Raw genomic sequence first — 57,071 nt, forward strand, 5'->3', positions numbered from 1 at the left:
CCGGCCGATAATTCGCGCAATCCCGAGCTTCGGCTGTGGATAAGTCATGGCATAACCCTAGGCGGCGCCGCGAAGCTTGTCAAATCTGCGCTTCGCAGCGTTTCCGGCCGGGAATCCTGCTGCACCCTCTCGGGAAATCCCCTAAACAAAGCCCCTGTCCAAACGGACGGAACGAGTCGGGCCAGGGATGACGCAGAAAATCGGAGATGGAGCGCCGGGTGGACGGGGGGATATCCCGCTGCTGGCTCTGGACGGTATCTCCAAGCGCTTCCCGATGACCGTCGCCAATGACGGCATCAGCCTCGCGATCCAGCCCGGAGAGATTCACGCGCTGCTCGGCGAGAACGGCGCCGGTAAATCCACCCTGGTGAAGATCATCTACGGCGTGCTGCACCCCGATGCCGGCGAGATCCGCTGGAACGGTGCGCGGGTCTCGATCGCCAATCCCGCCGCGGCCCGCGTGCTCGGCATCGGCATGGTGTTCCAGCATTTCTCGGTGTTCGAGGCGCTGACCGTCGCCGAGAACATCGCGCTGGGCTTGAACGACAAGCAGCAGCGCAAGGGCCTGCGCGAGCGGATCGCCAAGGTCTCCGATGACTACGGCCTGAAGCTCGATCCCGACGCCACGGTGCTGCACCTCTCGGTCGGCGAGCGCCAGCGCGTGGAGATCGTGCGCTGCCTGCTGCAGAACCCGAAGCTGCTGATCATGGACGAGCCCACCTCGGTGCTGACGCCGCAGGAGATCGAGCGGCTGTTCATGACCTTGCGCCGGCTTGCATCGGAGGGCTGCGCGATCCTCTATATCAGCCACAAGCTGGAAGAGATCCGGAGCTTGTGCGAGCGCGCCACCATCCTGCGCCAAGGCAAGGTGGTCGCCGAGTGCGACCCGCGCCAGGAGACGGCGAAGCATCTCGCCGAGCTGATGATCGGCACCACCTTGCGCCCGCCCTATCATCTGCAGGAAGATTCCGCGGAGACATCGCCCCCGCGCCTGGAGGTCGATCATCTCTCGGTGAAGAGCGACCGGGCTTTCGGGGTCGATCTCGACCAGATCTCTTTCACCGTTTCGGCGGGCGAGGTGCTGGGCATCGCCGGCATCGCCGGCAACGGCCAGACCGAGCTGATGGCCGCACTCTCCGGCGAGACGCCGGCCAACCGCGCCGAGGCGATCATCCTCGACAGCAAGCCCGTGGGCCTGCTGGGGCCTGCGGAGCGGCGCCAGCGCGGTGCCGGCTTCGTGCCGGAAGAGCGGCACGGCCATGGCGCGGTCAAGGACATGACCCTGGGCGAGAATGCGCTGCTCTCCGCCTATCGCACCAAGGGGCTGGTGCGCGGCGGGCTGGTCGATATGGGCAGCACCATGCGCTTCGCCGCGGAGATCATCAAAGGCTTCGCGGTGCGGAGCGACGGACCGGCGGCGGAAGCGCGTTCGCTGTCCGGCGGCAACCTGCAGCGCTTCATCGTCGGCCGCGAGATCATGCAGCAGCCGGGCGTCCTGGTCGTGGCTCAGCCGACCTGGGGCGTCGATGCCGGGGCTGCCGTGTCGATCCGCCAGGCCTTGCTCGATCTTGCCGGCCAGGGCGCTGCGGTCGTCGTGATCTCCCAGGACCTCGACGAGCTGATGGAGATGGCGGACCACATCGCGGTCATCGCCAACGGCCGCCTTTCGGCCCCGCGCGCCGTGGGTGAGGTGACTGTCGCCGAGCTGGGCCTGCTGATGGGCGGTATCGCAACGCAGCCGCAAGAGAGGCGCCATGCCGTTTCGGCTTGAGGCGCGCGGCCGTCACTCGCCGCTCTGGACCTGGCTGTCGCCGGTCCTGGCGATCGCCCTGACCTTGATCGTCTCCACCGTGCTGTTCGCCGCCATGGGCCAGCCGGCGGGTGCCGCGCTCTACACTTTCGTCGTGGCGCCGGTCTCCAGCGTCAACGGCGTTGCCGAACTCGGGGTCAAGGCGGCGCCCCTGGTGCTGATCGGCGTCGGCCTGGCGATCGGTTTCCGCGCCAATGTCTGGAACATCGGCGCCGAAGGGCAGCTGATCCTCGGCGCCATCTTCGGGGGCGGCATCGGACTCTGGGCCGGCGACGATACCGGCTTCTGGATCCTGCCGGCGATGATCCTCGGCGGCGCCCTGGGCGGCGCGCTCTGGGCCGCGATCCCCGCACTGCTGAAGACCCGCTTCAATGCCAGCGAGATCCTGACCAGCCTGATGCTGACCTATGTCGCGCAACTGCTGCTGATCTATCTGGTGGTCGGCCCCTGGAAGGATCCCGAGGGCTACGGCTTCCCGCAGACCCGGCTGTTCGGCGAAGGCGCCACCATGCCGATCCTGATCTCCGGCACCCGCGTGCATCTCGGCGTGCTCGCGGCGGTGATCGCGGTCGGGGTCTGCTGGCTGATCCATGCCAAGACCTTGCTAGGCTTCCAGCTCCGTGTGCTGGGCCAGGCGCCGCGCGCGGCGGCCTATGCGGGCTTCAGCGGCGAGGGCCTGACCTGGTTCGCGTTGTTGCTGGGCGGCGCGCTCGCGGGCCTGGCCGGAGTCTTCGAAGTGGCGGGACCGATCGGCCAGCTGACGCCTTCGATCTCGCCGGGCTATGGCTTCACCGCGATCATCGTCGCTTTCCTCGGGCGGCTCAACCCGGTCGGCGTGCTGCTGGGCGGCATAGTGCTCGCGCTCTCCTATCTCGGCGGCGAGCAGGCGCAGATCGCGCTCGGCCTCCCGAAGGCGATCACCGGCATCTATCAGGGTGTGCTGCTGTTCTTCCTGCTCGGCGCCGATCTCCTGGTGCATTACCGCATCAGTTTCGTGCAGCGCGCGCCGGCGGCAGGCGCCGCATGAACGGGATTGATCTGACCTCGGTCGCCGTCTCGGTGATCGCCGCCTCGACGCCGCTGCTGCTGGCCGCGACCGGGGAGCTCGTGACGGAGAAGTCCGGCGTGCTCAACCTCGGCGTGGAGGGGATGATGCTGGTGGGGGCCGTGATCGGCTTTGCGGTCACCTTGGGCTCCGGCAGTGCCGTTCTGGGCGTCTTCGCCGCGGCGCTGGCCGGCGCGGCCATGGCGCTGATCTTCGCCATTCTGACCTTGACCCTCCTCACCAACCAGGTCGCGACCGGTCTCGCATTGACGATTTTCGGCATCGGCCTTTCGGCCTTGATCGGTGCCGGCTATGTCGGCCAGCCGCTGCAGGGACCGCTCCCGAAGCTCGACATTCCGGGCCTCTCCACTTTGCCGGTCCTGGGCCCGATCCTCTTCCACCAGGATGCGCTGGTCTATTTCTCCTTCGCGGCGCTGATCGGCGTCTCCTGGTTCCTGCGGAAGAGCCATGCCGGCCTCGTGCTCCGCGCAGTCGGCGATTCCCACGACGCGGCCCATGCGATCGGCTACGGCGTCATCAAGGTGCGCTACCTCGCGACCCTGTTCGGCGGCGCCATGTGCGGCATTGCCGGGGCCTATTTCTCGCTCGCCTATACGCCGATGTGGGCGGAGAACATGACCGCGGGCCGCGGCTGGATTGCCCTCGCCCTCGTGGTGTTCGCCGCCTGGCGGCCAGCGCGCCTGCTGCTCGGCGCCTATCTGTTCGGCGGGATCACGATCCTGCAGCTCCACATCCAGGGCTTCGGGATCGCCATTCCCTCGCAATTCGTATCGATGCTGCCTTACCTTGCCACCATCCTCGTGCTGGTGGCGATTTCCAGCGACCGGACTCGCGTGCGCCTGAACACGCCCGCCTGTCTCGGCCGTGCCTTCAATGCTGCTGGGTAACTTCAAGAAAACATCTGAGACCAAGGAGGCTTTGAGATGCAGATGAAACGCAGAACTTTCGCCCAAGGACTATTTACGGGGACCCTGGTCGCCGGTGCCGGCCTGATCGCCGCGCCGCGACTGATCACCCAAGCCCGCGCCGCCGATCCCTTCAAGGCGGCCTGGATCTATGTCGGTCCGGTCGGCGATTTCGGCTGGTCCTATCAGCACGATGTCGGCCGCAAGGCGGTCGAGGCGGCGCTGGGCGGCCAGGTGAAGACCACCTATGTCGAGAGCGTGCCGGAAGGGGCCGATGCCGAGCGCGTGCTGCGTGACCTCGCCACCGCCGGCAACAAGATCATCTTCGCAACCTCGTTCGGCTTCTGGCAGCCGGCGCTGAAGGTCGCGAAGCAGTTCGCCGACGTGAAGTTCGAGCACGCGACCGGCTACAAGCGCGCCGACAATCTCGCCACCTACAACATCCGCTTCTATGAGGGCCGCTACATCCAGGGCGTCATCGCCGGCAAGATGTCGAAGTCGGGCATCGTCGGCTATATCGGCTCGGTGCCGATCCCGGAAGTGATCATGGGCATGAACGCCTTCATCGCCGGCATGCGCACGATCAATCCAAAGGGGACGCTGAAGATGGTGATGATCAACGCCTGGTACGATCCCGGCAAGGAAGCCGATGCCGCCAAGGCGCTGCTCGACCAGGGCGCCGACATCATCGCGCAGCACACCGACTCTCCGGCGCCGCTGCAGACCGCGCATGACCGCGGCGTGCAGGGCTTCGGCCAGGCCTCGGACATGATCAAGTTCGCGCCGACCACCCAGCTCACCTCCTCGGTCGATCACTGGGACGACTACTATGTCGAACGCGTGAAGGCGGCGATGGACGGTTCCTGGAAGTCCGGCGATGTCTGGGGCGGCTTGAAGTCGGGCATGCTGAAGATGGCGCCCTACACCAACATGCCGGACGACGTGAAGGCCTTGGCCGTGAAGACCGAGGAAGGCATCAAGAGCGGCCAGACCATGATCTTCATGGGCCCGATGAAGGCCCAGGACGGCACGGTGAAGATCGCCGACGGCCAGATGCTCGACGACGGCGCCATCGCCGGCATGGATTGGCTGGCCGAAGGCGTCGAAGGCCAGCTGAAGTAAGTCCGCTGCTGCGGCAAACAAATAGCTTGCCGCACCCCCACCCAACCCTCCCCCGAAGCCGGGGGAGGGCTTTTCCTTTCCAGGCGGGCTCTATCTTCTCCTCCCCCGGCTTCGGGGGAGGCGGGAGGGGGTGCCCCGCAAAGACTGTCGAAAGCTAACCCGGAGCCTTCGCCGGCTTGAACGTGGCGCTGGGGATCCGTGCCACGTCCGGGCCGGCGGCGCGGCGCAGGATCGCCGAGAGCTGGTCCGGCGAGAACGGCTTCGAGAGATAGAGGTTCATGCCCGCCGCGGTGTAGCTTGCGGCGTCGCCCGGCATCGCATTGGCGGTCAGCGCCACGATCGGCAGCTGGGCAGCGGCGCCGCCGAGCTTGCGGATCGCTTGCGCAGCGGTCGGTCCGTCCATGTTCGGCATCTGCACGTCCATCAGCACGACGTCGAAGGCCTCGCGCTGCACGGCCGCGACCGCTTCCGCGCCGTCCTGGGCGATGGTGAAGCGATGGCCGCCGAGCTCCAGCATCGTGCAGACCACGCGCTGGTTGATCAGATTGTCCTCGGCGACCAAGACCTGGAGCTTGCGGTTGCCCGGCTGTTGCAGCAGCGTTTCATCGTCGAGCGCCGCGCGCGGCGCTGCGGCGCCTTCCGCCGCGCGGCAGCGCAGGCGGAGCCAGAAGGTGGCGCCGCGGCCGGGCGTGCTCTCGACCCCGACCGCGCCGTTCATCAGGTGGATGAGCTCCTTGGAAATGGCGAGGCCGAGCCCGGTGCTGCCGGGCTTGCGCGCGGCAAGCTCTGCCTGGCTGAACTTCTCGAACAGCCGCGCCTGCATTTCCGGCGCGATGCCGACGCCGCTGTCGGCGACCGCGACCGAGATTTCACAGAGCTCGTCAGCGACCGGCTGGGCCGTGGCGCGGATCGTGACCCCGCCGCGTTCGGTGAATTTCAGCGCATTGCTGAGGTAGTTCGAGATCACCTGGTTCAGGCGGTTGGCGTCGCCCATCAGCAGCGGCGGCATCTCCGGCGCGACCTCGGCGGCGAGGGTCAGGCCCTTCGACAGCATCGAGGGCTGCCACAAGGTGACCAGGTTGCCGATCAGGTCGCGCATCGAGAACGGCGCGATGTGGAGATCGATCCGTCCGGCCTCGATCTTGGCGATGTCCAGGATATCGTTCAGCAGCGACATCAGGCTCTCCGCCGATCGCTGCAGGGTCTCGAGCTTGGCGCACTGCTCCGCGTCGAGGGTCGTGTTCGCCAGCAGATGCAGCATGCCGATGATGCCGTTCAGCGGCGTGCGGATCTCGTGGCTCATCGCCGCCAAGAACTCCGACTTGACCCGGTTGGCGGTCTCGGCGGCGTCGCGCGCCTTGCTGAGATCCTGGTTCAGCCGGTCGAGTTCCTCGGTTCGCTGCTGCAGCGACTGCTCGGCCACGCGGCGCTGCTGCGCGGTGTCGCGGAAGACTTCGAGCGCCCGCGCCATCGCGCCGACTTCGTCGGTGCGATCCTGGTAGGGCACGCTCTGCTCCAGCGCACCGGCGGCGAAGCTCCGCATCAGCGGGGTGATGCGCTCGAGCGGCCGGATCACCAGCCGCAAGGTCACCAGGGTGAAGATCAGCAGCACCGCGGCGAGGATCGCGGCGGTGGCGATCAGCCGCTCCAGATGCCGCGCGCGCTCGGCCTGCACGATGGCGTCCGAGAGCTGGATTCGGAGCCGGCCGAGCAGCTTGCCTTCATTCAGGATGTCGGCGGTCGCTTCCACCGTCGCGCCGCCGGCGGCGTTGCCGTTCAGCGTCACGAACGCGCGTCCGTCGGGCTCGAGCACCGCGGCGTTCTGGAACTCGGGCAGCTCGGCGCGCAGCGGCTCGAGCTGCGCCAGGGTGTCGTTCTTGTCGAACTCCCAGACCGAGCTCGAGACCGCGCCGGCATAGAGATCGGTCAGCAGCCGGGCGCGATGGCTCAAAGCCGCATTGGCATCGGCCAGGAACAGGCGGTCCTCGACCAACACATAGACGGCCTGGATCGCCAGGAAGACGACGGCCAGCGCGATGGTGGCTTTGGCCTTCAGGCCGAGGGAAGGCCGCGACGACATCAGGTCGGCGTCGCGCGCCTAAGCCCGAACGGCATCAGGCATCGGAAGCCGCGTCGGACAGGCGGCGGATGATCTGCGCCACCGGCGCCGAGATCTCCGGCGGCTCCTTGACGATGTCCTCGGGGTCGCTGCGCTCGAGGCTGGTCAGCTCGACCAGGGCATCGGGGTCCGGCTGCGGCTCCGCCGGCTTCGCGCGCGGCGGCGTGGGGATGCGGCCCTGCACAGTTTGTGGGGCTGGGGATTGGGGAGCGACGGCTTGCGGCTGCACCAGGACCGGCCGCGCCGGCGGCGGCGGTGCGGCCGGTGCTTCCGTTGCCGCGTTCAGGATCGGCTTGGCGGCGCCGGTTTCGCTCAGCAGGCCGCGGACGCCGCGCTCCAACCGGAGCATGGCTTCGCGCATCGGCGTGTTGTTGCGGCCCTCGACCAGCTCCAGCAAGGTCATCACCATGGTGCGGAGCTGCTCGTTCTGGCTCTCCAGCCGGGCGATGTCGGTTTCCTTGCCGGCGAGCTCGACTTCCTGGCGCGAGACCGCGTTGCGGGCGTCGTCGAGCTCGGTCTCCAGCGAGGCCGAGCGGATGCGCGCGGCCTTCAGGTCCTCGGCCTGGCGGGAGAGGGCGCCTTCGACGATCCGCACCAGGTCGTCGAGCCGCAGCCCGTACTTGCGCTGGTCGGCTTCGGCGCCGCCCAGACGCTCGCGGGCGGCTTCGACCCGTGACTGCAGTTGTGCCAGATCGTCCATCGGACCCTCGTCGGAACTCTAGGCATAGCTTCCGCGGTCTTGGTTAATTCCGCGTTAAGACCGCCCGCCAACCCACTCTGAAGGCTGGGACCAGGCCGGCGCGGAGTCAAGCCGCTCCGGGACCCGGCGCGACCGTCAGTAGCCCAGCGCGCAGCCGTCCTTGCGGGGATCGGAGCCGGCCAGCAGGACGCCGCGGCTCCAGTCGATGGCGATCGCCTGGCCGCCGCCGAGCGGCGAGTCCAGCCGCATCATCTTATGCCCGCGGTCGGCGAGGCCGAGGAAGACGGCCTCGGGGATCCCGCTCTCGGCGCCGACCAGCCCATCCTCGTGGTGGACGCGGGCGCAGTCGAGCGCCGCCTGGGGGTCGAGGCCGAAATCGACCATGTTGGTGAGCGCATGGACCTGGCCCATCGGCTGGTAGTCGCCGCCCATGACGCCGAAGGAGAGCGCCACCTTGCCGTCGCTGGTGACCATGGCCGGGATGATCGTGTGCATCGAGCGCTTGGCCGGGCCGATGCAGTTCGGGTGCGCGGGATCCAGCGAGAAGCAGGCGCCGCGGTTCTGCAGCAGGATGCCCGACTTCCCGGTCGCCCGCGCGCTGCCGAAGCCGTAGTAGATCGAGTTGATGAAGCTGACCGCGTTGCGGTCGCGATCGACCACGGTGAGATAGGTGGTGTCGGGATGCGGCTGCAGCATCCGCGCCTCATGCAGGTCGAGCGCGGCGTTGGGGCGGATCCGCGCGGCGAGGCTGCGCGCATGCTCCGGCGAGAGCAGCTTTTCGACGGGCACCTCGGCATGATCGGGATCGGCGATATACCGGTCGCGCGCGAGATAGGCGAGCTTGGCGGCCTCGATCTCGAGATGCAGCCGGTCCGGGGTCAGCGGCCCGGCGCCGATCATCGGGAATTGCGACAGGATGTTCAGCATCAGGAGCGCCGTCAGCCCCTGGCCGGGCGGCGGGCATTGCCAGACATCGAGGCCGCGATAGCTGGTCTTGATCGGCAGGACATAGCCGCCGCGATGCGCCGCCAGGTCCTGCACGCGGAGCAGGCCCCCCTCGGCGCGGACCGTTTGCACGATGTCCTCGGCGACCCAGCCTTCATAGAAACCGGCGGCGCCCTTCCAGATGATCTCGCGCAGGGCCTTGCCGAGCAGCGGCAGCTTCACGATGTCGCCGGTCTTGGGCGCGCTGCCGCCCGGCAGATACTGTTTCGCCGCCGCCGGGTGGCGGGCGAGACGCGGCGCATCCTCGGCCCAGTCGGCGGCGACCCGGGGCGCCACCGGAAAGCCGTCCTCGGCATAGTGGATCGCCGGCCGCAGCAGCTGGTCGAGGCCGAGCTTGCCGTGGTCCTTGGCCAGCCGGCACCAGGCCTCGACCGCGCCCGGCACGGTGATCGCGTGGATGCTGTCGGGGTCGATCCTGGCGATGCGCTGTTCCCGGAACCAGTCGGGATGGGCCGCCCGCGCGGCGCGGCCGGCGCCGTTATAGGCGAGGATCCGGTCGCTGCCGCCGACCGACATCAGCACGAAGCAGTCGCCGCCGATCCCGGTCATTGCCGGCTCGACCACGGCGAGCACCGCGGCCGCCGCGATGGCGGCGTCCATGGCCGTGCCCCCGGCCAGCAGCATCTCGATCGCGGTCAATGTGGCGAAGGGGTGCGAGGTCGCGGCGGCGGCCTGGCCGGCCACCACCACCGAACGCCCCGGCGCCTGAAAATCCCGTCCCCCGGTCATCAATCTCGCTTAACGGGACGGCGGGACGGGCGCAAGCGGGAAGCTTGCATGGGACTCGCGCCCCGTCCGCGCATGCGGACAAGCGTCCCCGTGAGCGCGGTCACAGCGCGCGGGAGCGACTTAGGCTATTGTTTGAACCGTCGGCGGGCAGGCGCGACGAACTTACCAGTACCGGACGCGACCGGTATCGACATGGACGAAGTTCGACGCCGTGTACATGCCGACGCCGCCGCGCTTCATGGAAATGGCGGTCTCGTGCAGCGTCTTCAGCTTCACGTCGGACAGGCGGATATCGATCGCCTTGCCGTCGAGATGCATGCTGCGCTTGGCGACGCCGCTGCTTTCGGCGTTCAGCATCGTGTTGGTCTTCGGGCTGCGATAGCCGGAGATGATCTGGAACGGCTGCTTGCTGCCGGTCTTCCAGTGCAGCTCGGTCAGCAGATCCAGGAGCTTCAGGTCCATGGCAAAGACGTCGCCGGTGCGGAAGTCGCGCAGGATGTGGTTGATGTCCCTGAGCGCGCCCTTGTCGAAGCTCGACCCGCGGAGATAGGTCGCCTTCAGCTTCTCGTCGGTATGGGTGTTGTAGAAGGTCAGCGTCTTGTCGCCGGACGAGCCGGTGGACGCGAAGGCTGCGGCCGGCACCATCATGCTGGATGCGGCAGCCGCCAGGCCGAGGCCGAGCAACCGGCGGCGGCCGAGCAGGGGAGAGGAATCGGTGGTGTTTTCGTGTTGGGTCGCCGCGAACGGCCCTTGCGATGCCATCATTCTCTTCGGTGCTATTGAGGTTATGAGCGAAAACTTGCACAGATGTTCTTGCATGGCAAAGTTAATTTGCCCTTGACAGGGCATTTTAATTAAATGCTCTCACCTTCGTGATAGTGTCCGAAATGCCTTGTTGAACAGGGACTTGACCCGCCGGGGGATTCGCGGCAAATCCCGCGTCACGATTTGTTGCCCTTTTGAGGACCCGACGTGCCGATCCTGCTCGGCCTGGATACCGGCGGCACCTATACCGACGCCGTGCTGTTCGACCCCCAGAAAGGGGTCCTCGCCTCGGCCAAGGCGCTCACCACCAAGCATAATCTGTCGATCGGTCTCAGAGGCGCCATCGAGAAGGTGCTGCCGCACCTGCCCGCCGGCGTGGCCCCGGCCGAGATCGCCCTGGTCTCGATGTCCACGACCCTGGCGACCAACGCCATCGTCGAGGCCCATGGCGCGCCGATCTGCCTGATCCTGGCCGGCTACGACGCCAAGGCCCTGGAGCGGGCCAACCTGAAGCAGGCTTTGGGCAGCGATCCCGTCGTCTTCATCGCCGGCGGGCACAGGCCCAGCGGCGACGAACAGGCGCCACTCGACCTCGAAGCCGCCAGGCGCGCGATCCTGGAACACGCGCCGAAGGTCGCGGCCTTTGCCGTGTCGGGCTATTTCTCGGTCCGCAACCCGGCCCATGAGCTCGCCTTGCGCGATCTCATCCGCGACCTCTCCGACCGCCCGGTCTCCTGCGGCCATGAACTGACCTCGAAGCTCGACGCGCCGCGCCGGGCGCTGACCTGCGCCCTGAACGCGCGGCTGATCCCGCAGCTCCAGCAGCTGATCCGCTCGGTCGCGGGTCTCATGCAGGAGCAGGGCATCGACGCGCCCTTGATGGTGGTCAAGGGCGACGGCTCGCTGATGGATTCCGCGATGGCGCTCGCCTGCCCGGTGGAGACCATTTTGTCCGGCCCGGCGGCGAGCCTGGTCGGCGCCAAGCATCTCTCCGGCGAGGACACGGTCATCGTCTCCGACATGGGCGGCACCACCACCGACATCGCCATGCTGAAGCACGGCCGGCCGGTGCTGAACAAGGAAGGCGCCACGGTCGGCGGCTGGAAGACCATGGTGGAGGCGGTCGCCGTCCACACCTATGGCCTCGGCGGCGACAGCGAGGCGCGGATCGACGAGCATCACGGCTTCACCCCAGGGGGACTAACCTTGGGGCCCCGGCGCGTGGTGCCCTTAAGCCTGCTCGCGACGCAATACCCGGCGGTCGTCGACGTCATGCGCGCGCAGGCCGAGAGCGACGAGATGGTGCAGTATCGCGGGCAGTTCGCCTTGCGCCAGCGTCCGCTCGACACCGGCTCCACGGGGTTGAGCGCGGGGCAGCAGCAGGTCTGGGATCGCCTGGCCGACGGGCCGGTGGCGCTTTCCGACATGATCGTCGGGCCGGCCATCGCCCGGAATCTCCAGCGCCTGGTCGATCGCGGGCTGGTGGTGATCTCCAGCCTCAGCCCCAGCGACGCCGCGCATGTGCTCGGGCTGCAAACGGGGTGGAACCGCGAGGCGGCCGAGCTCGGCGCGCGGCTCTTCCTGCGCCGCGCGCCGCAAGGCGGCTGGCATCCGCCGCAGGATGCCGAGACGCTCTGCCGCGATGTGGTGGAGCGCGTGGTCTTCCAATCCGGCCGCGCCCTGCTCGATGCGGTGATCAACGAGCAGGCGCGAATCGACGACCACCATTGGGGCGCACTCGGGCGCTACCTGATCCAGCATTCGCTCTCCGCCGAAACTGCGGGCTCATCCGGTGAACTCTTCGACGCCGTGCTCTCGCTGAAGCATCCGCTGCTGGCGATCGGCGCACCGGTCGGCAGCTACTATCCGGAGATCGCGAAGCGCCTCCGCACCCGCTTGGTGATCCCGAAATTCGCGGAAGTCTCGAATGCCGTCGGCGCGGTCGCCGGCGGAATCATGCAACGTGTGACGGCCGTCATCACCTCCCCGGCGGAGGGCCGGTTCCGCGCCCATCTTGCCAGTGGAATCAAGGATTTCGCGGATCTCGAACTGGCCTGCGAACACGCCCGGGCATGGGCCACGGCGACCGCGACCGAGCAGGCCAAGGCGGCCGGAGCGGCGGAGATTGAACTTTTCCACGAGCGCGACGACAAGATCTTCGAACAGCCTGGCGGGATGAAGATCTTCATGGAAAGCAACATCGCCGCCACGGCGTTCGGCCGACCGGCTCTGGCGACGGCGTAAGACACGTCTCTTCGCTCCGATCTGAGATCGGCATCACAGCTTCCACCCATGACAGAGCGCGGCTGCTTTGGTAATGTCCGGCCGCCGCTCCAGACAGATTGGTGAACCATGCGACGCGCAACTTTTCGTAACGCCGCTCTCATTTCGAGCGCCATTTTTTTGGCTGCAGCGGCCAATGCCTGGGCTGAATCCGCCGACCGTTTCGCCGAGCCGCAGACGGCGCCGGCCGCCGTGCCGGAGCTGCCGGTAGCAGCGCCGAGCGCGGTGCCGAACATCGCCGCGGAGCTCGACCTGCTGCAGCGCGACCCGACCACCGCCGGGCTGAAGCTCGACTGGAATGCGCTGAAGGAATACTACGCCGCGCATGGCAACAACGCGATCTGGACCACGACCAACGGCTACACGCTGGTCGGCCAGGCCTGGATCGTGCAGATCCCGCGCGCCGTGCGGGCCGGCATGCCGATGCCCGAGCAGACTCTGTTCCGGGTCGCCGGCATGACGCCGCCGACCGACGCAGCCTCACAGACCCGCAACGAGGCGTTGATGTCGGCGGTGTTCGTCGCCTCCGCCGTCGATGCGATCGGCCCGCTGGGCAGCGCCAAGCTGCGCGGCGCCGCGGTGCTCGACAAGGTCGCGGCGGCGAAGGACCCGGCCGAAGCGATCGCGCAGGAATGGCCGGTCTATTACCGCTTCTGGAGCCTCTACGCGAAGCTGCCGACCTATGTCGGCTATTACCAGGCCGGCGGCTGGCCGAGCGTGCCGAAGGTCGACAAGGTCGAACCCGGCCAGAGCAACGACGTCATACCCGCGGTCCGCGCGCGGCTGCAGTATACCGGCGAGCTCGCTCAGACCACCGCCTTCACCGACAACGTCTATGACACCGACCTGCTGGCGGCGGTGGCCGCCTTCCAGCGCAGCCACGGCCTCAACGACGACGGCGTCATCGGCGGCCGCACCCTGGAGGAGCTGAACGTCCCGGCCGAGAAGCGGGTGCAGATGATCCTGCTGAACCTCGACCGCATGCGCGAGCAGGGCGGCAAGTTCGAGCCGCGCCACCTCATCGTCAATATCCCTTCGCAGGAAGTGAAGGTGATCGAGGACGGCAAGGTCGCGTTCATGACCAAGGCGATCGTCGGCAAGATCGACCGCAAGACCCCGACCCTCGACAGCGTGATCAAGATCGCGAAGTTCAATCCGGAATGGAACGCGCCGCACAAGATCGCGTCCAACGACGAAGTGCGCCGCATGCGCGCCGACCCGAGCTTCCTGGAAACGAATGGCTTCACCGTCTATGACGGCAACGGCATGGAAGTCTCGCCGAGCTCGATCGACTGGCACGAAGTCGGCCCGGGCAACTTCCCCTATCGCCTGGTCCAGGCGCCGGGGCCGGAGAACGCGCTCGGGCCGGTGAAGCTCGACTTCCCGAACAAGGATGCGGTCTACCTGCACGGCACCAACCAGAAGGGGCTGTTCGCCAAGCAGGACCGCTATTTCTCCTCGGGCTGCATGCGGATGCAGCAGCCGATCGACATGGCCGCCTTCCTGCTGTCCGACGATCCCGAATACCAGCGGGACCGGGTCGACCAGATCGTCGAGAGCGGCAAGACCGTGCTGGTGCCCTTGAAGACCCCGATGCCGGTCCATGTCGTCTACATGACCACCTGGGCGGACGAGGACGGGGTGCTGCAATTCCGCAAGGACATGTATAAATACGATCGCTATGCTGCGCTCCCGAACGACCTGCAGCCCGCCGCGAACCTGGTCGCGGAGACGCAGCAGCCCGCGAAACCCACCAAGACAGAGTCAAAATAGCCGATGAACGCCTACCGCCTCTCCGCCGCCGCGATCGGCCTCGCCGGTCTCCTGCTGACCTCGATTGCCGGTAATGCTTCCGCGGACGGCGTGAAGGGCTTCGAAGCCTACGAGAAGGGCGACTACGCCACGGCGCTGAAGGAGTTCCTGCCGCTGGCCGAGGCCGGCCAGACCTCGGCCGAGGCCGCGGTCGGGCAGATGTATTTCGAGGGCAAGGGCATGGCGCCCGACCCGAAGCAGGCGGCGCGCTGGCTCGAGCCCGCGGCCGCGAAGGGCAACGCCCGGGCCCAGTACCTGCTCGGCAAGCTCTATCTCTCCGGCGAGGGTGTGGCGGCGGCCGATCCGGCGAAGGCGGCGGCGCTGACCAAGGCCGCGGCCGACCAGATGCTGGTCGAGGCCCAGGTCGATACCTGCGCCTTCTACTATCAGGGCGTGGGCGTGCCGAAGGACCTGGTGCAGGCCTATCTCTACGCCAGCCTCGCGGCGCAGCAGGGCAGCCAGGACGGCACCGCCATCCTCACGCTGCTCTCCCAGGACATGAAGCCCGAGGACATCGCCAAGGGCGATGCCGCGGTCCGCGCCTGGAAGCCGGTCCTGCCGGACATCCAGGACCCCAACATCCAATAACGACTCGCCGGCGCATGCAGGGCAATCGCATTTGCCCTTCTCCCCTCGTGGGAGAAGGATACGGAGGCTTGGCGAGGCGCAGCCGAGGCTAGCCGCAGTTGGATGAGGGGGGCGCACCGCAGGTGCGCGCGCGCCTGTGGTACGCAATCGCTCACCCAGCTACGCCCCGCGGACGAGTGTTCTGCGGCGCGGAAGCGAGTCGTATTCACTTCCGTTCCATGCCAGTCTCGGGGCGCGCGCTCTTAAGTCCGGGGATTCGCTGCAGGCATGGAAGCCCTGCTGGTTATCGGTGGCCTGTTCTTCCTGTTGGTCGTTCCGATCCTGGCGATCAGCGGCAATGTCCGCGCGAGCACTTTGAGCCGCGACGTTGCGCGGCTGCAGGCGGCCGTCTCGTCCCTGCAGCGCCGCCTCGGCGAATTGGAGCAGGGCAGGGCGCCGGTCGCCCCTGCGGTCACCCCTGCGCCGATCATTGCCGCGCCGCCGCCGGAACCCGTCGCCGCCGCTGAACCCGCACCGGAGCCTGCCACGGTCGCAGCGCCGCAGCCCGAACCGGCCGCGGAGCCTGCAATCGCGCCGGAGCCCATCGCCGTCGCGCCCGAGCCCGCAATCGCGGCCAAGGCGGCGCCGCGCAGCTTCGAGCAGCGGCTCGGCGGCAGTGTCTTCGTCTGGATCGGCGCCGTCATGCTGGCGCTGGCGGGCGCCTTCCTGGTCAAGTATTCGATCGATGTCGGGCTGCTCTCGCCGGGCGTCCGCGTCTCCCTCGGCCTGCTGATGGGCGCGGCACTGCTCGGCGCCGGGCAGTGGATGCGCAAGCGCTCGGCCAACATCGCTCAGGCGCTCGCCGCTGCCGCCATCGCCGACTGGTTCGCCAGTCTCTTCGCCGCGACATCGCTCTATCACCTCATCGACCCGCTGACCGGATTCATCGCGCTCGGCGTGGTGACGGCGATCGGCATCCTGCTCTCGCTGCGCGAAGGCATGCTGGTGGGGCTGGTCGGCATCGCCGGTGGCCTCATCACCCCGGCCATCGTCCATACCGACACGCCGCAACCGGCGGCGCTGTTCGTCTATCTCTATTTGATCCAGCTCGGCGGCCTGGTGCTGCAACACAAGCGCGGCTGGTGGCCGCTGGCGGCGCTCGGCATCGGCGGCGGTCTGTTCTGGGTGCTGGTGCTCGCCTTCTATCCGCCGACGGCACAGGGTGCGCGGCTCGCCGCGCTTTGGCTGCCGCTCTTCTTGCTGGCGACCGATGGCACGCAGCTCTGGTCGCTCTATGGCAAGGGCGGCGTCGCGATCAGCCGCGAGATGACCATCACCGCGCGCGCCGCCGGCATCGCCTGTTGCCTGCTGATGGCGTTCTGGCTCACGACCGGCAGTTACCGGCTCGATGACTGGGGCTTCCTGGTCGCGCTGGTGCTGCTGCATCTGGTCGCGGCGCGGAAGTTCACGCGCGAGGAGATTCCGGCGCTGGTCGGCGCCGCCATCGCCGTCGCCGCCTTTGCCGGCTGGAGTCCCTTCGGCTACGACTGGAGCGCGCATGCGGCGATCGACCGCAGCACCGATGTCATCCTGATCGGCCTCGTGCTCGGCGCGATCTTCGGCGCCGGCGGTTTCTGGTTCGAGCTCGGTTCGCAGAAGCCGGTGCGCTGGGCGGGACTGTCCACGCTCGGCACCGCCTTCCTGTTCGGCGGCGCCTATCTCAATCTCAACCGGGCGGACCTGCTGCTCCCCTGGACGATCCAGGCGGTGATCCTCGCGGCCCTGCACATGGGCGCCGCCGAGCGGCTCAACCGGCTGCGTCATGTGGATGCGCGATACACCGGCGCGCTCGGCCTGCACTGCCTCGCGGTCTCGGGCTTCCTGGCGCTGGCGGTGCCGATGCGGCTGGAGCGCGAATGGATCGCGGTCTCCTGGGCGATCGAGCTCCCGGTCATGGCCTGGGTGGCGCTGAAGCTCGATCTTCCCTGGCTGAAGCGCGGCATCTGGGCCGGCGGCGCGCTGGTGGTCGCCGCGGTGCTGCTCTCCGGTTTCCCGGCCGGCGAGTGGATCCTCTTCAACCGGCTGCTCTACGGCATCGGCATTCCTTGTATCGGGTTGATCGCCACCGCGCAGAGCCTGAAGCGCACGGCCGCCGACAAGGAAACGCGGCTCCTGGTCACCATGCTTGAACTGGCCGGCGCCGGCTTGCTGGCGCTGCTGATCGCGCTGGAGATTGACCACGCGGTCGGGCGGGTGGTGTTCGACAGCGGCGCAAACTTCCTGCGCGTCGGCATCGCGACCATCACCTGGGCGGGTTTGGCGCTGGCGCTGCATCACCTCTACCGGCGCCAGAACGATCCGGCCATCCTCTACGCCGCACACGGCTTCACGCTGCTGGCCTGCCTCGCCTTGGTGTTCGGTGCCATCCTCGCGGTCAACCCGCTGTTCGAGCATATCGCTGTCGGCGAGACCTGGGTGTTCAACCGGCTGATGGTCGTCTATGCGATCCCCGCCGTCCTGTTGCTGCTGCTGGCCGACCAGCTGCGCCGGCCGGCCGTGCCGACCAAGGCCGGCGAGATCCCCGCACGGTTGGTCGGCCTGCTGGCACTGGTCACCGGCTTCATCTGGGTCACGTTCACGATCCGCCAGATCGCCCAGGGGCCGTTCCTCGATGCGGGCTTGATCACCGACGCCGAGCAATACGGCTACTCCGCCGCCTGGACGCTCTATGGCGTGATGCTGCTCGGCCTCGGCACCTGGAAGCGCAGCCAGATCCTTCGCTACGCCTCGGCGGTCGTCATCCTGATCACGGTCTCGAAGGTGTTCCTGGTCGACGCCTCGGATCTCACCGGTCTCTACCGGGTCGCATCCTTCCTCGGCCTCGGCTTGAGCCTGATCGGAATCGGCTACCTCTACCAGCGCCTGCTTTTCCGGCGGCGCGATGGCGCGTCGAGGCCGCTGGATGAATAACAAGCTGGCAGAGCGTTCGCTGAGCCGCGTTTGCCAATGATTGGCCTGTCCTTTCTAATCTGGATCGCTCTTATCCTCGCCTGCGTCGCATATCGCCGCCGGCTTGGCGTAGGGAGAAGTGTGCTTGTTCTAAAGTGGTTTGTTTTCTTGCTGCTTCTGTATCCAGCGATCGAGATCATAGCGGTATTTGTTGCGTTCGATTTGTTTGGGCGTGCAGTCGCTGGGACCACGATTTTTCGGCAGCACAGCCCCGTAGACGTCATCGCTCTGGTCGGCGGTCGTCGTGCGTGCAGCTGGGATTGTTACGGACTTCTTGAGGCAGGGTACAAGCGAGTCGAAGTCCAGATTACCGGTCAACCGATCCCAGACGATTTTGGCCGTGAAAGAGTACCCTACTTCGTTCAATCGGGACTCTACGCGTTCGAAGTTGCTGCCAGCGGTGATCCGCGTTGCGCCAGCTATTTGAGCTGGGTAGCAAGCAGCCGGATTGCCCAACGCGAGACAGCCGGCATGGACGCGGATCTTCTCGTCAATGGTCTTATTCTCGACAAGGGAGCGTGTCTGGTTGCGGAACCTGAGCTGCAGCCTCTTTCAGACGTGTCTGTCGCGAGAACGGAGGTTTTTCATGACACGACCCTGGGGGAGGTGCGCGAGTACCGGACTTCCGTTTTCGCAAGCGGTAGTGACAATGAACTTCCAATGCTGCTGGCTGAGGATAGGGTGCTGCAGCTCAAACCTATCTGGCCCGTAGTACAGTTCATACTGAGCATTGGCGATGGAATGATTAGGTATGAACACCCGCCGATGGCCATCTCGGCTGTCGTCGCCCCACTCGAGGCCCAGCATTGAACGCGGGACGAAAGGTCCGGGGACACAACTCAATTGGCCGGCTGTTCTCTAAGATAAGGAATTCGGTGTCAGTTTGCCGGATCACTGATTGACATCGCTCCGATGCAAGATCGGCCTGCGTGAAGCGTCGGATCGCTCGGCCGCCGAATTCCTCTTCTCCACAGCACGCGCCGCTCCGGCGGACAAGCTCTGCCGATTGTGGTATCATCCGCTTGCTGTTTGACATTGTGAGCTTCGTGCGAGAGTCACCCCGGACTTGGCCCTGCCGCGCGCGCCTTGCCGTCGATCATCCGACCGCCCCCGGGACCTTTACAAACCTTTACCAGAAACGGAATCAGCGCAGCCCATCTCGGCGCAAAATGGCGATGATCGCCAATAGTTTGGAGAGCCTTTGCGCGAGGCCCCCGTAAAGGTGAACCGGCGGCGCCCAGAGCCCGCGTTCACGGATGACGCTGCAACACAGACCGGACGCAGACAGGGGACAAATAATCTTTGCGTCTGCTATCGAGCATACCTTCGCCGGCGGGGCAGGGTTCGCTCCGGTTGCTGCACTGCATCGCAGACCGGACGCAGACAGAATCAAAAAATCCCCACCCGGATTTCCGCTGGAAGGGCTTGAACGCTATCGTGTTCTTCGACGTTCTGTCCGGAAGCCCGTCTGCGTTGGCGGCTCCGCCGCCGCGCCGCGCTACTCGATCCAGGCGACGCGCAGCGTGTTGGTCGAGCCGGGGCGGCCGAACGGCACGCCGGCGGTGATCACCAGGCGCTCGCCCTTCTTCGCGAACTCCTGCTTCAGCGCGACCCGGGTCGCCTTGTCGACCATCTCGCTGAAGGTGCGGATGTCGGCGGTGTGGACGCAATGCGCGCCCCAGAGCAAGGCGAGGCGCCGCGCGGTCGCGAGGTCTTCGGTGAGACACAGGATCGGCGCATCGGGCCGCTCGCGGGCGACCCGCAGGGCCGTGGAGCCCGAGGTCGTGTAGGTGACGATGGCCGAGGCGGTGAGGGTGCGCGCCACTTGCGCGGCGGCGGCGGAGATCGCGTCGGCGCCGGTCGCTTCCGGGTCGGAATGCTGGGCGTCGATGATCCGGCGGTAGGAAGGATCGCGCTCGGTCTGCTCGATGATCCGGTTCATGATCGAGACCGCCTCGTTCGGATACTTGCCGGAGGCGGATTCCGCAGAGAGCATCACCGCGTCGGCGCCGTCATAGATCGCGGTCGCGACGTCCGAGGCCTCCGCGCGGGTCGGCGTCGGGGAGCTGACCATGGATTCCAGCATCTGGGTCGCGACCACGACCGGCTTGCCGGCCTTGCGGCTGGCGACCACGATCCGCTTCTGCAGGCCCGGCACGACCTCGGCCGGGAGCTCGACGCCGAGATCGCCGCGCGCCACCATCACCGCGTCGGAGAGCTCGATGATCTCGTCGAGATGCTCGATCGCTGCCGGCTTCTCCAGCTTGGCGATGATGCGGGCGCGGCCGGCGATCAGCCGGCGGGCTTCGGCGATGTCCTCGGGCCGCTGCACGAAGGAGAGGGCGATCCAGTCGGCGCCGAGGTCGAGGCCGAAGCGCAGGTCGCCGCGGTCCTTCTTGGTCAGCGGCGAGACGTTGAGCACGGCGTCGGGGATGTTGACGCCCTTGCGGTCGGTGAGGCGGCCGCCGGTCAGCACCTCGCAGTCGATGGAGTCCTTGCCCTCTTTCTTCACCACCACGCGGATGCGGCCGTCGTCGAGCAGCAGGTTGGAGCCGGGCGCCACCGCTTCGAGGATCTCCGGATGCGGCAGCGGCGCGCGCTTCTCGTCGCCGGGCTTCTTGGAATCGAGATCGAAGCGGAAGGACTGGCCGGCCTTGAGATCGACGCCGCCTTCCTTGAAGGTGCCGACCCGGAGCTTCGGGCCCTGCAGATCGACCAGCACGCCGATCGGCCGGTCGAGATCTTCCTCGATCTCGCGGATGATGTCGTAGCGCGCCTTATGGTCCTCGTGGGTGCCGTGGGAGAGGTTCAAGCGGAAGATGTCGGCCCCGGCCTTGAACAGCGCCTCGATCTGCTTGCGCGTGGTGCTGGCGGGCCCAAGCGTCGCGACGATCTTGGCCTTGCGTTGGCGTCTCATCCCAAGCCTTTGCTTTTGTATGATTAGAGTCGATCAACGAGAATAACACGGAAATCATTGACGTTGGTACGCGTCGGCCCGGTCACGATCAAGTCCCCCAGCGCCGAAAAGAAGCCGTAGCCGTCATTGTCGGCAAGGCGGGCCTTGGCTTCAACGCCCCGTTGTGCCGCCCTGGCAATGCTGTCCGGGCCAAGCAGGGCGCCGGCATTGTCCTCGGTCCCGTCGATGCCGTCGGTGTCGCCGGCCAGGGCATGGATGCCGGGCTGGCCGTCCAGCGCCACCGCCAGGGCCAGCAGGAACTCCGCGTTGCGCCCGCCGCGGCCCTGGCCGCGCACCGTGACGGTGGTCTCGCCGCCGGAAATGATCGCCGCGGGGGCGGGGGCGGGCTGGCCGTGGCGCTGCACCTGGCGCGCGATCCCGGCATGGACCAGGGCGACGTCGCGGGCCTCGCCCTCGAGGTCGCCGAGCACGATCGGCCGGTAGCCCTGCAGGCCGGCGATGGCGGCGGCGGCATCGAGCGCCGCCTGCGGGGTGCCCAGCATGACGGTCGAGGCGCCGGCGAGTCGCGGGTCGCCGGGTTTCGGCGTCTCGGCCAAGGGCGATTCCAGGTGGCGGCGCACCGCGTCCGGCATCGGCATCTTGTATTTCTCGAAGACCGCGATCGCATCGGCGACGCTGGTCGGGTCGGCGACGGTCGGACCGGAGCCGATCACCGAGGGATCGTCGCCGGGCACGTCGGAGATCAGCAGGGTGACGACCCGCGCCGGGTGTGCGGCGGCGGCGAGCCGGCCGCCCTTGATGCCGGAGAGATGCTTCCGCACGCAGTTCATCTCGCCGATATTGGCGCCGGATTTCAGCAGCCCCTTGTTGACCGCCTGCTTGTCGGCCAGGGTCAGGTCGCCGCCCGGCATCGCCATCAGCGCCGAGGCGCCGCCGGAGATGAGGCAGAGGACGAGATCGTCCTTGGTCAGTCCTTGCGCCTTTTGGAGGATGCGCCGCGCCGCCTGCTGCCCGGCCGCGTCGGGAACGGGATGCGCGCCCTCGACCACCTCGATCCGCTGGGTCGGCAATCCATGGCCGTAGCGGGTGAGGACCAGGCCTTCCAGCGGACCCTGCCAATGGTCCTCGACCGCCTTGGCCATGGCGGCGGCGGCCTTGCCGGCGCCGAGCACGATGGTCCGGCCCCTGGGCGGCGCGGGCAGGCGGCCGGGCAGGATCTTCAGCGGGTCGACGGCCCCGATCGCGGCGTCGAACATGCGGCGCAGCAAGGCTTTGCGATCGACGGTCAAGACGGCGGATCCCCCGGGGTGGTGCAGCGATGGCCGCACTCTATAGGGGGAAGGAGGGGGGTCAAGTCGAAGGGCGACGGATAACGGTGCTGGCGCGCCGTGCGACCAGGATGCCGGCCATGATGGCGATGCCGGCCAGCATCTGCAGCGGCGTCAAAGCCTCGCCGAGGATCGGCCAGGCGAAGACCGCGGAGAAGAACGGGTTCATGAGCAAGGTCAGCGAGGAGAAGGCGGCCGAGAGATGACCCATCGCCCAGTTGATCGAGGACTGCCCGAGGACCTGGCTCAGGAAAGCGAGGCCGCAGACCACGGCCCAGGCGTAGAGATTCTGCGGCACGACCTTGTCCTCGGTGGCGAGCGCCACGGGCAGCAGGATCACGGTCGCGGTGACCGAGCCCCAGAACATCACCTGCGCGGTCGAGAAGCCACGCTGCCGCGCCGCCGCGCCGAAGCGGAAATAGAGCGCATAGGCGATGCCGGTGAAGAGGCCGAGACCGAGCACATAGGCGTCCTTGATCTCGACCGGCTTGCTGCCGCCGGCGATCAGGCCCCAGGTGCCGATCATGGCCAGCGCGAGTCCGACCAGGAACAGCGGGCGGAAGCGCTCGTGCAGGAACAGGAAGCCGGCGAGCGCCACCCAGATCGGCGTGGTGTTGCCGAGCAGGGTCGCGGTCACCACCGTCGTCATATGCAGGCACCAGTGCCAGGCGATGAGATCGGCGGCGAGCGCAGCGCCGGCCAGCATCGCGAACAGCATCGCGCGGCGGTCGCGCGGGATGAAGCCGGGATCGCTCCGGGTCCTGGCGTCGCGCAGCATCCAGACCAGGAAGAAGGGCAAAGCGAGACCCATGCGGTAGAAGCCGGTCGCGGTCGGGCCGACCTCGGAGAGCTTCACGAAGATGCCGGAAAAGGAGATCAGCCCCGCGGCGAAGACCAGCAGCGGCAAGGCGAGACGGTGGGCCGTCGCTTCGGAGAGATGGGAGCCGGTCTTGGGGATTCCGGAATCGGGCATGCTGGCTGGAATGTGATGGCGATGCTGGTGACAGTAACCGGGGCTTCTTCTAAGCTTCGACCCCAACCCGGTCAATCGCGCCCCGCGCAGCACAGGCATGCAATGACAAGCAATACGGGTGGTGATCTGCTCCTGCCGGGCGATCCGCCGCCTTTCGAAGTGGTCAATCCGCAGGGCGCGGCGCGCCTCGTCCTGTTCAGCGACCATGCCGGTCGCGCCATCCCCAAGAAGCTTGGGACGTTGGGCCTCCGCCAAGCCGAGCTCGACCAGCATATCGGCTGGGACATCGGCATCGCCGATCTCGCACGCAAGCTGTCGGCGGCGCTGGATGCGCCTGCGGTGCTCGCCGGTTATTCGCGGCTGGTGATCGACTGCAACCGGCGGCTCGACGACCCGACCTCGATCGCGCAGGAGAGCGACAAGATTCCGGTGCCGGGCAACCGCGGCCTCACCGCTGAGGATCGCAAGGCGCGGCAGGAGGCGCTGTTCAAGCCTTATCACGCCGCCATCGCCGCGGTGATCGCCCGCAAGCGCGCGCAAGGACCGGATCCGGCGGTGCTCTCGCTGCACAGCTTCACCCCGCGGATGAACGACTTCGCCCGGCCCTGGCATGTCGGCGTGCTCTGGAACCGCGATCCCCGCCTGCCGGTGCCGTTGATGGCGCGGCTGATGCAGGAGGAGGGTCTGGTGGTCGGCGACAACGAGCCCTACAGCGGCAAGGACGAGCACGGCTATTCGGTGATCGTCCATGCCGAGAAGCAGGGGCTGCCGCATGGGCTGATCGAAATGCGGCAGGACCTGATCGGCGACGACGCCGGCGTCGCGCGCTGGGCGGAGACGCTGGTGCGCGTGATCAGGGATGTCCTTGCCGAAGAGAGGGTCTATCAGCCGCGCGCTTGACCCTGCCGATGGCGCGCCCGATCATGGGCGCAAATCAGGATCTTGAAGAGGTCATCATGGACGAGAAGACGCAGACCGAGTTGGAAGCCGCCGCGTTTCGCCGGCTGGTGCAGCACCTGCGCGAGCGCACCGATGTGCAGAACATCGATCTCATGAATCTCGCCGGCTTCTGCCGCAACTGCCTCTCACGCTGGTATCGCGAGGAAGCGGAGAAGCAGGGTATCACCGTCGCCGACGCTGATGCGCGCAAGCACGTCTACGGCATGCCGTATGACGAGTGGAAGGCGAAGTACCAGAAAGAAGCCACCCCGGCGCAGCAGGAAGGCTTCAAGATCTCGCACAAGCACTGACGCGGCGCTTGCGCCGCGTGTTGGCTTAGGCCGCCAGCAGCGTCTTCAGGAAGCGGTCGACGTCGTCCTTCAGGCGCTGCGACAGCGAGAGCAGGCCGCGGGCGGCTTCCGAGACTTCCGATGCCGAGGCGCCGGTTTCCTCGGCCGACACGCGCACGCTTTCGATCACGTCCGAGGTCTCGGCGGTGCCGCGGGAGACGTTCTGGGCGCTCTGCGCGATCTCGCGGGTCGCCGCGTTCTGCTGGTCGACCGAGGCGTTGATATGCGAGACCACTTCGGAGACCTCGCCGATCGTTTCCGAGACCGACTGGATCGCGGTCACGGATTCCCGGGTGACGCTCTGGATCGCGCTGATCTGGGCGGAGATGTCCTCGGTCGCCTTGGCGGTCTGGTTGGCGAGCGACTTCACCTCGTTGGCGACCACGGCGAAGCCTTTACCGGCATCGCCGGCGCGGGCCGCCTCGATCGTCGCGTTCAAGGCGAGCAGGTTGGTCTGCGAGGCGATCTCGTTGATGAGCCGCACGATGTCGCCGATTTTCTGCGCGGCTTCGGTCAGCTCGCGCACCTTGGCGCTGCTGGTGCCGGCTTCGTTGACGGCGCGCGCGGTGATCTCGGTGGAGCGCTGGACCTGGCGCTGGATCTCCGAGACCGAGGCGGAGAGCTCCTCCGCCGCGGCGGCGATCGACTGCGCGTCGCCGGAGGCGGCGTTGGAGGCCGTCGCGGCGGTGCCGACCCGCTGCGCATTGTCGCGCGCCGAGGCCGCCATCGCGGTGGCGAGCGCCGTGGCGCGGTCGGAATCCGACGAGACCTTGTCGATGATCGAGCGGACCGCCTGCTCGAAGCTGCCGGCGACCTCGCCCAGCATGCGGCGGCGGTCCTCCTGCGCGGTGGCTTCGCGGGCGCGAATTTGCTCGGCGAGGTTCTCGGCCTGCTTGCTCGACGCCTGGGCTCGATCCAGAGCGGCTTCGGAGCTGATCAGGGCATTCGCCATGTGCCGGGCGACCCACATCAGCACGCCGGCTTCGATCAGCACGATGACGGCGTGCATGACGACGCGGAAGAAGTCGCCGCCGTTCGGGAACACCGCGGCGGGCAGCAGGAAGTTGAGCGCCAGGTGATGCACCGCCACGGTGGCGGTGGCGATCAGGATCACCGGCCATTCGCAGAACGCCGCCAGCATGGCGAGCGAGGCGAAGAAATACATATGCATGTCGATCTGCCAGGGATGGCCGTCCAAGGCGGCGACCAGGGTCGCCACCGTCAGCATCATCGCGGCGGCCTGGAAGTAGCGCACGGCCGCTCCCTTCATGGCGAAGGTCATGGCGCCGGTCGAGAGCGCGATCACCGCGCCGATGCCGGTGACGATGCCGGGCGCGCCATGCCGCATCCAGTCGATCAGCGCGATCAGCGGGAGATGCAGGCAGATGAAGATGCCCAGCAGGCGGGCGGTATGCTTACGCAGGGATTCGACGGCGTTCATGATGTTCCCTTGCTCTCTTCCGGAAGCGCGCGGCTGCAGCCGATCGCATTGTCGGCGCGGAAGACCAGGCTGGCCCCGGCGCGGTAAAGCTTGCCGACGAAATCGGGATCGTCGGAGACGGCGATGACGGTCTCGGCCCAGCCGCCGGTCGCAACCAGGCGTCCGTCGGCGGCGGCGATCACCTGGGCGGCCGCAGCCTTATCCTGGCCGAGCACCAGGATTCCGACCGGGCTCCCGGTCTTATCGGAGGGCAGCAGCTCGGCGACGCCCAGCCCGATCGTGCCACAGACGATCAGCGCCGCGGCTGGAAGCGCTGCTGCAAGATGCTTGATCGTGGTCAAGTCGCCTCGTCCCGGCCGTCATTGAAAGCGGGACTATGAGGGACTCATGTAAACGCGGGGTTAATTTGCCCCGGTTTCCCCCAGGGCGGGGGGCCGGCGCCGGCGCTTGAACACGATGACCGCCAGCCCGGCGATCAAGACGGCGCCGCCGAGCAGCAGCGCCGGCGGCAGCGGCTCGCCGAGCAGGGTGGTCGTGACCAGGATGCTGACGATCGGCATCAGCAGCACGAAAGGCATCAGCTCATCGACCCGGTGGCGCATCAGCAGCCAATACCAGATCGCATAGGGCACGGCGAAGCCGGCCAGCGCGATGATCGGCACCGCGCCCCAGGCGCTCAACGGGACATCACCCAAGGTGTGCAACTGGCCGTGCTCGAAAATCAGCGACATGACCAGCATCTGCGGCGCGGCGTAGCGGGTCATGCCGGCATAGAGCATCATGCCCTGGTCCTTCGCGACCACCGGGATCGCGGCCTGCGCCACCGACCATGAGGCGACGCCGAGCAGCATCGCCGCGAGGCCGAACCAGGCATCCGTCGCTTCCGGCTTGCCGACGACGATGACGATCCCGACCAGGCAGATGACCGAGCCGAGCGAGTTCTTGATGCTCGGCTTGTCGCGGCCCATGAACCAGGAGGCGACGACGCCGATGGGGAGCTGCGCCTGCATCGCCAGCACGGCGGTCGAGGCGGGGAGATATTTCAAGGCGATGAAGACCATGCCGGTCTGCAGCGCACCGCCGAAGAAGCCGAGCAGGAACAAGGTGCGTTGCGGTGTCTTCGGCCGCGGATAGAGCGGCGCCGAGATCAAGGCCACGAAGGCATAGACCATGGCGACCAGCGCCATCGGCGGGAAGACCTCGACATAGGGTTTGCAAAGCGGATAGGTGGCGCCCCAGCAGATCTGGATCAGGACCACGAGAAGAATGTGAGTGGGCGGCATTTTTTGCTTTGGCGACGCGCGGATGCCGCACTCTGCCTGGAATTTCAGAGGCGGGCAACGACACCCGTTATCCACCTTATCCACAGGCCCTGTACCGTGGACGCTGCCGGACCCGGCCGCTAGATTGCGGTCCACGTTTGTCGAGTCGCAATCTTTATCAGTGGAGTTGAACCATGGCCGACGCGGGGGGCATTGCCGCCGACCGGTTGAAGTCTTTCATCGAGCGCATCGAGCGCCTGGAAGAGGAGAAGGCCGCCATCGCCGGCGACGTGAAGGAAGTCTATTCCGAGGCCAAGTCGTCCGGCTTCGACACCAAGATCATGCGCCAGATCGTGCGGCTGCGTAAAATGGAGCCGCAGGAGCGCAACGAGCAGGAGCAGCTGCTCGACGTCTACAAGCAAGCGATCGGGATGATCTGACCCTGATGGCGCACCCAGCGCTCACCCCGGGTCGCGGCGCGGTCGTCACCGGCGCGGCCAGCGGCATCGGACTGGCCACGGCCCTGCGCCTCGCGTCGATGGGGCTGAAGGTCGTGCTGGCCGACCTGCCGGGCGCCGCCCTGGATGCGGCGGCGGAGACGGTCGCCAAGGCGGCCAGGGGCGGCAGGCTGGATGTGCTCGCGGTGCCGACCGATGTGGCCAAGATCGACGAGGTGCGGCGGTTGCGGGAACTCGCGTTCAACACCTTCGGCGACATCGCCTTCGTCATGAACAACGCCGGCATCGAAGCCACCGCCGGCGCCTATGACGACCATGCCGGCTGGCAGAAGACGCTGGCGGTCAATCTCTGGGGCGTCATCAACGGCGTCCATGAATTTGCGCCGGCCCTGATCGCGCAGAAGAAGCCCGCGCTCATCGTCAACACCGGCTCGAAGCAGGGCATCACCACGCCGCCGGGCAACACCGCTTACAACGTCTCCAAGGCCGGGGTGAAGGTGACCACCGAGGCCGTGGCGCATGCTTTGCGCAACGAGCCGGCCTGCCAGGTGACGGCGCATCTGCTGATCCCGGGCTTCGTCTTCACCGGCATGACGGCGCGCGGGCGGAAAGAGAAGCCGGCCGATGCCTGGACGCCGGAGCAGACGGTCGATTTCATGCTGGAAAGCCTCGGGCGCGGCGATTTCTACATCCTCTGCCCGGACGGCGCCGTCACCCGCGACATGGACGAGCGGCGCATGGAATGGGCCGCCAACGACATCATCCGGAACCGGCCGGCCTTGTCGCGCTGGCATCCGGACTACAAGGACGCCTTCGAGGCCCATATGAAGGCGCCCCGCGCGAAGTAGCTGCGTCACCCCGGCGCTTGCGGCCGGCGCCCGCTTTCCCCCAAGATGGCCGCCAACGAGGGCGACAACCTCGGTGCGGGGAGGCAGGCATGTCCGCGACATTCGATGCGGTCTACAGGCGTTCGATCGAGGATCCGAACGGGTTCTGGGCCGAGGCCGCGCGCGGGATCGACTGGATCAAGCCCTGGGAGCGGGTCCTCGACGACCGCAAGCCGCCCTTCTACCGCTGGTTCGCCGGGGCCGAGCTCAACACCTGCTGGAACTGCCTCGACCGCCATGTCGAAGCGGGGCGGGGCGAGCAGACCGCGCTGATCTATGACTCGCCGGTGACGCAGGCGGTGCAGCGCTTCTCGTACCGCGCGCTCCGCGATGCCGTGGCTCTGTTTGCGGGCGCACTGAAGGACCAGGGTGTCGGCAAGGGCGACCGGGTCATCCTCTACATGCCGATGGTGCCGGAAGCCTTGATCGCGATGCTGGCCTGCGCACGGTTGGGCGCGGTGCATTCGGTGGTGTTCGGCGGTTTCGCCCCCAAGGAGCTGAAATCGCGGATCGACGACGCCAAGCCGAAGGTGGTGGTGACCGCCTCCTGCGGCATTGAGGTGGCGCGGATCATCGCCTACAAGCCGCTGCTGGATGCGGCGATCGAGCAGGCCTCGTTCAAGCCGGACAAGGTCATCGTGCTGCAGCGGCCGATGGAGGAGGCGAAGCTCATCGCCCGCCGCGACCTCGACTGGAACGAAGCGCTGGCGGCGGCGAAGCCGGCCGATTGCGTGCCGGTCGCGGCCACCGACCCACTCTACATTCTCTATACGTCGGGAACCACCGGGCGGCCGAAGGGTGTGGTGCGCGACAATGGCGGCCATGCGGTGGCGCTGCACTGGTCGATGGAGAACATCTACGGTCTCAAGCCCGGCGAGACCTGGTTCACCGCGTCGGACGTGGGCTGGGTGGTCGGCCATTCCTACATCGTCTATGCGCCACTGCTCAAAGGCTGCACCACCATCCTCTATGAGGGCAAGCCGGTGGGCACGCCGGACGCGGGCGCCTTCTGGCGCGTCATCTCGCAGCACAAGGCCAAGGCGATGTTCACCGCGCCGACGGCCTTCCGCGCGATCCGCCGCGACGATCCCGACGGCAAGCTGCTGCGGAACTACGACCTCACCGGTTTCCGTGCGCTGTTCCTGGCCGGCGAGCGATCGGATCCGCCGACCCTGGAATGGGCAGAGCAGTTGCTGAAGGTGCCGGTGATCGATCACTGGTGGCAGACCGAGACCGGCTGGTCGATCGCCGCGAACTGCCTCGGCATCGAGCTTCTGCCGGTGAAGCACGGCTCGCCGACCCGGCCGGTGCCGGGCTGGGTGCTCGAAGTGCTGGACGAGAGCGGCAAGCCCGCGGCGCCCGGCGAGATCGGCAATCTCTGCGGCAAGCTGCCCTTGCCGCCGGGCACCTTCCCGACGCTCTGGAACGACGACGCGCGCTTCGTCGAGAGCTATCTCACCCGCTTCCCCGGCTATTACCAGACCGCGGATGCCGGGATGATCGACGAAGACGGCTACGTCCATGTGATGGCGCGGACCGACGACATCATCAATGTCGCCGGGCACCGGCTCTCGACCGGCGGCATGGAAGAGGTGCTGGCGAGCCATCCCGATGTCGCCGAATGCGCGGTGATCGGCGTCCATGACTCGCTGAAGGGCCAGGTGCCGCTGGGCTTCCTGGTGCTGAAAGCCGGGGTCGACCGGCCGATGGACAAGATCGTCGGCGAGGTGGTGCAGCTGGTGCGCGACCGGATCGGCCCGGTGGCGGCGTTCAAGACCGCGACCGTGGTGAAGCGGCTGCCGAAGACGCGTTCGGGAAAGATCCTGCGCGGGACGATGCAGAAGATCGCCGACGGGCAGGACTATCCGATGCCCGCGACGATCGACGATCCCGTCATTCTGAATGAGATCGACGAAGCGTTGCAGGACATCGGTTACGCGAAGAAGTGAGGCGTGACCCGCGGACTTGGTCCGCGGGTCCTGCGCCCGACTTGGTTAGCGCTGCTTGGCGCCGGCGCGGTTGTCGCTGTGCCGGGTCTGCGCATGATGCCCACCCTGGCGGGCCGGGCCATTGCGCTTCTGACCATTCCGGTTCTGGCCGTCACGGTTCTGAGCTTGCCGGCTCTGGCCGTCGCGGTTCTGGCCCTGACGGTGTTGACCGGCATGGCTGTGACCGCCGCGGCCTTCGCTGTGACGCGCCTCGCCGTGGTTGCGGCTGTCGCTGGCGCCGGCGCCCTGGGTCCGACCGCCGCTGCGGGCCTCGCCATTGCGATGACCGCCGTTGCTGCGGGCTTCGCCGTTGCGATGACCGCCGCCGCCATGGGCGGCCTTGCGCGCGCCCTGGCCGGGACGGCCCTGGCGCTGGCCGCGGTTGCCGCCGCGATGGCGCATCGGGATTTCATCGCCTTCCAGCGGGGCGTTGCGCGGATCTTCCGCCACGCCGACGAAGGGATGTTCCGCGACCACCGGCACCTTCATGCGGGTGATGCGCTCGATGTCGCGCAGCAGGCCGCGCTCCTCGTGGTCGCAGAAGCTGAGCGCAACGCCGGTCGCGCCGGCGCGTGCGGTGCGGCCGATGCGATGCACGTAGGCCTCGGGCTCCATCGGCAGCTCGTAGTTGACCACGTGAGAGATGCCGTCGACGTCGATGCCGCGGGCGGCGATGTCGGTCGCGACCAGCACCTTCACCTTGCCGTTCTTGAAGGCGTTCAAGGCCTGCTGCCGCGCGCCCTGGCTCTTGTTGCCATGGATCGCGGCGGTGCCGAAGCCGTCCTTCTCGAGCTGCTCGGCCAGGCGGTTGGCGCCGTGCTTGGTGCGGGTGAAGACGATGGCGCGGGTCATCTCCGGCGCGCCGAGGAGCTGTGCGAGCAGCGCGCGCTTATGGCCGCGGGCGACGAAGTAGAGCTTCTGGTCGATCCGCTCGGCGGTGGTGGATTGCGGCACCACCTCGACCCGGATCGGGTCCTTCAGCAGGCCCTTGGCGAGATCGGCGACGTCGTTCGGCATGGTGGCCGAGAACAGCAGGGTCTGGCGCTGCTTCGGCAGCAGCGGGGTGATGCGGCGGATGTCGCGGATGAAGCCCATGTCCAGCATGCGGTCGGCCTCGTCGAGCACGAAGAACTCCGCGCTCTCGAGCTTCACATGGCCCTGCTGGATCAGGTCGATGAGGCGGCCCGGGGTGGCGACGACGATGTCGATGCCCTTGCGGAGCGCTTCGACCTGCGGGTGCTGGCCGACACCGCCGAAAATCTGGGTCGAGCGCAGCGGCAGGTGACGGCCATAGGTCTTCAGGCTTTCCAGGATCTGCACCGCGAGCTCACGGGTCGGCGTCAGGATGAGGGCGCGCATCGACTTGGGTGCTGCGCGCTTCTTGGTCTCCATCAGGCGCTGCAGCATCGGCAGCACGAAAGCCGCGGTCTTGCCGGTGCCGGTCTGCGCCAGGCCCAGGAGGTCGCGGCCCTGCAGGAGATGCGGGATCGCGCGCGCCTGGATCGGCGTCGGGCGCTCGTAGCCGCTCTCCTTCACCGCCTGCATCAGCGGCGCGGTGAGCGAGAGATCGGCGAACAAGGCAATCTCGTTCGTGGTGGTCTGGGTATGGGTATGGGTATGCGTAGTCGTAGTCAAAGCCGGGATTCCTTTCGGCAAGTGTCATCAAGCCGAAAGAATGGCAGCGCGCAGGATGCGCGCGGCGAAACGCCGGCGAGCGAGCCCGAGGCGCGCCGCTCGAGTACTATGACGGGGATGGATCTTTATCTCAGGACGGGCGCCCCAATGAATGTCTGGCAGGGGGGCGCAAGCGCGCAGTCGCGAGAAATGCAGGCCTCATATGATGGATGAGGCCTGCGATGTCAAGCAAATAGGGTTTTCCGTGTGATTACTGCGGCTTGATCCAGGAGATCGTGTCGGTCCACTTCATCTGCTGGACGAAGTCGTTGTAGCCGACCGAATACTCGCCGTTGACGTCGAGCTGCTGCGCGCCGACGTCGGTATAGGGGTTGGCGCCCATCGGGTAGGGCCGGGGATCGTTGACGATCAGCCTGAGATCGGACGGCGTGCCTTCATAGCCGATCACCAGCACGACGTCCTTGGCGCCCTTGTCGCCTTCGCCGGTCTTGGGCGGCTGCACGATCGCGACGAAGGGTCGCTCGAAGCGGATTTCGTGGATGGCGTCGATCGGGGAGAGCACCTTGTGCTGCTGATAGCGCATCACCACCGGGTCTTCGCCGAAGAACTTGTAGGCGAAGGGCGAGTAGCCCTGGATCAGCTTCAGGGTCGCCTGTTCCGACGAGAGCTTCGGCGCCTCGCAGGCCTGCACGCCGGTCAGGAAATCGGCCAGGCTGCACTGCCAGTCTTCCGCGCCGTAGAGCGGCGGCACGTTGTAGAAGTCCATGATCATTTGGCCGACCGCGGCCCAGCCCCAGCCCGGCTTCGATTCCTGGATTGCCGGGATGTCGAGCTCGGCCTTGGGCGGGATCACGTCGGGCACGCTGTCCTGGGCCTTGGCTGCCATCGAGCCGGTGAGGCCGACGACCAGCGCGGCTGCCGCGAGACCGGTGCGAAGACTGGAGCGAATCATGACTTTGGCTTTCCTTAGCAGCTCTCAGCGATCAGATTCCCCTTCGTACTAGGGGGCGCCGATTCGGCGAGAGGACAACAATCGGGCAGGTCCGAAGGTTGCACAGAATTTCGTGGTAGAAAACGCTGAAACCGCTGTTCACGCCGGTGTCATCCTGGCCGGCGGCCTGTCGCGCCGTCTGGGTGGCGGCGACAAGTGCCTGCTGCCCCTGGGGGGCCGTCCGCTCCTCGCGCATGTCATCGAGCGCGTCCGGCCGCAGGTGTCGCTCCTGGCCTTGAACGCAAACGGCGATGCGACTCGCTTCCGGGACTTCGGACTGGCCGTGGTGGCGGATGACGCGGCGGATTTCGCCGGGCCGCTGGCCGGGATTCTGGCGGCGATGGACTGGGCGAAGAGTGCGCAGCCTTCGGCCGCGGCGGTGCTGACCGTGCCGGCGGATACGCCCTTCCTGCCGCGTGACCTCGCGGCCCGGCTGAAGGCCGCCCGGCTGAACGCGGCGGGCGCACCGGCGCTGGCGCGCAGCGGGGGGCGAATCCATCCGGTCGTGGGGCTTTGGCCGCTGGCGCTGCGCGACGACCTTCACGCCGCGCTGCGCAGGGACGGGATCCGCAAGGTGGAGGACTGGACCCGCCGCCTCAACCCGGCGCTCGTCGATTTTGAGAATGGGCCGATCGACCCCTTCTTCAACATCAACACGCCTGCGAACCTGGAGCGCGCCGCGGCGCTGCTATGAGCCGGTCCGGTCCGGATCGGCGGCCACCAGCGCGACGCGGTCGATCAGGATCAGCACCTTTCCGGCGCCCTCGAAATTGACGGTGACGCGCCGCCCGGTCACCGACTGGACCTGGCCCAGGCCCCAGTCCGGGCGGTCGGGATGACGGACGAAAGCGCCGGGCGTCAGATATTCGACCATCCGCGATTGGATAACGGATTCGGAGCGAGCGTGCGCATCCTCACTCCCGGCAAAGTAAGCTCTGGCCGCCCGGGAGCGAACCGCTAAACTGAGGGCGATTGGGGAAACAGCCAGAGCGCGCCTTATGAACTTCGACCTGCAGATCCTGGAACTGGTTTGCTCGCGGCTCTGCCATGACCTGATCAGCCCGGTCGGCGCCGTCGGCAATGGGCTCGAGCTGATGGCCGAGGAGGGCGACGACGAGCTGCTCGAGGATGCCCGGAAGCTGGTCGAGAGCAGCACCCAGCGCGCCTCGTCGCTGCTGCAGATGTACCGCTGCGCCTATGGCAATGCCGGCAACCAGCCGAGCTTCGGGGCCGGGGAGGCGGTGAAGCTGGCCCGGGAAGCGCTCGACCCGGCCCGGGTCGAGTTCAAGGCCGACCTGCCGGCGGTGGCCGACTGGCCCCAGGGATTCGGCAAGCTGCTGCTCAATGCCATCCTGACCGCCGTCGAGTGGCTGCCCCGCGGCGGCAAGTTGTCGCTGGCCGCCTCCGAGTCCGACGGCAAGGCCATGTTCGGGCTGACCGTCGAAGGCCAGCAGGCCGGCTACTCCCCGGAAGTCGCACGCCTTCTGGCGCTCGACCGGACCGGCACCGAGCTCACGGCACATAATATACAGCCTTACCTGACCGGCCTGATCGCCAGCCACAACAAGTTCCGGCTGGAACTGTCGCAACCCGCTGCCGGAATGGCGATTTTGCAGGGCCGGACGGCGGGTTAGAGCCCGGCCATCCGGGTTACTACGGATGGGATTATGAGCCCGTGGCTTCACCGTTAATTAATGCTTTTCTGAAAATCTGAGCCTCAATCCGGCCCCGCAGAGAGGGTCGGTCCGGTATGTCCGCGCGTACCTCAAAACGGGGCCAAAGCTATGGATGATCTGCTCAAAGAATTTCTGACCGAGACCTCGGAAAACCTCGCCGTGCTCGACGTCGAGCTGGTGAAGCTCGAGCAAAACCCCAATGACATGGAGTTGCTCGGGAACATCTTCAGGCTCGTTCACACAGTGAAGGGTACCTGCGGCTTCCTCGGCCTCTCGCGACTGGAATCGGTCGCGCATGCCGGCGAGAACGTCCTCGGCAAGGTCCGGGACGGCGAGATCGAGGTCGGCGCCGAAGCCGTCTCGCTCATTCTCGAATGTCTCGACCGGATCCGCACCGTCATGACCGATCTCGAAGCCACCGGTTCGGAGCCGGCCGGCGACGACAGCGATCTCATCAAGCGCCTCAACGCCTTCGCCGAATCCGGCGGCGCCAGCTCGGCAGCCCCGGCGGCGGCACCAGCGGCGCCCGCCGCTGCCCCGGTCTCCGCGCTGGCGGCGGCGGAAAGCTCGGCCTCGATCTACGAGCAGATCGGCGGCATGGGCACGGTCGATGCGGTGGTCGAAGTCTTCTTCTCCCGCGTCACCGGCGATCTCCGCGTCAAGCAGGTCTTCGACGGCGCCAGCATCGACCATCTGCAGGGCCAGATGCGCGACTATCTCGCGAAGCTCTGCGGCGGCCCGGATTCCAGCGCCAAGTCGGTGCTGATCGAGCGCAACATGAACGACGCGCAGTTCGACGCGGCCTGCGGCCACATGCAGGCGGCGCTGAACCAGCTCGAAGTCTCCGCCGCGCTCTCGGCGCGGATCATGGGCATGATCTTCGCGACCCGCGACGAAGCGACCGGCGGCCAGACCGCGCCGGTCTCGGTCCCGGCCAGCGAGGAAGTCGTCGCCGAGCCGGTCGCCAAGCCCGCCAAGGCCGCCGCCAAGAAGGAAGGCGGCGCCGAGGGTGGTGCCGCCGCGGAATCGGTCGCCAACCAGACCATCCGCGTCAACGTCGAGCTGCTCGAGAACCTGATGACCATGGTCAGCGAGCTCGTGCTGACCCGCAACCAGGTCCTGCAGATCTTGCGCAAGCAGAAGGACAGCGAGTTCGCCGCCCCGCTGCAGCGTCTCAACCACGTCACTTCCGAGTTGCAGGAAGGCGTGATGAAGACCCGCATGCAGCCGATCGGCAATGCCTGGGCCAAGCTGCCGCGCCTGGTGCGCGACCTCAGCCACGAATTGAAGAAGAAGATCGACCTGGTGATGATCGGTCAGGAGACCGAGCTCGATCGCCAGGTGCTCGAGATGATCAAGGACCCGCTGACGCACATGGTGCGGAACTCGGGCGACCATGGTCTCGAGACCCCGGAAGAGCGGCGCCGCATCGGCAAGCCGGAAACCGGCAAGATCACGCTCAACGCCTATCATGAGGGCGGCCACATCGTCATCGAGATCTCCGATGACGGCAAGGGCCTGCCGATGGACAAGATCAAGGCGAAGATCATCAACAACAACCTTGCTTCCGAGAGCGATCTCGAGAGCATGAGCGATCAGCAGATCCAGCAGTACATCTTCAAGGCCGGCTTCTCGACCGCCGCCGCGGTCACCAGCGTCTCCGGGCGCGGCGTCGGCATGGACGTGGTCAAGACCAACATCGAGAAGATCGGCGGCACCGTCGAGCTGCGCTCGGTCGAGGGCAAGGGCACGACCTTCTCGATCAAGATCCCGCTCACCCTCGCCATCGTCTCGGCCCTGGTGGTCGAATGCGCCGGCGAGCGATTCGCGATCCCGCAGATCAGCGTGGTCGAGCTGGTGCGCGCCACCGCGAACGGCGAGCTCAAGGTGGAGAAGATCAAGGACACGCCGGTCCTGCGCCTCAGGAACAAGCTGCTGCCGCTGGTTTCTCTTCGCGAGAAGCTGGAGCTCGGCGAAGCCGAGAAGGCCAACGAGAGCGACACCTTCATCGTCGTGACCCAGGTCGGCACCTACAACTTCGGCATCATGGTCGACCGCGTGTTCGACACCGAGGAAATCGTGGTGAAGCCGGTGGCGCCGATCCTGCGCCACATCCCGATGTTCTCGGGCAACACCATCCTGGGCGACGGCAGCGTGATCATGATCCTGGATCCCAACGGGATCGCGGAAGCTTCCGGCCAGATGGGCATTTCCGACGGCGAGTCGGCCGAGGCCAAGAGCGCCAAGTCGCGTGCGCATGACGAGGAGCAGGTTCCGCTGCTGCTGTTCCGCACCGGTTCGGGCGTCCCGATGGCGGTTCCGCTGGCCCTGGTCGCGCGCCTCGAGGAGATCGAGCGCAAGACCATCGAGCGGTCGAACGACCGTTGGGTCGTGCAGTACCGCGGCCAGCTGATGCCGCTCATTCCGATGAGCCACGAGCACGAAATGGGTGGAGAGAAGGAAGGCCGCCAGCCGGTGCTGGTGTTCGCCGACCGCGACCACTCCATGGGCCTGATGGTGGACGAGATCGTCGATATCGTCGAAGCCAAGCTGAACGTCGATCTGGCCGCCGAGCAGGCCGGCCGCATCGGCTCGGCGATCATCGCCGGCCAGGCGACCGAGATCGTGGATGCCGGCTACTACCTGAGCCAGGCGTTCAAGGATTGGTTCGGCTCGCAGCAGCAGGATGCCGTCGAAACCGGCAAGCGCCGCCGCGTGCTGCTGGTCGACGACAGCGCCTTCTTCAGGAACCTGCTGGCGCCGCAGCTGACCGCCGCGGGCTTCCAGGTCATCGCCATGGACTCCGCCGACAAGGCGCTCAGCCTGAGCGAGGCGGGCGAGGAATTCGACCTCATCATCAGCGACATCGAGATGCCGGGGATGAACGGTTTCGAGTTCTGCGAATCGGTGAAGAAGAACGCACGCTGGCAGACGACGCCGATCATCGCCTTGTCGTCCCACGCCAGCCCGAAGGACATTGCGCGCGGCCGCCAGGTCGGCTTCGACGACTATGTCGCGAAGTACGACCGTGATGGCCTGGTTCACACCATGAACGAAGCGCTTGCCGAACTGATGAGAGGTGCCGCATGAGCCGCAACGAAGAAACCGCGACCGAAGCCGTCACGACCGGCGGCAAGGTCGGATCGGGCGAGAACCGCGACTACGTGACCATGTCGATCGGCGGCCAGCTGTTCGGCATCCCGGTCCTCAAGGTCCAGGACGTGCTGGGTTCGCAGACCATCACCCGGGTGCCGCTGGCGCCGGTCGAGGTGGCGGGTTCGCTGAACCTGCGCGGCCGGATCGTCACCGCGGTCGATGTGCGGCTGCGTCTGGGCCTGCCCAAGCGCGACAGCGAGAAGCAGGCCATGTCGGTGGTGGTCGAGCACGAAGGCGAGCTCTACAGCCTGCTGGTGGACAGCGTCGGCGAGGTCCTGAGCCTGGAAAGCCGCGATTACCAGCGGAATCCGCCCACGCTCAATCCGAGATTGCGCGAGTTCTCCGATGGGATATATCGTCTGAACGATTCCCTGCTCGTGGTGCTCAGCGTCTCGTCGCTTCTGAACTTCGGTAACCGGGCGGACGCCGCTTAACCTTTCAAGCCGTAACGTCTTTGAGGGGCCTGCCGCGGGCGAACGGGATGAGATGAGGACCCGGTTCGCCCGGTCGGCAGACGGAGACTGCGCTTATGAAGTCGTGCTTGATCGTCGATGACTCCAAGGTCGTTCGGATGGTGGCCCGCAAGATTATCGAGGGCCTCAATTTCGCGATCGAGGAAGCCGATAACGGCCAGACCGCCATGGACCAGTGCCTGAAGCGGATGCCCGACGCGATCCTGCTCGACTGGAACATGCCGGTGATGAGCGGCATCGACTTCCTGCGCAACCTGCGGCAGATGCCGGGCGGCCAGACCCCGGTGGTCGTGTTCTGCACCACCGAGAACGACATCCAGCACATCCAGGAGGCGATCAGCGCCGGCGCCAACGAATACATCATGAAGCCCTTCGACAGCGAGATCATCGAGTCGAAGTTCAGCCAGGTCGGACTTCTTTAACCTTAATAAGTAAAAGGCTCGGTACCAGGGAATGCGGCCTGAAACCAAACCAGCAGTCGCGGCGGGCGGCGGACCCTATCGGGTGATGGTCGTGGACGACTCCGCGGTCATTCGCGGCTTGTTGACCAAGGCGCTGGAGACCGACCCCGAGATCAAGGTGGTGTCTACCGTCGGCAACGGCCAGGCGGCGATCGACGCGGTGAAGCGCAACGACATCGACGTCATCGTGCTCGACATCGAGATGCCGGTGATGGACGGCCTGACCGCGCTGCCGAAGCTCTTGGAAGCCAAGCCCGGCGTCCAGGTCATCATGGCCTCGACGCTGACCTTGAAGGGCGCTTCGGTCAGCATGAAGGCGATGTCGCTCGGCGCGGCCGACTACCTGCCCAAGCCGACCACGACGACCGGAATCAGCACCGCCGACGATTTCAAGCGTGACCTGGTCGAGAAGGCGAAGAGCTGGGGCCTGGTGGCGCGCAAGAAGCGCGGCCTGCCGCCGGGCTCCGCCGCCGCCCCGGGCAGCAGCGCGCCGCCGCCGCCCAAGAAGCTCTATCCCGGCGCGGTCACCCTGCGGCCGGCGCCCATCGTCCAGGGCAAGGTGGACTGCCTGGCAATCGGCTCCTCGACCGGCGGCCCGCAGGCGCTGTTCAACGTGTTCCGCAGCTTGGGCCGGGTCGACCGGATGCCGGTCTTCGTCACCCAGCACATGCCGGCGACCTTCACCACCATCCTGGCCGAGCATCTGGCCCAGGCCTCCGGCATGCCGGCGGCCGAGGCCAAGGATGGCGAGGCTGCCCTCCCGGGGCGGATCTATGTGGCACCCGGCGACTTCCACATGACCGTGGAGAGCCAGGGCGGCAGCATGGTGGTCCGGCTGAACAAGAATCCGCCCGAGAATTTCTGCCGTCCCGCGGTCGATCCCATGCTGCGCTCGATCGCCAAGGCCTATGGGAACCGGACCCTGTTTGTCATGCTGACCGGAATGGGGCAGGATGGCTTGAAGGGGGCCAGGGAGCTCGTCAACGCAGGAAGCACGGTCATCGCCCAGGATGAAGCCAGCAGTGTCGTTTGGGGCATGCCGGGCGCCGTCGCCACGGCCGGACTCTGCACGGCGGTGCTGCCGCTCGGCGAGATCGGGGCCTACGTCAAGAAGGCCCTCATGAGGTCGGCGGCATGACGGTGACGGATTTCGATTTCATCTGTCAGATCCTGAAGCAGCGTTCCGGTTTAGTGCTCGGCAACGACAAGGCCTACCTGCTGGAGAGCCGCCTGCTGCCCGTGGCGCGCAAGTACAAGCTCGCCTCCTTCGAGGACCTGGTCCGCCTGATCCGCGTGAAGAGCGACGAGACGGTGATCAAGGACGTGGTCGAGGCGATGACCACCAACGAGTCCTTCTTCTTCCGCGACACCAAGCCGTTCGACCAGTTCAAGCAGATCTGCCTGCCGACCCTGATGGCGGCGCGACCCAACAAGACCATCCGGATCTGGAGCGCCGCGGCGTCCTCCGGCCAGGAATGCTACTCGCTGGCGATGATCCTCTCGGAGATGGCGGCGCAGCTCGCCGGCTGGAAGATCGAGATCCTCGGCACCGATCTCTCCACCGAGATCCTCGATCGCGCCAAGGAAGGCATCTACTCGCAGTTCGAGGCGCAGCGCGGCCTGCCGATCAATCTCCTGGTCAAGTATTTCACCCAGGTCGGCGACCGCTGGCAGATCACCCCGAAGATCCGCGGCATGGTGCAGTACAAGGAATTCAACCTGCTGAACGACCCGCGGCCGCTCGGCAAGTTCGACGTCGTGTTCTGCCGCAACGTGCTGATCTATTTCGACCAGCCGACCAAGTCCAAGATCCTGAACAACGTCGCCGGCCTGATGCCGAACGACGGCTATCTGTTCCTCGGCGGCGCCGAGACCGTGCTCGGCATCACCGACAAGTTCCAGCTCCTGGCCGGCCAGCGCGGCGTCTACGGCCTGACCGCCGGCCAGGCGCCCGCACCCGCCGCCAAGCCGGCCGCGCCGGGCGCACTCCGCGCCTAGCCACAAACGTCATGCCCGGGCGAAGACCCGGGCATCTGTCTCAGGGAAAAACAAGCGGTGAGAGATGCGCGGGTTAACCCCGCGCCTCACGTGTGTCTTTACGCGCTCTCGGCCTTCACCGGCTGGCCGGCGGCTTCGGGATCGCGCAGCACATAGCCGCGGCCCCAGACCGTCTCGATGTAGTTCTCGCCGCCGGTCGAGGTGGAGAGCTTCTTGCGGAGCTTGCAGACGAAGACATCGATGATCTTCAGCTCCGGCTCGTCCATGCCGCCGTAAAGATGGTTGAGGAACATCTCCTTGGTGAGCGTCGTGCCCTTGCGCAGGCTCAAGAGCTCCAGGATGCCGTATTCCTTGCCGGTCAGGTGCAACGGCTGGCCGCTCACCTCGACCGTGCGGGTGTCGAGATTGACCACCAGCTTGCCGGTCTTGATGACCGAATCCGAATGACCCTTGGAGCGGCGGACGATCGCCTGGATGCGGGCGATCAGCTCGCGGCGGTCGAACGGCTTGGTCAGGTAGTCGTCGGCGCCGAAGCCGAGACCCTTGATCTTGCTGTCCAGCTCGCTCAAACCCGAAAGGATCAGGATCGGAGTGTTAACGCGCGAGCTCCGGAGCCGGCGCAACACCTCGTATCCGTCGATGTCGGGGAGCATGAGGTCGAGCAGGATGATGTCATAATCGTAGAGCTTGCCGATCTCGAGACCGTCTTCGCCCAGATTGGTCGAATCCACGATGTAACCTTCCGCTTTCAGCATCAGCTCGATGCTCTTGGCGGTATTGGTATCGTCTTCGACTAACAGCACGCGCATGGCTGCACCCTTTCGTGCACTATTTTGCCACCGGTGTGACCCTGTGAATATTAACCATTTGGGCGACCAATTGTAAAGGATTGCGTGGCCCGCCCGGGTCCCACCAGACTTAGTTCCTAAGTGGCTGATTTGTCCGGAAAGTTAAGACATTCTCCCAAGTCAGCATTAACCGCAGGTTAACGCCGTTTGTTTATGGTTGGCCCCAACGGAAACCCCCTGGCGGGTGCTAACCAACCTTGATCAAGACACTTGAACCATTGATGCGGGAATTGGCCCGGGTGCCGGACGTGACCGTCTACGGCAAGGTCGCCGCGATCCTGGGCATGCTGGTCGAAATCGCCGGTCTGGAGGACTCGCTTTCGATCGGTTCGCGGGTCGATCTGGTCGACCGCGCCGGCAACCGGGTGCCGAGCGAAGTGGTCGGCTTCCGCGACGGCCGGGCGCTTGCCATGTCCTTCGGTTCGCTGGACGGCGTCGGGCTCGGCAGCAAGGCCGTGTTGGTCCATGACGAACCGGCGATCCGGCCGACCAATGCCTGGCTCGGCCGGGTGGTCAATGCGCTGGGCGAGCCGATCGACGGCAAGGGCCCGCTGCCGCTCGGTCACAAAGCTTGCCGGATCCGCGCCAATCCGCCGCCGGCGCATCTCCGCGCCCGGGTCGGCGGCAAGATCGATCTCGGCGTGCGCTCGATCAACACCTTCACCACGGTCTGCCAGGGCCAGCGCCTCGGCATCTTCGCCGCCTCCGGCATCGGCAAGTCGGTGACGATGTCGATGATGGCCAAATACACCAACCTCGACGTCAACGTGATCGGCCTCATCGGCGAGCGCGGCCGCGAGGTGCAGGAATTCCTCGAGGACGAGCTGGGGCCCGAAGGCCTGGCGCGCAGCGTGGTCGTGGTCGCGACCTCGGATGAATCGCCGCTGCTGCGCCGCCAGGCGGCGCAGATGACGCTGACCCTGGCCGAGTTCTTCCGCGACCAGGGCCGCCATGTCCTCTGCATGATGGATTCGGTCACCCGCTTCGCCATGGCGCTGCGCGAGATCGGCCTCTCCGCCGGCGAGCCGCCGGCCAGCAAGGGCTATACCCCCTCGGTCTTCGCCGGATTGCCGCGGCTGCTGGAGCGCGCCGGTCCGGGCCTGGTCGGCTCGGGCAGCATCACCGGCCTCTTCACCGTGCTGGTCGAGGGCGACGACCACGACGAGCCCATCGCCGATGCCTGCCGCGGCATCCTCGACGGCCATATCGTGCTCGAACGCGCAATCGCCGAGCGCGGGCGCTATCCCGCCATCAACGTCCTGCGCTCGCTCTCGCGCACCATGCCGAACTGCAACAACGAGCAGCAGAACGACATGATCCGCGTCGCACGACAGAACATGTCGGTCTATGACGACATGGCGGAGCTGATCCGCCTCGGCGCCTATCGCCGCGGCACCGACCCGACGGTCGATCGCGCGATCGAGCTCCGGCCGGCGCTGGAGAAGTTCCTCTCCCAGCGCAAGTCCGAGCGCTCCGACCTCGAGGCCGGCTACCAGGAGCTGGCCGCCATCGTCGCTATGCCCTATGACGGCGCGGACGGCGCCGCCCCGACTGAGACCCCCACTCCTGAGGCCCCCACTCCTGAGGCCCCCACTCCTGAGGCCAAGGCATGAGCGGCCTCGACCAGATGCTGCGGCTGCAGAAGTGGACGCTGGACGAGAAGCGGCGCCAGGCGACCGATCTCGAGGCGCTGATCGAGCGGCTGCGCGGCGACATCCGGCGCCTGGAGGAGGAGGTCGCCAACGAGGTCGAGGCGGCCCGCAACGACCTCGAATTGAGCCGCATGCTGCCCGACTACAAGCGGACCATGGCCGAGCGGCGCGAGCGGATTGAGAAATCGGTCGCCGACCTGAGCGCCGAGCTCGACAAGCTGCGCGACCAGATCATGGAATCCTTCGCCGAGCTGAAGAAGACCGAGCAGACCATCGCCAACCGCGCCCAGCGCCAGCGCGTCGCGCAGCGCCGTCGCGAGCAGAACCGCGCCGACGAAGTCGGCCTGCAGCTGCATCGCCGCAAGAAAGACACCACGCTCTAACGCCCGCCCGACAAGCCGATCGAAATTCGCTTGTCGCGGGGCGGAACTCGGCCCGCCTGCACCGATTACCCCGTTGTGAAACTGGAACAATCGTGAGGAGCAAGCGATGGCACAGGCCATTCCCCGCAGCCAACAGACCTTGAAGAAGGACGAGACGGTCAATCTGATCGCCGCCACCAAGGTCAACGGCACCAAACTCTTCAACCGCAAGGGCGAGCGCGCCGGCGAAGTCGAGGACATCATGCTAGACAAGGTCTCGGGCCATGTCGCCTATGCCGTGGCGGCCTTCGGCGGCTTCCTCGGCCTCGGCGAGACGCGGCGCGCGATCCCCTGGAGCGTGCTGCGTTACGACACCAGCCTCGACGGTTACGTCGCCGATGTCGATGACTCGGTGCTGAAAGACGCACCCAATGAGATCCCGTCGAACGATACCTATTACCGGGACCTCGACTGGAACTCGCGGGTCTACAGCCACTTCGGCGTCCCGCCCTACTGGATCTGATCCATCGCCGGTGCGTCGATGGGGCGCGCCGGCTTTTTCCAAGCAAGAGGAAGCATCATGAGCAAGTTCAAGACCGGCCTGCTGGCCGGCGGTTTCGTCGCGGCGATTGCCGCCACGCCGGCGCTCGCGCAGGATTCCACCACCGCCCCGGCCAAGCCGGCGGCGCCGGTCAGCACCGAGGCCTCCACCAATGTCGGCGTCGGCGCGGTCGATGCCGGCAAGCTGATCGGCGAGGATGTGGTCGACGCCAACGGCAAGACGGTCGGCGAGATCGAAAGCGTCATCGTCGACACCAAGGGCAAGGTGACCTCGGTGGTCCTGGATGTCAGCGGCTGGCTGGAATCCGAGAAGCGGATCTCCGTGCCCTGGACCGATCTGAAGGCGGATGCCGACGGCAATATCCACAGCAGCATCACCAAGGAATCGGCGCAGGCCGCGGCCGGCTACAAATACCGCGCCGAGACCAATCGCGGCAAAGTGCTGAACGATTCCGGTCAGGTCTACGCCGCCGACGGCACCCAGGAGCCGACGACCGCGCAAACCACCGCGGCCGACGCCAATCGTCCGGCGGCGCTGAACGCCGACGGCTCGATCAACGCCAGCAAGGTCGTGGGCGTCAACGTGATCAACAATGCCAACGACACTGTCGGCGAGATCAGCGAAGTGCTGCTGGATGATTCCGGCAAGGTCTCCGGCGTGGTCGTCGATGTCGGCGGTTTTCTCGGCATCGGCACCCATCCGGTGAAGCTGGCCTGGAACCAGGTGAAGATGGTGAACCAGGACGGCAAGCTCCAAGCCGTGGTCAACATGGACAAGAATGCGCTGAAGCAGATGCCGGAGTACAAGACGAACGGCTGAGGCTGCGCAGCTTCTTGAGAACGAAAGCGGCCGGTGGAAGAAATTCCGCCGGCCGCTTGTTTTCGAAGCCTATCCCAAGCCTTGGGATGACGACCGAGTTTGAGGAGGCAGCGGAGACTAAGCCGTGAGACCGTCGTGCGATTGCCGGAGCTCGTCGAGCGGCGAGACCGGGAAGACCTCGACGGTGCGGAACTCGAGCGCGCCGGTCGCGCCGCCGACCTCCAGCGCATTCTCGAATATGTTGATGATGTCCTGGCGCTGGTTGCGCGACAGCCGGCTGCGGCTGCGGATCATCAGGTCGAAGCGCCGGCCGCGGATCAGGCCGTCGAGCTGGAAGGCGCCCAGCGCCGCGAAGTTGACATCGACCAGGAAGCGGGTGCCCTGGTCCTTCTTGTCCTTCTCGCTGCCCTCGCCGCCGGAATTGTGCCGGTAATAGAGGTTGATCTGGGTGAGGCCGACCCGCGGGTCATAGACCGGCAGAAACAGCGCGCGCCAATCGACCGCCGGGCGATCCTTGGCGAGATCGGCGAGCTGGGTGAACTCCTCCCTGAGGCGTTTCACCAGCTCCTCTTTCTCGATCGGGATCTTGCGCCCGGCGAGCATCGGCTGGAGCAGCCGCTCGACCTCGCCGCTGCGGTAGGCGCTGATCGCGGCGGCGAGTCCGGCCGCCAGCCGCGGCCCGGTCTGCGGGATGCCCGGTGGCGGGGGATTGTCGGGATCGCTCGGCGCCCCGACCGGCACCCCGCGCAGCACCGCGATCAGGTCGTCGAGCGCCGGCCAGCGGTTCGAGAGATAAAGCAAGGCCTGCTGCGGGCTGGTGATCGGCGGCAAGGGTGCTGCGGCCGGCGGCGCGACCGGCTCCAGGACCAGTGCCACCTGCGCGCCGACCGGCAGGCGCGTGCGCTCCTGCATCATCAGGGCGCCCGCAGGCGTGTCGATCACGGCATGGCCGGCGCGGGTATAGCCCAAAACCTTGCCGATCAGCGGCGCAGCACTTCCGGTGAGCCGCGCCGCCTCGGGCGCGATCTCGATCTCGCCGCCCTTGGTCGGCAGCACCGCGACGACGTGCAGCGTGAGCTCGCTTCCCGCCGTCAGCAGGGTCGGCATCGCCGGGAGCGTCGGCGCGGACTGCTGCGTGCCGGCGAGGAATTGCGCGAGCAACGGACCCGCGGCCGAGGTCAGCGCCACCGGCATCGCACCCGGCGGCGTATTGGCCGCCGTAATGCTGCCGGGCGGCAGGCTGGGGGCGGAAACACCGCCCGCCGGCACAGTTGCGACCGGCGGGCTACCGGGCGGAACAGGGGCGGCCGGGATCGGCGTGCCCGCCGGCAGCGGTGCCGCGCTCTTCGGAAGCAGGGTCTCGGCCGTATCCGCCGCCGCGAACAAGGCGGCGATCCGCGTCGCGACATCGGGCTGCAGGATCGTGGCGCCGCCGTTCGGCTGCGCGACCGGCGCCGGCAATGGCGAGGTGCCGGGACCACCGGTGACTTGCGGCTTCGCCCCGGTCGGCAGAGTTGAAGGCGCCGGCGTGGCGGAAGGCAAACTGCCCGAGGGCAGGGTCGTTGTTGGCATCGTGGCGGACGGCAGCGTTGTCGTCGTCTTCGTCGCCGATCCCTGCGGCAGCGGGTTGGGCCCGTCGGGATCGGCCGGCGCGACAATGGGACCGCTCGGCAGCGGTTGCGGTGGATGCGGCTCGATCAATGCCCGGGCCTGGGCGAGGATTTGCGCCTTCTGCGCGGCGTCGGGCGGTGCCGAGATCGGCGGGCTCGGCGCGGTGAAGGGCTCGATCTCCACATCCGGCGTCGGCAGCAGCGAGGCGACCGGCGGCGCCTGCACGACCACCGCCTTGACGCTGCTGCCCGCGATCTGGATCGATGGCGGCGCGGCCGGGCGCGCCGCCGGCTCGGTCTTGGCCTTATGCGCGGCCGCACCGGCAGCGCCGCTCGAAGCGGTTGCGGCGGAGCTCGCGCTACCGGCGCCGCTGCTGCTGGTCTGGTTGGCCTTCTCGGCGTTCCGGTTGCCGGCTTCGACCGCGAGGATCAGCACCTGCAAGCGATCGCCGCCGGCATTGCGGACTTCGAGCGTCACCTGGCTGCCGGCGGGAATCGCCGCATTGGTGGCGACGCTGACCGTGCCCTTGTCGGTGGCGATGGTGGTCAAGCCGTCGCTGCCCTTGCCGAGCACCGTGCCTTTGAGGATGGTGCCCGTCACCAGGCTGAGCAGGCTGCGCGGCGGATCCGGCACGACGCCGGACATTACGTTGGGCCCGGTCGAGGTGCCGGGGAGGTGGCGGGTGATCGGGTTGAAGAGGTCGCTCACGCGCCGCGCCTGGCGGAGGTCTGCTCGCCGCCGCTGACCTCGAACACCTTGCGGGCCAGCGCCTCGATGTCGGTCGCGGCCGGGCTGCTCGGATGCCGCACCAGCAGCGGCGTCTGGGTCGAGATTGCGTCGCGCACCTTGGGGTCGCGGCGGATCACGCCCAGCAGCGGGACGCGGCGTTTGAGGAATCGCTCGCAGGCCTTGGAGAGAGTCTCATAGGTGCGCTGGCCGATCTCGCGGCTGGACGCCATGTTGACCACGACGCCCATCGGCGTCTCCTTGTGCTGCTCCTGGGCGTCGAGCGTCACCATCTTGATCAACGCATAGGCATCGGTCAGCGCGGTCGGCTCGTCGGTGGTGACCACCAGGCAGAAGCCGGCGCGGCTGGCGAGATAGCGCACCGGGCGCTCGATGCCGGCGCCGAGATCGACCACCACACGGCCATAGGAATCGCCGACCGTGCGCAGGCCCTGCGCCAGCGCCTGCAGCCGGTTGATCGGCATGCTGGCAAGGCTGCCGGAGCCGGAGCGCCCGGCGATCAGGTCGAAGCCGCCGCTCGGATAGTTGATGACGGCGCGGCTCAAGGGCAGGTGGCGCTCGAGCGCGGTGCCGAGGTCCATGCCGGGCTGGATGCCGAGCTGCACGTCGATATTCGCCAGGCCGAGATCGCCGTCGAACAGCAGCACGCGCTGGCCGAGCTTGGACAGCGCCTGGGCAAGGCTGATGCTGAGCCAAGTCTTGCCGACGCCGCCTTTGCCGGAGGCGACGGCGATGACATTGGCGATCGGTTCATCCGACGGCGGTGTCGCCGTGCGGACGGGTGACTCACTCATGTTTTTGATCCCACTGGTCGCTTCCGGCTTCCGCTTGCCCCCTCGGAACCCGGCTTCTTACGCGCCACCTCGCCCTGGCGGCCAAAATTTGGCCGTTCCCCATCTGCTTCATGGGCGACTCGCGCGGTGGTAGCGCTATTTTGCGCGCGTTTCGGCGCTTCCGCCATCTCTTGCGGCATCAGCAGCCGGGCCAGCGCATCGGCCCCGAAGAACATCAGGCCATTGGCGATTTCCGGGGAAACCCCGAATTCCGCATAGCCCAGCTGTCCGCCTTCTGCACAAGCAAGCAGCGCGCCATACCGACGGGCGGCGTCGATCCGGGTCGCGATCAGCCGCTGGCAGCCGATCTCCGAGAACAGCTGCCCCAATTCGGCGGATTCCGAGACGTCGCCGCCGGCGGCCAGGGTCAGGACCGGCTCGGCCTTCACCGACGCGGCCAGGTCGGCCAGCGCCGCCATGTCGTCGGGTTTCAGCGGGTTGATCCCGGCGGTGTCGATCAGCACCAGGGCGCCCTCGGGTGCTGCGCCGACCGCACGCTTGAGCGCCCCGGCGTTCTTGGCTTGGTAGGCGGTGATCCCCATGGCCTTCGCATAGGTCGCGAGCTGGTCGATTCCGCCCGCCTTGGCGAGGTCGCACGTGATGGCGACGACCGGCCATTTCTGCGCCCGGGCGCCGGCGGCGAGCTTGGCGAGCGTGGCGGTCTTGCCGGCCCCGGGCAGGCCGACCAGCATGATCGGGCGCTCCGGCCGGTTCTGCAGGATCGGGCTGTAGGTGAAGCGGGAGCGGAGCGCGGCGCCCAAAGCCTGGCGCGGATTCTCCAACAGGAAATTCTCGGCCAGGGTCAGCAGCCGTTCGGTCAGCAATTCCGGCACGCGGTGGAAGTCGAGCGCGCCGGCGATCGCGTCCATCGGCTCGACGGCGAGCAGGGGTGCCGGCTCCAGGATCGCGGCGCGATCCAGCGCGGCCGTGATCTTGACCTGCTTGCCCGCGGTCTCGGTGCTCAGGATCACGGCATCGGGACCGAGCTCATCGCGCACCAGGCGGATGGCTTCACTCATATTCGCGGCGCTGAAGGTTCGAAGTCGCATGGGGCTATCTTAGTACCAGGTCGCCCGCCGCGCGATCAGATCTGCCCAAGGGTACGGATCTTCGCCTTCGCGTGGATCTCGTTCTGCGACATCACCATGGTGGTCGCCCGGAAACGCTCGATGATCTGCCGGACGAAGGGGCGGATCCCGGGGCTGGTCAGTAGGACCGGAGACTCACCCATGATGGCGAAACGCTCGAAGGTCTGGCGCACCGACTGGATGAACTGCTGCAGCTGGGTCGGCGGCATGACCAGGTGGCGCTCCTCGCCGTCGCCGGCGATCGAATCCGCGAAGGCCTGCTCCCATTCCGGCGACAGGGTGACCAGCGGGATGATGCCGCCGGCATCGGTGGCGGAATCCGAGATCTGGCGGGCGAGGCGCGCGCGCACATGCTCGACGATCGAGGTGATGTTGCGGGAATAGCCGCAAGCCTCGGAGATGCCTTCGAGCACGTTCGGCAGGTCGCGGATCGAGACCCGCTCGCCGAGCAGGGTCTGCAGCACGCGCTGCACCCCGCCGACCGAAATCTGGCTCGGTACCAGGTCGGCGACCAGCTTCTGCTGTTCCTTCGGCAACTCGTCCAACAGCTTCTGCGTCTCGGCGTGAGACAACAGCTCGGACATGTTGTCCTTCACGATCTCGGTCAAGTGGGTGGTGATCACGGTTGCGGGATCGACCACGGTATAGCCGCGGAACAGCGCTTCCTCGCGCGCTGAAGGATCGACCCACATCGCCGGCAATCCGAAGGCTGGCTCGGTGGTCTCTTCACCGGCCATGCCGATCTTGTCGCCGCGCGGGTCCATGACCATGATCATGTTGGGGCGCAGGTCGCCGCGGCCGGCCTCGATCTCCTTCACCCGCACGATGTAGGAGTTGGCGTTGATCTGCAGGTTGTCCTGGATGCGCACCGCCGGCAGGATGAAGCCCATCTCGGTCGCGAGCTGGCGCCGCAGCGCCTTGATCTGGTCGGTCAGGCGATGGCCGCGCTCGGTGTTGATGAGGCCGAGCAGGCCGTAACCCAGCTCGAGCCGGATCGCGTCGATGGTGAGCGCGGTCGAGATCGGCTCTTCCAGAACCGGTGCCGCGGCCTCCTTCTTCTTCTGCTCCTGAACCTGGGTGACGGCCGCGCGCTTCTCCTTGCGGGTCAGCAGGAAAGCCGCGCCGCCGGCCAGCAGCGCCAGCACCAGGAAGGGCAGGGCCGGAATGCCCGGCAGCAGGCCCAGCAACGCCATCAGGAAGGCGGCGAGGCCGAGCGCCAGCGGGTGGCCGGAGAGCTGCTTGAACAGCGCCTTGTCGGTCGAGCCGACCATGCCGGCCTTGGTGACCAGCATGCCGGCGCCGGTCGAGACGATCAGCGCCGGGATCTGGCTGACCAGGCCGTCGCCGACGGTGAGCAGCGTGTAGGACGTCGCGGCGTCGTTGAGGGTCAGGCCCTGCTGCACCACGCCGATGATGATGCCGCCGACGATGTTGATGAGGACGATGACCAGGCCGGCGATCGCGTCGCCGCGCACGAACTTGGCGGCGCCGTCCATGGCGCCGAAGAAGTTGCTCTCGTCCTCGAGCTGCTTGCGGCGGGCCTTGGCTTCGGTCTCGTCGATCAGGCCGGCGGAGAGATCGGCATCGACCGCCATCTGCTTGCCGGGCATCGCGTCCAAGCTGAAGCGTGCCGAGACTTCGGCGATACGGCCGGAACCCTTGGTGATGACGACGAAGTTCACCAACACCAGGATCGCGAACACGATGATGCCGATGACGTAGTTGCCGCCCATGATGAAGCCGCCGAAGGCCTCGATGACATGGCCGGCGGCGGCGGTCCCCTCGTGGCCGTGCGACAGGATCAGGCGGGTCGAGGCCAGGTTCAGGGAGAGGCGCAGCATGGTGACGACCAGCAGCACCGTCGGAAAGGTCGAGAAATCGAGCGGCTTTTCGATCAGCAGCACGACCATCAGCACCAGGACCGAGATCGTGATCGACAGAGCCAGCGAGATGTCGAGCAGCCAGGCCGGCATCGGGAAGATGAGGACGGTGAGGACCGCCATCATGCCCAAGGCGAACAGGATCTCGCCGCGCCGCAGGGTCGAGATCACCCGGTTCATGTTGAAGCCGCCACGCGCCGCGGCGGCATGCGGAGCGGCGTTGGATGCGGCGTTGCTGGCGTCGGACATTCTTTACTCGTTCCGGCTCAGGTAAGCGTTACGCTGGTCTTCAGGCGGAAGCCTGGTCGGGCTCGCCATGCGAGGGCGGGACCATGACGCCTTCCTCGCTGTACTGCTTCAGCTTGTTCCTGAGTGTGCGGATCGAGATGCCGAGGATGTTGGCGGCATGGGTCCGGTTGCCGAGGCAATGCGACAGCGTGTCGATGATGAGGTCGCGCTCGACCGCGGCTACGGTCTTGCCGACCAGCACCGCGGTGCCAGCGGCATCGACCGCCTTGGCCGCGGCGGCGTCGGCCGCGCTGGGCGCCGCTTCCGCCGCACGGGTCACCGGCAGGCCGCGGCCGCCGGTCAGCATGATGGCTTCCGGACCGATGATCGGGCCCTGGGCCAGGAGGACCGCGCGGTGCATGGTGTTCTCGAGCTCGCGCACGTTGCCGCGCCACTCATGCTCGCCGAGGATCTTCAGGACTTCCGGCGCGATGCCGTCGATCTTGATGCCGTTGGCTTCGCCGTATTTCTTGGCGAAATGCTCGGCCAGCACCGGGATGTCGCCAGGACGTTCACGAAGGGGCGGCAGCTCCAGCGACATCACGTTCAGGCGGAAGAACAGGTCCTCGCGGAACGTGCCCTTCTTCACCTCTTCCTGCATGTCGCGGTTGGAGGTGGCAACCAGGCGGAAATCGACCTTCACCGGGGACGAGCCGCCGACCCGGTCGATCTCGCGCTCCTGGATGGCGCGCAGCAGCTTGGCCTGCAGGCGGGGGTGCATTTCGCTGATTTCGTCGAGCAGCAGCGTGCCGCCGCTGGCTTCCTCGAACTTGCCGATGCGGCGCGCCACTGCGCCGGTGAAGGCGCCCTTCTCATGGCCGAACAGCTCGGATTCCAGCAGGTTCTCGGGGATCGCGGCGCAATTGACGGAGATGAACGGCTTCGACGCGCGCTTCGAATGGGCGTGGATGTAGCGCGCCATCACTTCCTTGCCGGTGCCGCTCTCGCCGGTGATCAGGATGCTGGCATCGCTCGGCGCCACCTGGTCGGCGAGCTTCAGCACGGCCTTCAGGTTCGGGTCGTTGAAGATGAAGGCGGAGCTCTCTTCGGCCACGGCGGCGAGGACAGCGGCGATCAGCTCGGCATCGGGCGGCAGCGGGATATACTCTTTCGCGCCGGCGCGGATCGCGCGGACCGCGATCTCGGACGAGGAGCCGATGCCGCAGGCGACCACCGGCAGGTTGATGCGCTCGCGCTTCAGGCTCTCGATCATGCGCTGGATGTCGAGGTTGACGTCGAACATGACGAGGTCGGCGCCCTGGCCGTTCCTGAGCGCGTGCATCGCCTGATCGACGTCGTTCACATGGGCGACCTTGGCGCCACGCGATAGGGCGATCTTGCCCGCCGCGCTGATATGGCCGTCCAGGGAACCGACAATAAGCAACCGCATCTTCCGTCTCCTTAGTCGAAATACTTCACCCGCTGGGTCGCGGGCAGAATGGTGTTGAGGACCAGCTCCAGCCGGCGGGGATTCTCCTGCCGTCCGATCGAGAGCGAGCCCAGGATGTAGATCTGGTTGATCAAGAGCTCGGTCGCCGAGTTGCGCTCGAGCTTGGAGGCGAGCGGCAGGAACACGACGTTGGCGAGCAGGGCGCCGTAAAGGGTGGTCAGCAGCGCCACCGCCATGGCCGGCCCGATCGATTCCGGGTTGTTGAGGTTGCCGAGCATCTGCACCAGGCCGACCAGGGTCCCGATCAGGCCCATGGCGGGCGCCACTTCCGCCGCGCGGCGCAGGATGCCGGCCGAGCGGACATGGCGCTGCATCATGGCATGGGTCTCGAAGGTGAGATTCCGCTCGATCTCCTCGACCGCGATGCCGTCCACCAGCATGGTCATCGAGCGGTGCAGGAATGGCTCGGGGCGCAGGCCATAGAGCTCGGCCTGCAGCTGCAGGATGCCGCGGCGGCGGGCGCGCTCGGCCAGCTGCAGCATGCGCATTGCGGCGTCGTTCGGGGTCTGGCCGGAGCGGATCAGCGTGCGCAGCATGATCGGCTGCGCCTGCCAGACTTCCTGGAGCGAGTAGCTCACCATGGTGACGGCGAAGGTGCCGGCGACCACCAGCAGGACCGCGGGAATGTTGACGAAGGGAATGTTGATGAGGCTGATCGCGGTGCCTTCCATCAGGATGGCGACGACGATCAGGCCGATCGCGCCGAACAGCCCGAAGAAGGTCGCGAAGTCGACTCCGCCCTGGCGTGGCGCGATGCGCACCGGTGCGTCGCCGCGCCGGGTGAAGGAATCGGCGTCGAACCGGTTTTCGCCGCGATCGCCTGCTGCTTCAGCCATGGTTTGGTTCCCGCTTCAAGGGTCGCGCCGCGCTCAAGCGCGATCGGTCTTGATGATTTCGGTCATGGTCACGCCGAGGCGGTCTTCCACGACCACGACCTCGCCGCGGGCGACCAGGCGGTTGTTGACATAGATGTCCACCGCCTCGCCGACCTTGCGGTCGAGTTCCACGACCGCGCCGCGGCCGAGCTTCAGCAACTGGCTGACCTGCATCTGGGCCCGGCCCAGCACCGCGGAGACCTGGACCGGCACGTCGTAGACGGCGTCCAGCTCCTTGGAGGAACCGCGGCTGCCTTCGCCGCTGCTCTCCTGGGCCTCGCCGCCGCCGGCATTCTCGAACTCGGTCAATTGCAGATTTTCTTCGTCGCCCATTTGAAACTCCTATCAATCCGCCACAGCGGAAATGTCGTCGTCTTTCGAAATCAACGCCTGTTCCATCGCCGCTTCGATCGCCTTCCAGATATCGTCGGCACTCCTGATCATGCCGCCCTGGCTCCACTCGATCTTGCAGTCGCCGGGCTTCAAGCCTTCTTCACCGGCCACCACGATGCGGCCTTCGAAGCCGCGCGACTGCGCCAGCGCTTCCACTTCGGTCTTCAGCGTCTCGGCCAGGCCGCTCGCGACCTTGACCGTGAAACGCGGCTCGGTCCTGAGCTGATCGAGGCAGCGCCCGAGCAATTCCTTCACCTCTTCCAGCCCGTGCTGGCGCGCGAACTCCGGAAACAGCCGCCGCACCATCGCCAGGCTGAGCTCCAGCGTGGTCTCGCGCAGCTGACCGGCGGCCGCCTGGACCTCGCCGTCCACCTTGGCGAAGTGCTGGGCGATCGCACCCAGCGCCGTCGCGGTCTGGCGCTCGGTCTGCGCCGTCGCCTCGGCCTTGCCCTTGGCCAGGCCCTCGGCCATGGCGGCCTTGCGGGCCTCGGCCACCGCGGCCGCCAGCTCCTCCTCCGAGAAGGTCGGCGGGGGCGGCGGCGGCGGCAGGTCTTCCACCACGATCTCCGGCTCGGGCTTCGGCGCCACCACGCGCGGCGCGTCGAAGTCGTTGTCGAAGGTGAATTTGCGGACCACGGCCACTGTTTCAGCCCTAGTAGATCAACTCGTCTTCGCCCTTCTTGTCGGAAAGGACGATTTCGCCCTTCGCGGCAAGCTCCTTGGCCATGTTGACCATGGCCATCTGCGCCTCTTCGACGTCGCGCAGGCGGACCGGGCCCATTGCCGCCATGTCCTCGCGCAGCATCTTCGACGCGCGCTCCGACATGTTGTTGAGGAACAGCGCCTGCAGCTCCGGCGAGGCGCCCTTGAGGGCCATCGGCAGCTTCGCCTTGTCGACGTTGCGGAGCAGGGTCTGGGCGCCGCCCGGATCCAGCTTGCCGAGGTCGTCGAAGGTGAACATCAGCGACTTGACCTTCTCGGCGGAGTCGCGGTTGCGCTCCTCGAGGGCGGTCATGAAGCGCTGCTCGGTGCCGCGGTCGAGGTTGTTGAAGATCTCGGCGATCATCTCGTGGGCGTCGCGGCGGCTGGAGCGCGCCAGGTTCGACAGGAACTCGTTGCGCAAGGTCCGCTCGACGTCTTCCAGCACGTCCTTCTGGATCGCCTCCATGCGCAGCATGCGCATGACCACTTCCATCGCGAAGGCTTCCGGCAAGGTCGCCAGTACGCGCGAGGCGTGGTCGGAGCGCACCTTGGAGAGCACGACGGCGACGGTCTGCGGATATTCGTTCTTGAGATAATTCGCCAGCACGCTTTCGTTCACGTTCGAAAGCTTGTCCCACATGGTGCGGCCGGCCGGACCACGGATCTCCTCCATGATCGCATCGACCTTGGTCTTGTCGAGCACCTTGGCGAGCAGGCGTTCGGTGGTCTCGAAGGTGCCGGTCATGCCGCCGGTCGAGGAGATCTGGTCGGCGAACTCGACGAACAGCCGCTCGATCACCGTCGAGGAGACGGTGCCGAGGTTGGCCATGGTCTGCGAGATCTCCTTGATCTCGTCGTCGTGCATCAGCGCGAAGATCTTCGCGGCGCTCTCCTCGCCCACCGACATCAGCAGCAGGGCGGACTTCTGGGCCCCGGTCAGCGCACGATAATCGTCTTTGGCACGCATTCTCTTGTCCTCTTCCCCGGCCTACTGGTCCGCGTTCATCCAGCCGCGCATGATGTTCATGGCTTGCTCCGGATGCTCGTTCACGAGGTCGCTGATCCGCTTCAGCGAGGAGGCGCGGACCCGGCCTTCCACCTGGTTGATGTCGATCATCTGGTCGATCTCCTCGGCCATGTTGTCGGCCTCGAGCATGCCGTCGGCGGCGCTCATGCCGGGCAGGGCGGCGACACCGCCCGGACCGGGGATCGCCAGCGCCGCGGCGGCGCCCGGCGGCAGCGCGGCTCCGGCCGGACCGGCCAGGGCCAGGCCCGGCTGCGCCACGCCCGGCAGGGCGAGCAGGCGGTTGAGGAGCGGGCGGACCACCAGCAGCAGCACCAGCACCGCGATCACCGAGAGCACCAGCAGCTCGGCGATCCGCATCAGGTCCTGCTTCTCGAAGCCCATGATCTCGAAGGGCAGCGCCGCGGTCGCGTCCGGCGCGGTGAACTGCATGTTGACGACCTCGACCACGTCGCCGCGCTTCTGGTCGAAGCCGATCGAGGACTTCACCAAGGTCGCGATCTGGTCGAGCTCGGCCTGCGGGCGCGGCGCGTAGACCTGGTTGCCGTTCGCGTCCGTCGTATAAGTGCCGTCCACCAGCACCGCGGCGGAGATCCGCTTCACGTTGCCGGACTGCTTGACCTCGACCTGCGTGGTCTTGGAGATCTCGTAGTTGACGGTCTCCTCGTTGCGCTGGTTCTGCGACTGGCTGTTGGAGCCGGCGCCGCCCTGCTGGGCCGGCGGGTTCGGGATGTTGTTGGCGACCGAGACGTTGTTTTCCTGCTGGCGCTCGTTGCTGCTGTCGTTCTCCTCCACGGTCTGGGTGGAGCGGACGACCTGGCCGTCGGGATTGAAGTTCTCGGTGTTGGTGGTGACCTGGTTGAAGTCGAGGTCGGCATTGACCTCGGCGCGGATCTTGTCCGGGCCGAGGGTCTGGGCCAGCAGGTCCTCGATCGAGCGGGTGAGGCGGGTCTCGTAGGAGCGCCGCATGTCCTCCATGCTGGCGCTGTCCTGGCCGTCGCCGCCGTCGGCGCCGCGCGCCAGCAGGTTGCCCTTGTTGTCGATGACCGAGACGTTGTTGGCCTTCATCCCCGGAATGGACGAGGAGACCAGGTGCTGGATCGCGCTCACCT

49 protein-coding genes (1 of these 49 cut by a window edge) are annotated in these 57,071 nt (G+C 66.9%); 25 read left to right on the forward strand and 24 right to left on the reverse strand.

Annotation, left to right across the window (positions count from 1 at the left end):
• Positions 1-187 precede the first annotated feature (187 nt).
• From ACH2CY_RS08170 to ACH2CY_RS08185, 4 genes are read left to right on the forward strand one after another with little or no spacing between them, the layout of a single operon-like run.
• Positions 188-1,771 carry an ABC transporter ATP-binding protein gene (locus ACH2CY_RS08170; RefSeq protein WP_395018014.1) on the forward strand — a complete coding sequence of 528 codons (1,584 nt, stop codon included), beginning with the start codon at positions 188-190 and terminating at the stop codon, positions 1,769-1,771.
• Positions 1,755-2,837, forward strand: coding sequence for an ABC transporter permease (locus tag ACH2CY_RS08175; RefSeq protein ID WP_395018015.1), 1,083 nt, complete (start codon positions 1,755-1,757; stop codon positions 2,835-2,837). Before ACH2CY_RS08170 ends, ACH2CY_RS08175 begins: the two co-directional genes overlap by 17 nt.
• Positions 2,834-3,763 (forward strand): ABC transporter permease, encoded by a 930-nt coding sequence (locus ACH2CY_RS08180; protein WP_395018018.1) that lies wholly within the window; start codon positions 2,834-2,836, stop codon positions 3,761-3,763. The genes ACH2CY_RS08175 and ACH2CY_RS08180 overlap by 4 nt, the downstream gene beginning before the upstream one ends.
• A gap of 42 nt (positions 3,764-3,805) precedes the next feature.
• On the forward strand, positions 3,806-4,903 hold the full coding sequence (locus ACH2CY_RS08185) for a BMP family ABC transporter substrate-binding protein (RefSeq protein WP_395018020.1): 1,098 nt from the start codon (positions 3,806-3,808) through the stop codon (positions 4,901-4,903).
• Positions 4,904-5,057: 154 nt separating this feature from the next.
• On the opposite strand, the gene ACH2CY_RS08190 is transcribed toward ACH2CY_RS08185, so the two are convergent.
• The 4 genes from ACH2CY_RS08190 to ACH2CY_RS08205 all read right to left on the reverse strand — a co-directional run bounded on the left by ACH2CY_RS08190 (position 5,058) and on the right by ACH2CY_RS08205 (position 10,218).
• Complete coding sequence (locus ACH2CY_RS08190) at positions 5,058-6,983, reverse strand: ATP-binding protein (RefSeq protein ID WP_395018023.1); 1,926 nt, start codon at positions 6,981-6,983, stop codon at positions 5,058-5,060.
• 34 nt (positions 6,984-7,017) lie between these two features.
• Positions 7,018-7,722, reverse strand: a complete 705-nt coding sequence (locus tag ACH2CY_RS08195) for a hypothetical protein (RefSeq protein WP_395018025.1) — start codon at positions 7,720-7,722, stop codon at positions 7,018-7,020.
• Positions 7,723-7,857: 135 nt separating this feature from the next.
• On the reverse strand, positions 7,858-9,456 hold the full coding sequence (gene ggt, locus ACH2CY_RS08200) for a gamma-glutamyltransferase (RefSeq protein WP_395018027.1): 1,599 nt from the start codon (positions 9,454-9,456) through the stop codon (positions 7,858-7,860).
• Between the two features lie 162 nt (positions 9,457-9,618).
• Entirely contained in the window at positions 9,619-10,218 is a 600-nt protein-coding gene (locus ACH2CY_RS08205; RefSeq protein WP_395018028.1) for a YcbK family protein, read from the reverse strand.
• A 210-nt stretch (positions 10,219-10,428) separates the two neighbouring features.
• Here ACH2CY_RS08205 and ACH2CY_RS08210 point away from each other — a divergent pair, with 210 nt between their 5' ends.
• From ACH2CY_RS08210 to ACH2CY_RS08230, 5 genes are all read left to right on the forward strand, one after another.
• The gene (locus ACH2CY_RS08210) at positions 10,429-12,465 is read left to right on the forward strand and encodes a hydantoinase/oxoprolinase N-terminal domain-containing protein (protein WP_395018031.1); all 2,037 of its coding nucleotides are present in this window, start codon (positions 10,429-10,431) and stop codon (positions 12,463-12,465) included.
• Positions 12,466-12,624: 159 nt separating this feature from the next.
• On the forward strand, positions 12,625-14,277 hold the full coding sequence (locus ACH2CY_RS08215) for a murein L,D-transpeptidase (RefSeq protein WP_395018033.1): 1,653 nt from the start codon (positions 12,625-12,627) through the stop codon (positions 14,275-14,277).
• Between the two features lie 3 nt (positions 14,278-14,280).
• Positions 14,281-14,904, forward strand: coding sequence for a tetratricopeptide repeat protein (locus ACH2CY_RS08220; protein WP_395018036.1), 624 nt, complete (start codon positions 14,281-14,283; stop codon positions 14,902-14,904).
• A 267-nt stretch (positions 14,905-15,171) separates the two neighbouring features.
• Positions 15,172-17,853, forward strand: coding sequence for a DUF2339 domain-containing protein (locus ACH2CY_RS08225; RefSeq protein WP_395018039.1), 2,682 nt, complete (start codon positions 15,172-15,174; stop codon positions 17,851-17,853).
• A 36-nt stretch (positions 17,854-17,889) separates the two neighbouring features.
• Positions 17,890-18,702 carry a hypothetical protein gene (locus ACH2CY_RS08230; RefSeq protein WP_395018042.1) on the forward strand — a complete coding sequence of 271 codons (813 nt, stop codon included), beginning with the start codon at positions 17,890-17,892 and terminating at the stop codon, positions 18,700-18,702.
• A 688-nt stretch (positions 18,703-19,390) separates the two neighbouring features.
• On the opposite strand, the gene pyk is transcribed toward ACH2CY_RS08230, so the two are convergent.
• From pyk to ACH2CY_RS08245, 3 genes are all read right to left on the reverse strand, one after another.
• On the reverse strand, positions 19,391-20,809 hold the full coding sequence (gene pyk, locus ACH2CY_RS08235) for a pyruvate kinase (protein WP_395018045.1): 1,419 nt from the start codon (positions 20,807-20,809) through the stop codon (positions 19,391-19,393).
• 23 nt (positions 20,810-20,832) lie between these two features.
• Entirely contained in the window at positions 20,833-22,065 is a 1,233-nt protein-coding gene (locus ACH2CY_RS08240) for a glycerate kinase (RefSeq protein WP_395018236.1), read from the reverse strand.
• Between the two features lie 94 nt (positions 22,066-22,159).
• The gene (locus ACH2CY_RS08245) at positions 22,160-23,110 is read right to left on the reverse strand and encodes a DMT family transporter (RefSeq protein WP_395018048.1); all 951 of its coding nucleotides are present in this window, start codon (positions 23,108-23,110) and stop codon (positions 22,160-22,162) included.
• Between the two features lie 102 nt (positions 23,111-23,212).
• Here ACH2CY_RS08245 and ACH2CY_RS08250 point away from each other — a divergent pair, with 102 nt between their 5' ends.
• Positions 23,213-24,010, forward strand: a complete 798-nt coding sequence (locus ACH2CY_RS08250) for an N-formylglutamate amidohydrolase (RefSeq protein ID WP_395018049.1) — start codon at positions 23,213-23,215, stop codon at positions 24,008-24,010.
• 56 nt (positions 24,011-24,066) lie between these two features.
• Entirely contained in the window at positions 24,067-24,360 is a 294-nt protein-coding gene (locus tag ACH2CY_RS08255; RefSeq protein WP_395018052.1) for a DUF1244 domain-containing protein, read from the forward strand.
• A gap of 25 nt (positions 24,361-24,385) precedes the next feature.
• Here ACH2CY_RS08255 and ACH2CY_RS08260 read toward each other — a convergent pair whose 3' ends face one another.
• From ACH2CY_RS08260 to ACH2CY_RS08270, 3 genes are read right to left on the reverse strand one after another with little or no spacing between them, the layout of a single operon-like run.
• Positions 24,386-25,840 carry a methyl-accepting chemotaxis protein gene (locus ACH2CY_RS08260; protein ID WP_395018055.1) on the reverse strand — a complete coding sequence of 485 codons (1,455 nt, stop codon included), beginning with the start codon at positions 25,838-25,840 and terminating at the stop codon, positions 24,386-24,388.
• Entirely contained in the window at positions 25,837-26,181 is a 345-nt protein-coding gene (locus ACH2CY_RS08265) for a hypothetical protein (protein ID WP_395018057.1), read from the reverse strand. The genes ACH2CY_RS08260 and ACH2CY_RS08265 overlap by 4 nt, the downstream gene beginning before the upstream one ends.
• Positions 26,182-26,241: 60 nt before the next feature.
• Positions 26,242-27,123 carry a DMT family transporter gene (locus tag ACH2CY_RS08270; protein WP_395018060.1) on the reverse strand — a complete coding sequence of 294 codons (882 nt, stop codon included), beginning with the start codon at positions 27,121-27,123 and terminating at the stop codon, positions 26,242-26,244.
• Positions 27,124-27,296: 173 nt separating this feature from the next.
• On the opposite strand from ACH2CY_RS08270, the gene ACH2CY_RS08275 reads away from it, so the two are divergent.
• The 3 genes from ACH2CY_RS08275 (at position 27,297) to ACH2CY_RS08285 (ending at position 30,396) form a co-directional block, all read left to right on the forward strand.
• The gene (locus tag ACH2CY_RS08275) at positions 27,297-27,542 is read left to right on the forward strand and encodes a DUF2312 domain-containing protein (RefSeq protein ID WP_395018062.1); all 246 of its coding nucleotides are present in this window, start codon (positions 27,297-27,299) and stop codon (positions 27,540-27,542) included.
• Between the two features lie 5 nt (positions 27,543-27,547).
• Positions 27,548-28,408: an SDR family NAD(P)-dependent oxidoreductase gene (locus tag ACH2CY_RS08280; RefSeq protein ID WP_395018065.1), complete on the forward strand. Its 861-nt coding sequence runs from the start codon at positions 27,548-27,550 to the stop codon at positions 28,406-28,408.
• An 89-nt stretch (positions 28,409-28,497) separates the two neighbouring features.
• The gene (locus ACH2CY_RS08285; RefSeq protein ID WP_395018067.1) at positions 28,498-30,396 is read left to right on the forward strand and encodes a propionyl-CoA synthetase; all 1,899 of its coding nucleotides are present in this window, start codon (positions 28,498-28,500) and stop codon (positions 30,394-30,396) included.
• A 45-nt stretch (positions 30,397-30,441) separates the two neighbouring features.
• On the opposite strand, the gene ACH2CY_RS08290 is transcribed toward ACH2CY_RS08285, so the two are convergent.
• Positions 30,442-32,070, reverse strand: coding sequence for a DEAD/DEAH box helicase (locus ACH2CY_RS08290; RefSeq protein ID WP_395018069.1), 1,629 nt, complete (start codon positions 32,068-32,070; stop codon positions 30,442-30,444).
• Between the two features lie 250 nt (positions 32,071-32,320).
• Positions 32,321-33,022, reverse strand: coding sequence for a hypothetical protein (locus ACH2CY_RS08295; protein ID WP_395018072.1), 702 nt, complete (start codon positions 33,020-33,022; stop codon positions 32,321-32,323).
• Between the two features lie 112 nt (positions 33,023-33,134).
• Between ACH2CY_RS08295 and mobA the strand changes: the two genes are divergently transcribed.
• Entirely contained in the window at positions 33,135-33,755 is a 621-nt protein-coding gene (gene mobA / locus ACH2CY_RS08300; protein ID WP_395018075.1) for a molybdenum cofactor guanylyltransferase MobA, read from the forward strand.
• On the opposite strand, the gene ACH2CY_RS08305 is transcribed toward mobA, so the two are convergent.
• A complete protein-coding gene (locus ACH2CY_RS08305; RefSeq protein ID WP_395018077.1) occupies positions 33,750-33,935 on the reverse strand; it encodes a DUF3553 domain-containing protein in 186 nt (61 codons plus the stop codon). The two genes, mobA and ACH2CY_RS08305, sit on opposite strands and share 6 nt — an antisense overlap.
• A gap of 124 nt (positions 33,936-34,059) precedes the next feature.
• Between ACH2CY_RS08305 and ACH2CY_RS08310 the strand changes: the two genes are divergently transcribed.
• From ACH2CY_RS08310 to ACH2CY_RS08335, 6 genes are all read left to right on the forward strand, one after another.
• The gene (locus ACH2CY_RS08310; protein WP_395018079.1) at positions 34,060-34,695 is read left to right on the forward strand and encodes a histidine phosphotransferase family protein; all 636 of its coding nucleotides are present in this window, start codon (positions 34,060-34,062) and stop codon (positions 34,693-34,695) included.
• A 150-nt stretch (positions 34,696-34,845) separates the two neighbouring features.
• Positions 34,846-37,827, forward strand: a complete 2,982-nt coding sequence (locus ACH2CY_RS08315) for a chemotaxis protein CheW (protein WP_395018080.1) — start codon at positions 34,846-34,848, stop codon at positions 37,825-37,827.
• Between the two features lie 80 nt (positions 37,828-37,907).
• Positions 37,908-38,327: a chemotaxis protein CheW gene (locus tag ACH2CY_RS08320; protein ID WP_395018238.1), complete on the forward strand. Its 420-nt coding sequence runs from the start codon at positions 37,908-37,910 to the stop codon at positions 38,325-38,327.
• Between the two features lie 95 nt (positions 38,328-38,422).
• A complete protein-coding gene (locus ACH2CY_RS08325) occupies positions 38,423-38,788 on the forward strand; it encodes a response regulator (RefSeq protein WP_028100043.1) in 366 nt (121 codons plus the stop codon).
• A 31-nt stretch (positions 38,789-38,819) separates the two neighbouring features.
• Entirely contained in the window at positions 38,820-39,965 is a 1,146-nt protein-coding gene (locus ACH2CY_RS08330; protein WP_395018082.1) for a chemotaxis response regulator protein-glutamate methylesterase, read from the forward strand.
• Positions 39,962-40,825, forward strand: a complete 864-nt coding sequence (locus tag ACH2CY_RS08335; protein WP_395018084.1) for a CheR family methyltransferase — start codon at positions 39,962-39,964, stop codon at positions 40,823-40,825. The genes ACH2CY_RS08330 and ACH2CY_RS08335 overlap by 4 nt, the downstream gene beginning before the upstream one ends.
• Positions 40,826-40,923: 98 nt before the next feature.
• Here ACH2CY_RS08335 and ctrA read toward each other — a convergent pair whose 3' ends face one another.
• Positions 40,924-41,634, reverse strand: a complete 711-nt coding sequence (ctrA, locus tag ACH2CY_RS08340; RefSeq protein WP_395018087.1) for a response regulator transcription factor CtrA — start codon at positions 41,632-41,634, stop codon at positions 40,924-40,926.
• A gap of 260 nt (positions 41,635-41,894) precedes the next feature.
• Between ctrA and fliI the strand changes: the two genes are divergently transcribed.
• The 4 genes from fliI to ACH2CY_RS08360 all read left to right on the forward strand — a co-directional run bounded on the left by fliI (position 41,895) and on the right by ACH2CY_RS08360 (position 45,068).
• Positions 41,895-43,286, forward strand: coding sequence for a flagellar protein export ATPase FliI (fliI, locus tag ACH2CY_RS08345; RefSeq protein WP_395018090.1), 1,392 nt, complete (start codon positions 41,895-41,897; stop codon positions 43,284-43,286).
• On the forward strand, positions 43,283-43,708 hold the full coding sequence (locus ACH2CY_RS08350; protein WP_395018091.1) for a hypothetical protein: 426 nt from the start codon (positions 43,283-43,285) through the stop codon (positions 43,706-43,708). Before fliI ends, ACH2CY_RS08350 begins: the two co-directional genes overlap by 4 nt.
• Positions 43,709-43,814: 106 nt before the next feature.
• A complete protein-coding gene (locus ACH2CY_RS08355) occupies positions 43,815-44,210 on the forward strand; it encodes a PRC-barrel domain-containing protein (RefSeq protein WP_395018092.1) in 396 nt (131 codons plus the stop codon).
• 57 nt (positions 44,211-44,267) lie between these two features.
• Positions 44,268-45,068, forward strand: a complete 801-nt coding sequence (locus tag ACH2CY_RS08360; protein ID WP_395018094.1) for a PRC-barrel domain-containing protein — start codon at positions 44,268-44,270, stop codon at positions 45,066-45,068.
• Between the two features lie 117 nt (positions 45,069-45,185).
• Here the strand turns inward: ACH2CY_RS08360 and ACH2CY_RS08365 are convergent, their stop codons facing one another.
• The 10 genes in view from ACH2CY_RS08365 to fliF are tightly spaced (at most 40 nt apart) and all read right to left on the reverse strand, a layout consistent with a single transcriptional unit that may run on beyond the window.
• Positions 45,186-47,387, reverse strand: coding sequence for a hypothetical protein (locus ACH2CY_RS08365; RefSeq protein WP_395018095.1), 2,202 nt, complete (start codon positions 47,385-47,387; stop codon positions 45,186-45,188).
• A complete protein-coding gene (locus ACH2CY_RS08370) occupies positions 47,384-48,220 on the reverse strand; it encodes a MinD/ParA family protein (protein WP_395018096.1) in 837 nt (278 codons plus the stop codon). The genes ACH2CY_RS08365 and ACH2CY_RS08370 overlap by 4 nt, the downstream gene beginning before the upstream one ends.
• Positions 48,217-49,308, reverse strand: coding sequence for an AAA family ATPase (locus ACH2CY_RS08375; RefSeq protein ID WP_395018097.1), 1,092 nt, complete (start codon positions 49,306-49,308; stop codon positions 48,217-48,219). Before ACH2CY_RS08375 ends, ACH2CY_RS08370 begins: the two co-directional genes overlap by 4 nt.
• Positions 49,309-49,343: 35 nt before the next feature.
• Entirely contained in the window at positions 49,344-51,476 is a 2,133-nt protein-coding gene (flhA, locus tag ACH2CY_RS08380; protein WP_395018099.1) for a flagellar biosynthesis protein FlhA, read from the reverse strand.
• Between the two features lie 40 nt (positions 51,477-51,516).
• Positions 51,517-52,905: a sigma-54-dependent transcriptional regulator gene (locus ACH2CY_RS08385; protein WP_395018101.1), complete on the reverse strand. Its 1,389-nt coding sequence runs from the start codon at positions 52,903-52,905 to the stop codon at positions 51,517-51,519.
• Between the two features lie 11 nt (positions 52,906-52,916).
• Positions 52,917-53,801: a motility protein A gene (locus tag ACH2CY_RS08390; RefSeq protein WP_395018103.1), complete on the reverse strand. Its 885-nt coding sequence runs from the start codon at positions 53,799-53,801 to the stop codon at positions 52,917-52,919.
• A gap of 33 nt (positions 53,802-53,834) precedes the next feature.
• On the reverse strand, positions 53,835-54,173 hold the full coding sequence (gene fliN / locus ACH2CY_RS08395; protein ID WP_395018104.1) for a flagellar motor switch protein FliN: 339 nt from the start codon (positions 54,171-54,173) through the stop codon (positions 53,835-53,837).
• 12 nt (positions 54,174-54,185) lie between these two features.
• Positions 54,186-54,875, reverse strand: a complete 690-nt coding sequence (locus ACH2CY_RS08400; RefSeq protein ID WP_395018105.1) for a hypothetical protein — start codon at positions 54,873-54,875, stop codon at positions 54,186-54,188.
• Between the two features lie 10 nt (positions 54,876-54,885).
• A complete protein-coding gene (fliG, locus tag ACH2CY_RS08405; protein ID WP_395018107.1) occupies positions 54,886-55,902 on the reverse strand; it encodes a flagellar motor switch protein FliG in 1,017 nt (338 codons plus the stop codon).
• A gap of 21 nt (positions 55,903-55,923) precedes the next feature.
• A protein-coding gene (gene fliF, locus ACH2CY_RS08410) for a flagellar basal-body MS-ring/collar protein FliF (protein WP_395018108.1) crosses the window boundary here: on the reverse strand, positions 55,924-57,071 show its 3' portion. The gene runs 550 nt beyond the window's last position; the window shows 1,148 of its 1,698 coding nt (coding positions 551-1,698); its start codon lies off the right edge, out of view; it ends in the stop codon at positions 55,924-55,926.

Source organism: Dongia sp., from assembly GCF_041905885.1.
In the GTDB taxonomy this organism is placed as follows: domain Bacteria; phylum Pseudomonadota; class Alphaproteobacteria; order Dongiales; family Dongiaceae; genus Dongia.

Excerpts from the sequence above, each read along its gene's own strand:
- ggt (WP_395018027.1), bottom strand. The coding sequence starts at position 9,456 with ATGACCGGGGGACGGGATTTTCAGGCGCCGGGGCGTTCGGTGGTGGTG.
- ACH2CY_RS08330 (WP_395018082.1), top strand. The coding sequence starts at position 38,820 with ATGCGGCCTGAAACCAAACCAGCAGTCGCGGCGGGCGGCGGACCCTAT.
- ACH2CY_RS08385 (WP_395018101.1), bottom strand. The coding sequence starts at position 52,905 with ATGCGGTTGCTTATTGTCGGTTCCCTGGACGGCCATATCAGCGCGGCG.
- ACH2CY_RS08360 (WP_395018094.1), top strand. The coding sequence starts at position 44,268 with ATGAGCAAGTTCAAGACCGGCCTGCTGGCCGGCGGTTTCGTCGCGGCG.
- ACH2CY_RS08275 (WP_395018062.1), top strand. The coding sequence starts at position 27,297 with ATGGCCGACGCGGGGGGCATTGCCGCCGACCGGTTGAAGTCTTTCATC.
- ACH2CY_RS08270 (WP_395018060.1), bottom strand. The coding sequence starts at position 27,123 with ATGCCGCCCACTCACATTCTTCTCGTGGTCCTGATCCAGATCTGCTGG.
- ACH2CY_RS08305 (WP_395018077.1), bottom strand. The coding sequence starts at position 33,935 with ATGGTCGAATATCTGACGCCCGGCGCTTTCGTCCGTCATCCCGACCGC.
- ACH2CY_RS08230 (WP_395018042.1), top strand. The coding sequence starts at position 17,890 with ATGATTGGCCTGTCCTTTCTAATCTGGATCGCTCTTATCCTCGCCTGC.
- ACH2CY_RS08170 (WP_395018014.1), top strand. The coding sequence starts at position 188 with ATGACGCAGAAAATCGGAGATGGAGCGCCGGGTGGACGGGGGGATATC.
- ACH2CY_RS08325 (WP_028100043.1), top strand. The coding sequence starts at position 38,423 with ATGAAGTCGTGCTTGATCGTCGATGACTCCAAGGTCGTTCGGATGGTG.
- ACH2CY_RS08225 (WP_395018039.1), top strand. The coding sequence starts at position 15,172 with ATGGAAGCCCTGCTGGTTATCGGTGGCCTGTTCTTCCTGTTGGTCGTT.
- ACH2CY_RS08310 (WP_395018079.1), top strand. The coding sequence starts at position 34,060 with ATGAACTTCGACCTGCAGATCCTGGAACTGGTTTGCTCGCGGCTCTGC.
- ACH2CY_RS08250 (WP_395018049.1), top strand. The coding sequence starts at position 23,213 with ATGACAAGCAATACGGGTGGTGATCTGCTCCTGCCGGGCGATCCGCCG.
- ACH2CY_RS08260 (WP_395018055.1), bottom strand. The coding sequence starts at position 25,840 with ATGAACGCCGTCGAATCCCTGCGTAAGCATACCGCCCGCCTGCTGGGC.
- ACH2CY_RS08335 (WP_395018084.1), top strand. The coding sequence starts at position 39,962 with ATGACGGTGACGGATTTCGATTTCATCTGTCAGATCCTGAAGCAGCGT.
- ACH2CY_RS08375 (WP_395018097.1), bottom strand. The coding sequence starts at position 49,308 with ATGCGACTTCGAACCTTCAGCGCCGCGAATATGAGTGAAGCCATCCGC.
- fliI (WP_395018090.1), top strand. The coding sequence starts at position 41,895 with ATGCGGGAATTGGCCCGGGTGCCGGACGTGACCGTCTACGGCAAGGTC.
- flhA (WP_395018099.1), bottom strand. The coding sequence starts at position 51,476 with ATGTCCGACGCCAGCAACGCCGCATCCAACGCCGCTCCGCATGCCGCC.
- ACH2CY_RS08195 (WP_395018025.1), bottom strand. The coding sequence starts at position 7,722 with ATGGACGATCTGGCACAACTGCAGTCACGGGTCGAAGCCGCCCGCGAG.
- ACH2CY_RS08285 (WP_395018067.1), top strand. The coding sequence starts at position 28,498 with ATGTCCGCGACATTCGATGCGGTCTACAGGCGTTCGATCGAGGATCCG.
- ctrA (WP_395018087.1), bottom strand. The coding sequence starts at position 41,634 with ATGCGCGTGCTGTTAGTCGAAGACGATACCAATACCGCCAAGAGCATC.
- ACH2CY_RS08240 (WP_395018236.1), bottom strand. The coding sequence starts at position 22,065 with ATGTTCGACGCCGCGATCGGGGCCGTCGACCCGCTGAAGATCCTGCCC.
- ACH2CY_RS08245 (WP_395018048.1), bottom strand. The coding sequence starts at position 23,110 with ATGCCCGATTCCGGAATCCCCAAGACCGGCTCCCATCTCTCCGAAGCG.
- ACH2CY_RS08295 (WP_395018072.1), bottom strand. The coding sequence starts at position 33,022 with ATGATTCGCTCCAGTCTTCGCACCGGTCTCGCGGCAGCCGCGCTGGTC.
- ACH2CY_RS08255 (WP_395018052.1), top strand. The coding sequence starts at position 24,067 with ATGGACGAGAAGACGCAGACCGAGTTGGAAGCCGCCGCGTTTCGCCGG.
- fliN (WP_395018104.1), bottom strand. The coding sequence starts at position 54,173 with ATGGGCGACGAAGAAAATCTGCAATTGACCGAGTTCGAGAATGCCGGC.
- ACH2CY_RS08355 (WP_395018092.1), top strand. The coding sequence starts at position 43,815 with ATGGCACAGGCCATTCCCCGCAGCCAACAGACCTTGAAGAAGGACGAG.
- ACH2CY_RS08280 (WP_395018065.1), top strand. The coding sequence starts at position 27,548 with ATGGCGCACCCAGCGCTCACCCCGGGTCGCGGCGCGGTCGTCACCGGC.
- ACH2CY_RS08185 (WP_395018020.1), top strand. The coding sequence starts at position 3,806 with ATGAAACGCAGAACTTTCGCCCAAGGACTATTTACGGGGACCCTGGTC.
- ACH2CY_RS08370 (WP_395018096.1), bottom strand. The coding sequence starts at position 48,220 with ATGAGTGAGTCACCCGTCCGCACGGCGACACCGCCGTCGGATGAACCG.
- ACH2CY_RS08205 (WP_395018028.1), bottom strand. The coding sequence starts at position 10,218 with ATGGCATCGCAAGGGCCGTTCGCGGCGACCCAACACGAAAACACCACC.
- ACH2CY_RS08315 (WP_395018080.1), top strand. The coding sequence starts at position 34,846 with ATGGATGATCTGCTCAAAGAATTTCTGACCGAGACCTCGGAAAACCTC.
- ACH2CY_RS08220 (WP_395018036.1), top strand. The coding sequence starts at position 14,281 with ATGAACGCCTACCGCCTCTCCGCCGCCGCGATCGGCCTCGCCGGTCTC.
- ACH2CY_RS08350 (WP_395018091.1), top strand. The coding sequence starts at position 43,283 with ATGAGCGGCCTCGACCAGATGCTGCGGCTGCAGAAGTGGACGCTGGAC.
- ACH2CY_RS08190 (WP_395018023.1), bottom strand. The coding sequence starts at position 6,983 with ATGTCGTCGCGGCCTTCCCTCGGCCTGAAGGCCAAAGCCACCATCGCG.
- ACH2CY_RS08175 (WP_395018015.1), top strand. The coding sequence starts at position 1,755 with ATGCCGTTTCGGCTTGAGGCGCGCGGCCGTCACTCGCCGCTCTGGACC.
- ACH2CY_RS08390 (WP_395018103.1), bottom strand. The coding sequence starts at position 53,801 with ATGGCTGAAGCAGCAGGCGATCGCGGCGAAAACCGGTTCGACGCCGAT.
- fliG (WP_395018107.1), bottom strand. The coding sequence starts at position 55,902 with ATGCGTGCCAAAGACGATTATCGTGCGCTGACCGGGGCCCAGAAGTCC.
- ACH2CY_RS08180 (WP_395018018.1), top strand. The coding sequence starts at position 2,834 with ATGAACGGGATTGATCTGACCTCGGTCGCCGTCTCGGTGATCGCCGCC.
- pyk (WP_395018045.1), bottom strand. The coding sequence starts at position 20,809 with ATGAGACGCCAACGCAAGGCCAAGATCGTCGCGACGCTTGGGCCCGCC.
- ACH2CY_RS08320 (WP_395018238.1), top strand. The coding sequence starts at position 37,908 with ATGTCGATCGGCGGCCAGCTGTTCGGCATCCCGGTCCTCAAGGTCCAG.